This window comes from Pseudomonas sp. PGPR40, from assembly GCF_022014505.1.
GTDB lineage: Bacteria > Pseudomonadota > Gammaproteobacteria > Pseudomonadales > Pseudomonadaceae > Aquipseudomonas.
Window position 1 is genome coordinate 114,670 of sequence record NZ_JAKLSP010000011.1, and the last position, 50,049, is coordinate 164,718.

A 50,049-nucleotide genomic window follows, 5' to 3' on the forward strand; every position below is an offset into this window, starting at 1 on the left:
AGAAACAGTGCGCCACTGACCCGCAAAAACAGCAGCCCGAAATCTTGAGCCTGTTCATTCCATCGCGAAGTATTCATGGCCCTACCCTTGATCGATCATTGCCCTGAATAGTGCGGCCAAGGGGTGGGGAAAAATTGAATGTACGTGCTTTCTTTGCTCAACATGCTGAACGCTCGAACTACACAAGACCCTGTAGGAGCGAGCTTGCTCCGGGCGGCGTTCCGACGAAAGCGGTATATCAGGCGACATCAATATTGACTGTGCTGCCGTCTTCGCGAGCAAGCTCGCTCCTACAAGGTTGCGCTTAACCGACTGGCATTAGGGCTTGCTCGCGATGGCGTCGGGTCAGTCGACATCACTGTTGAATGACACACCCTATTCGCGGCAAGCCTTAAACCACCGGAATATCCAGCGACACCGACATGAACTGACTGATCCGCGACCTTAACCAGCGCTCCGCCGGATCGTTGTCGTGCACCCCGCTCCAGGCCATGGACAGCTGCGCGGCGTCGATGGGGAATGGTGGATCTTCGGCGCGCAAGGCACAGCCTTCAACCAACGCGCAGGCTGCGTAATCGGGGACAGTGGCGATCATTTCGGTGCCGGCAAGCAACGCGCGTAACCCACTGAATTGCGGCACCCCAAGCACCACGCGCCGCGTGCGCCCGACCTTGGCCAGATCCATATCGATGTTGCCGCTCAGGTCACCGGAAAACGACACCATCGCATGGGGCCGGGCGCAGTAATCATCCAGGGTCAGCGGTTCTGGACGGTTGTCGCCGCGCAGTACTTTACAAGGAATGTCGCGCAGCTTCTTGCGTTTGGCGTTGGCCGGCAGATCGGTGGTGTAACTGACGCCCACGGAGATTTCCCCGGAGGCCAGCAAGGCCGGCATCAACAGATAATTGGCGCGACGTACCACGACCACGATTCCCGGTGCCTCTTCTTGCAGTTGTCGTAGCAATGGAGGAAACAGACCGAACTCGGCATCGTCCGACAGCCCGATGCGAAACACATCGCAGCTGGTCGTCGGGTCGAATTCCTTGGCGCGGCTGACCGCTCCCGAGATGGTGTCCATTGCCGGTTGCAATTCCTTGAGAATCGCCAGCGCCCGTGCCGTCGGCTCCATCCCGCGACCGTTGCGCAGCAACAACGGATCGTCGAACAAATCACGCAACCGCCCCAGCGCGGCACTCACCGCTGGTTGGCCCATGAAGAGTTTTTCGGCGACCCGGGTCAGGTTCTTTTCGAACATCAGGGCTTCGAAAATCACCAGCAGGTTCATGTCGACGCGGCGCAGATCGTTACGGTTCATAAGCACAATCCCATTGTGTTTTCGGCTGGCACGAGGGTTGATGAGTGTGACTGACTGTACTCGAGACTGCCCGCGCCGATCGATGAATTAACAACGTTTAACTCGCAAGCCTAAGCCCCCGCGACCAAGAATGAAGCCCTCTGCACAGACCTTTTTAGAGGGAACGTGCTGACTCACCGTGCAGTGCACCCGCGCGCGCCCTTCGACACGGACATTGGCCATGGCTCATTTTCAGCAAAACGCGATCAACGCGTCCTCCACTCAAACGCGAAAAAAACCCACTGGCGGGCTCAGCCCCTGGCGTGAAAGTCTGGTCCGGCAGCTGATCCTCGACCACCTCGACGAAACCCTGGAAGTGACTGAACTGGCACGGGCGTGTGCCCTGTCACGCAGCCATTTTTCCCGTGCGTTCAAGTGCAGCACCGGTCTCTCGCCGCAAGACTGGATTCGCCAGCAACGCATCGCCCGGGCCAAGCAGTTGATCCAGAACACGGACCTGACCCTGACGCAAATCAGTCTGGAATGCGGATTCTGCGATCAGGCGCATTTCTCCCACATCTTCACCCGCAGCGAAGGCGTTTCACCGTTTGCCTGGCGCTGTCGGACCGTGCGTTCCCTTCCCTCTCTCAATAGCAAAAGACCGCAGGCTGCGCCCACAGTGGCTTAAATAACCCTGTAGGTGCTGGCGCAGCCTGCGATCTTTTGATTTTGATCAGCCCTTGATGAACGCCAGCAGATCTTCGTTGAGTTGGTCCTTGTGGGTATCGGTCAGGCCGTGGGGTGCCCCCGGATAGACTTTCAACGTAGAACCCTCGACCAGTTTCGCCGCGGCAATACCAGCGGCTTCGATCGGCACAACCTGGTCATCGTCGCCATGCACCACCAGGGTCGGCACGTCGAACTTCTTCAGGTCTTCGGTAAAGTCGGTTTCGGAGAATGCCTTGATGCAGTCATAGGCGTTCTTGTGGCCGGACATCATCCCCTGCAGCCAGAACCAGTCGATCATGCCTTGGGACGGCTTGGCACCCGGGCGATTGAAGCCAAAGAACGGACCGCTGGCCAAATCCTTGTACAGCTGCGAACGGTCGACCAGGGACGCCTGACGAATACCATCGAACACCTCCAGCGGCAGGCCGCCAGGGTTGGCTTCGGTCTTGAGCATCAACGGTGGCACCGAGGAAATCAGCCCGGCTTTGGCCACGCGACCCGTGCCGTGGCGACCGATATAGCGCGCCACTTCGCCACCACCGGTGGAGAAGCCGAACAGCACGGCGTTTTGCAGATCCAGATGCTCGATCAGCTGCGCCAGGTCATCGGCGTAGGTGTCCATGTCGTTGCCGAACCATGGCTGGCTCGAACGACCATGACCACGGCGGTCATGGGCGATGACCCGGTAGCCTTGGGAGGCCAGGAAGAGCATTTGCGATTCCCAACTGTCGGCGTTCAATGGCCAACCGTGGCTGAAGACGATCGGCTGACCGGTGCCCCAGTCCTTATAGTAAATCTCGGTGCCGTCTCGGGTGGTAAAGGTGCTCATCAGGAGATTCCTCATGCAAGGATTTTGCGGTGGTTAAAAAGCGGTGTGGGGCCCAGCACTCGCCCAACTGTGCGGCGGTCTTCGGGTGGTGTGAACTTGAAGATTTGGATTTTTGAGCGTAGACCAGACGCAGGACGAGTTAAACGTTGTTAATTATTAAGTGGGTGGCAACGGACCTGGCATCCCTCTCGCAAATGTCACACCCAATCAATACGGGCCAATGAACAAGGATGAAATGCCGCAGCCGATGCACACACCGTCGAGGTGTTCGACGCCCCGAAAAAACCTGAGGAATATGCCCGGATGCCGCGTGATAGACAGATGCAAGCAGGAGTGAGCCGTTGACCCGTCCCACCGAACAGGCCATTCATTTCGGCCCCTACCGGATCTACCCCGAACAACGCCTGGTCATGGAGGCCGGCCAACCCTTGCGCCTGGGTCGGCGGGCCATGGACATTCTGTTGATCCTGCTGGAACACGCCGGGCATGTGGTGAGCAAGCAACAACTGATCGCCCGGGTCTGGCCCAAAAGTGTGGTGGAAGACATCAACCTGCGGGTGCACATGGCGGCACTGCGTAAAGCCCTCGGTGACGGTCAGGCGGGTCAGCGTTACATCGTCACCGTCGCCCATCGCGGGTACAGTTTTGTCGCGCCTTTTTCCCTTGAGCCCATCCAACAACACCCGAAAAACGACGCCAATGCGCCGGGTAGCCATAACTTGCCGATTCGCCGGACCCGCATGATCGGTCGCCAGGCGCTGGTCGACAGTCTGGTGACGCAACTGGCGCGGCAGCGCTTCATCACCCTCGTGGGCCCCGGCGGGATCGGCAAGACGACCGTGGCGCTGCGTGTTGCCGAGCAACTGATCGGTCACTATCGCGACGGCATTCGTCTGCTGGACCTGGCACCGATCAACGACCCGTCGATGATCACCACGCACTTGGCAGCGCTGCTGGACTTGTCCTTGCACGAGGCCGAACCCATGAATGGTCTCGCCATGTTCCTGCGCGAACGGCAGATGCTGCTGGTCATCGACAACTGCGAACACCTGATCGACGCCATCGCGTTGCTCAGCGAAAGCATCCTGCGCGCAGCGCCCCACGTGCACATTCTGGCCACCAGCCGCGAGAGCCTGCGGGCCGAAGGCGAATGCGTACAGCGCCTGGAATCGCTGGACTGCCCGCCGCCCATCGCCGTGCTCGACCGCGCTCAGGCCCTGGCGTTTTCGGCACTGCAATTGTTTGTCGAGCGGGCGATGGCCAGCCACGACAGTTTCGAACTGACTGACGATGAATTGCCGCTGGCCATTGAAATCTGCCGGCGTCTGGACGGCATACCACTGGCCATCGAACTGGCGGCAGCGCAAGTGGGCAGTCTGGGATTGAATGGATTGCTGTCGCAATTGCAAGGCAGCTTTCGCCTGCTCACCCAAGGCTGCCAAACGACCTTGGGCCGCCATCAGACCCTGCGCGCGACACTGGACTGGAGCTTCGAACTGCTCAATGCCTGCGAACAAACCTGCCTGCGTCGACTGGGTATGTTCCGGGGGGCCTTCACCCTGGAGTCGGCGGCTGCCGTGATCATCGGTGAACATATCGAACCCGGCGTGGTGTTCACCTCGATCACCCAATTGGTCGCCAAGTCGTTACTGAACGTGGAAGTCGGCGACGAAGAGGTGTTCTACCGTCTACTCGATACCACACGTGGCTATGCACTGGAAAAACTCGCCCAGGCCCAAGAACTACCGGACACCCGCGAGCGCCACGCCGAACGCTGCCTGACCTTGATGCAGCAAGCCCAGGACGACTGGGAGCATATCTCGAGCGATCGCTGGACCGAGCGTTACGCCCGCAGCCTGGAAGACATCCGCGCTGCACTCGAGTGGGGTTTGAATGCTCAAGGACCGCAGACCTTGGCCATCCGCCTCGCCGCGGCCTCGGCGCCGCTCTGGCAGGAACTGTCGCTGCTCAAGGAACACGGCGTGCATGTGCGCAGAGCCCTGGCATTGCTCGAAGCAACGCACCAGCCCTGCCCGCGTTTGACCATGACCCTCAAGCTTGCCCTCGGCAGTGCCTGCTACCACACCCTGGGCAGTAGCGCCGAAGCCGTCGAAGCATTTGTCAGTGCCAAACACCTGGCCGAGCAGTGCAACGATGTGGCCGGTCAGCTCAAAGCGATTTCCGGACGCTTGGCGGTTGATCTTAGTGGCGGCCACTACCAACAGGCCCTGGAGCAGAGCCGACAATTCGAGCGGTTGGGGCTGCACGGTAACGCGGTGTTGGCCCTCAGCACCCAACGCTTGCGGGTTCTGGCCCTGCACTTTGCCGGGGATCAGGCTCTGGCGCGGGAGAATGTCGAACAGGTCATTCAATGCCTGGCCCAGAACGGTCACCTCAACCGCTTCAGCTACTGCTTTGGCGTGCATTACGATCAGAGCGTCGCGGCCCTGACCATTCTGGCGCGCATTCTCTGGTTGCAAGGGCACCCGGAAAAAGCCTGGCGCACCGCACGACAGGCACTCGACATCGCGATTCAGATCAATCATGGCACGTCCATCTGCTACACCCTGGCGCTGTCCGGTTGCCTGATCGCTCACTACAACGGCGACACTCCGGTTGCCCGCCAACTCCTGGGTCTGCTGCTTGAGCAAGCGCAGAAACACTCGGTATCGCTGTTCCACACTTGGGCCAAACATTACGCGCAAGTGATCGATACGGCCGAGGCGCCTTCGTCGCCGCGACCGAATAGCGGGTTGATCAAGGAAATCATGGTCACACTGGACAGCGGCTTCATCGATGACGCGTTGCTGGAACGGGCCGAGAATGGCGCGGCCGGCTGGAGCACCGCGGAAATTCTGCGAAGCCGGGCCGACGCGTTGCTGGCAGAGGATTGTCCGACCAAGGCCAGTGCGGCCGAGGCGGTGCTGCTCAAAGCTTTAGCCGTGGCAAAAACTCAGGGAGCGCTGGCCTGGGAACTGCGCAGCGCCACCTCACTGGCCCAGCTGTGGCAGCGTCAGGGCCTGTTCCGGCAGGCCCATGAGTTGCTGGCGCCGATTTACCAGCGTTTCACCGAAGGCTTTGCCACACCGGACCTGACGAAAGTCCGCCGGTTACTCGACGAGCTGCAGCGACACTTGCCCGCCTGATGTCCAGCGTGCCCGGCTGATGTAGCGCTCATAACGCCGTTCATAGACGCGCAGGTAACCACTGTGGTCGAGTTTCTTCAGGGCATAAGTGCGGGTGGTATTGAGGAAACAGTAGCGGGTCACGCCGCTGCCCTGCTCCACCGACAGCAGCGATTTGCGCGCCAGGCTTTTCACTCCTTTAACCAGGCTGGCAGGCAACAGCACCGCGCAACTGATCACGCCGATCGCCGCGTCCAGCGTGAACGCCATTTTGAACACTGCCAGCCGCTGCAACACGGTTTGCTCCAACGGGCTCAACTGTTCATAGCTCCAATCCAGTGCAGCATTCAGACTCTGATGCCGTGGCAGAGCAGTGCGCCGGCCTTGGGTCAACAACTGCAAACAATTGCCGAGTTGCGCTTGCAACCCCACCAGCGCTAACGCATCGATCTGCGCCGCCGCCAGTTCAATGGCCAAGGGCAGGCCATCGAGCCGCCGACAGATTTCGCGCACCGCCTTGAGATCCTGTTGACGCAGGGTAAACCCTTGCTGACGGGCTCGGGCGCAACTGACCAACAGCTGCACCGCCGAATACCCCATGGCCTCGGCCACGTCATATATAGCGCACGCCGGCGGCACCGCCAGGGCCGGTATAGGTAGCAGCGTTTCCCCCGCCGCTCGCAGCGGTTCGCGACTGGTGGCGAGGATCGACAGCCGTGGCGCCGAGGCCAGCAGATTGTCCACCACTGCCCGACAGCATTCGAGCAGATGATCGCAATTGTCGAGCACCACCAAGGCATGCCGTTGCGTCAACGCCTTTGCGCCGACGTCCAGTTCCAGAGTGCGCGACAGATGATCGACAAGCTGCGACGGGTCATCGATGGCCGCCAGATCAATCCTCCAGACGCCGTCCTGATAGTGCTGCAACAGCAATTCGGCCACGCGCAACGCCACGGTGGTCTTGCCGATACCGGCGGGACCAATCAGAGTCATGAGACGTCGAACCGGCAACTGCCGGACCACACTGCCGACGATCGAGTCGCGACCGGTCACCGGCGAGAGCCGCGCAGGCAAGTTGTGTTGAGGCTTGTGCACGGTTTCGACCAGCACCGGCGTGCCCGTCCGGTCGTGCTGCACCGGGGCGATGAAGCTATAACCGCGTTGGGGAATATTAACGATGTAGGGTTGCCCGTTCGGCCCATCGCCGAGCGCTCGACGCAAGGCGGCAATGTGTACGCGCAGGTTGATTTCCTCGACCACCGAGGTCGGCCAGACGTGGGTAATCAGCGCTTCCTTGCTCACCACTGAACCGGCGCGTTCGACCAGCACCTGCAAAATATCCAGGGCTCGCCCGCCCATGCGCAGCGGACGATCCCCCTGAAGGATCAATCGCTGACGCAGGTGAAACGCGTAGGGCCCAAACCGCAGCACCGCATCGCTGTTTATATCTCTGAAGTTGTTCATGCACGTTCATGCGCTGAAAACCTGGCCCGGCTCAAGGTACTGCAAAACCCATTGCGCCCATTCATCCAGGTTCCCGCACCTCCATGGTAAAGAGTTCACGGGTATCTTGGCAGGCATGAGTTACGGAAAAACGGCCATGGGAGGAGCATCACGGCCATCGCGGTGCGCGTGACGGACAACGCCACCTAACTGAACTGTTCGCGGTATTGAGTGGGGGTCAGGCCGAGCTTTTCACTGAACAGAAAACGCATATGCCGCACGCTGCCGAAGCCACTTTTATAGGCCACGGTCTTAAGTGGCAGGTCACTGGTTTCCAGCAGATTCCTGGCGCAATCGATGCGCGCACTTTGCAGAAACTCCATCGGCGTCATGTTCACTTCCCGTGCGAAAACCCGGGCGAAGTGCCGCGCACTCATGTTCACCAGACTGGCCATGCGTTCAATGCTGAACGCTTCATCGAGGTGTTCGAGCACATGGTTCTGCACCCGGGTGATCGGCGTTTCTTGAGGTGCCACTGCTGCCATCAACGGACTGAACTGCGCCTGCCCGCCCTGACGTTTCATCACCACCAACAACACTTTGGCAACGTCCTGGGCGACTTTCTTGCCGTGGTCCTCGGCCACCACCGCCAGCGCCAGGTCGATGCCTGCGGTGACACCGCCGGAGGTGATGAGATTGCGGTCCTGCACGTAAATCTGATCGGTCTCGACAATTGCCTTGGGAAAACCTTTGATCAGGCGTTCGGTGTAATGCCAATGCGTGGTCACGCGATAGCCGTCCAGCAGCCCCGCATGCCCGAGGACGAACGCGCCGGTGCAGATCGAGCCATAACGGTTGGCTCGGCTGACAGCGCCCTGAAGCCAGCCCAGCAACGGTGGATGTTTTTCGTTATAGGCGCCCGGCCCGCCCGGCACCAGTAACAGGTCATAGCGTTCGTTCGCCTGATCGATATGCAAATCGGCCTGAATGTTGACGCCGTTGGACGCCCGTAGCGCACCCGGCTCGGTGCCAATGGTCGACAGCTCGTAACGGTCGCCCGGTGCCAGATAACGATTGGCGATGGAAAACACCTCCATGGGACCGGCCATGTCGAGTAGAAGAAAGTCGGGGAACAGCACCATTGCCACGGTTTTCATGGATTGGACATCACTGATATCAGGGGAAGAGAGAACATCGGCTCAGCAGAGCATTATGGCCAAATGTGACAACAAGGATACGTGAACTCGCGCCCAAAACTGTCAACTTGAAAGAGACAGTATTTCAATTTTCATCTACTTATTGCCCTCATCGGTAAACATTAACCTTCTCCTCACTCGGACGAATTCACGTCCTGACAGGAGATTTCATCATGCTGACCCTTCGTAAAGCTTCGGATCGCGGCGCAGCCAATCACGGTTGGTTGAAGTCCTTCCATACCTTCTCCTTCGCCAATTACCGCAATCCGCGGGAGCAGGGTTTTTCCGACCTGCTGGTGATCAACGACGATCGCGTGGCGGCTGGCAAAGGTTTTGGCCAGCACCCTCACCGCGACATGGAGATTTTTTCCTATGTGCTCGAAGGCGCCCTGGAACACAAGGACACCTTGGGCACCGGTTCGGTGATCCGTCCCGGCGATGTGCAGTTAATGAGCGCCGGCAGCGGCGTCGCGCACAGTGAATACAATCACTCGGCGACACGCCCGGTGCACTTTCTGCAAATCTGGATCGTGCCAGAGGTTAGCGGCGCCAAACCGCGTTACCAGCAAGAGCATTTCAGCACGCAGAAAAAACGCGGTCTCTTGCAACTGATCATCTCCCCTGACGGGGCCAACGGTTCGCTGAAAGTCCGGCAGGATGCGCGAGTGTATGCCGGCCTGATCGACGGCAAGGAAAGCGCCACGCTGGAACTGGCCGCCGATCGCTATGCCTATGTGCATGTGGCGCGAGGCAGTGTCGAGTTGAATGGCGTGCAGTTGCAGGAAGGTGATGGTGTGCGGGTTCGGGAAGAACAGGTGCTGACCTTGAGTAATGGCGTGGATGCCGAGGTGCTGGTGTTTGATTTGCGGCCGCAAGAGTTGCCGGAAATGCCATAAAGTCTGATGAGCCTGAAGGCCCCTGCGGGAGCGGGCTTGCTCGCGAAGGCGGTGTGTCATTCAACATTGATGTTGGCTGACACACCGCCTTCGCGAGCAAGCCCGCTCCCGCAGGGGGATTGAGGTGCCTTTGGAATTTACGACAATCTCGTGATTCATGAGACTTTCAAACTACCGATAACCACGGGCCTGCACGTTGAACAACTGCGCATAGCGCCCGCCCGCCGTGACCAGGCTGTCGTGATCGCCTCGCTCAAGGATCGAACCCTGGTCCAGCACGATGATGTGGTCGGCATTGCGCACGCTGGAGAAGCGGTGGGAAATCAGCAATGTCATGCGGCCTTCAGCGTGTTGACTGAAATGCTCGAATACTGCCGCTTCCGCCGCAGGGTCCAGGGCCGAGGTCGGCTCATCCAGAATCAGGATATCGGCGTCGCGGCGCATGTAGGCGCGAGACAAGGCGATTTTTTGCCATTGCCCACCGGACAACTCCTGCCCCCCGGCAAACCACCGTCCCAGTTGCGTGGCATAACCGCGATCCAGACGCTCGATAAAGGACGCGGCCATGCCCTCATCGGCTGCTTGCTGCCAACGCGCTTGATCGTTGAACGCCAACGTATCGCCCACACCGATGTTCTCGCCCACGGAGAACTGATAGCGAATGTAATCCTGGAAGATCACGCCGATGCGTCGTCTCAGCGCCTCTTCATCCCAGGACTGCAAATCGCTGCCGTCCAGCAAAATACGGCCCTGATCGGGGCGATACAGACGAGTCAGCAACTTGATCAGCGTGGTTTTGCCCGAGCCGTTTTCCCCCACCAGCGCAACGCTGTGCCCGGGCAGCAGGTGCAGATCGATGCCCTGCAAAGCGGTGCGGCTCGCCCCCGGGTAACGGAAACCGACGTTCTCGAAACGCAAGCCATCGCCGGGCACTGCGCCCACGGTAAGGCTTCCGCTATCGGCAATAACCGGCTCGGCCAAATACTCGTAGAGGCTCGACAGGTAAAGGCCATCCTCATAGAGACCGCTGATCGCGCTCAAACTGCTGCTCACGGCGGCCTGCCCCTGCTTGAACAACACCAGGTACATGGTCATTTGCCCGAGGCTGATATTGCCGTGCACGGTATCGACCACAACCCAGGCATAGGCGAGATAAAACGCAGCGGTGCCCAGCAGCCCCAGGACAAAACCCCAACCATCACGACGCAGTGTCAGGCGCCGGTCTTCGGCATAGAGACGAGCGAACGTGTCCCGATAACGCTGCAACAGCAGCGGCGCGAAGCCAAACAGCTTCACCTCTTTAATGTAGCCCTCATGGGAAAGCAGCGTCTCGATGTAATTCTGCTGCCGACTCTCCGGCGCCCGGCGCGTGAACAAGCGAAAGGCATCCCCGGAAAAGTGCGCCTCGGCAAAGAACACCGGCAACGCCCCAACCACCAGCAGTGCCAGCGCCCACGGCGAAAAATGCACCAGCAGCACACCGAAGCTGATCAACATGATCAGGTTCTGGATCAGACCCAGCGACTTCATCACCAGCGCCAGAGGCCGGGTCGATGCCTCGCGCCGCACACGCACCAACTTGTCGTAGAATTCGGAGTTCTCGAACTGCACCAACGATAACGTCTGGGCCTTCTCCAGAATCATCGTATTGACCTTCTGCCCCAACTGCACCCGCAACAACGATTGCTGAACCGACAATGCGCGCTGTGTCCCGGAGAGCAACGCAAGCACGCCCGCTTCAAACAGCACATACCGCACAACCGGCCATAGCGGTGCACTGCCCTGCTGGGTGTGCAACTGCATGGCGGCGACTACGGCGTCGACAATCCGCTGCCCCAGCCAGGCCGCCAGCGCCGGCAGCACACCGGCAATCAGCGTCGCCAGTACCAATCCCAGAAACAGCCCACGGGAGGTTCCCCAGACCAGCAACAAGGCACGTCTCGCCTGGTCGAGCAAAGAGGCGAAACGGGTGAGAATTGGCATTGGACAAAGGTCTCGGTTGGCGGATGTCGCGGCAGGCTTTACAGTACACAGGAGCAAGCCATCGACTTCAGGGAATACGACGCGATAAGGCTAGCCTCACCCATCATAAAAACATCTAAAAAAACACCGTCACTCGCCACGTTTTAGCGCTTTGCTATGGAGAGTCAATGCCCATCGGAACTTCCAGCCGATGTGCCCCTCTCTATAGGCAGGAGCAAAACATGAAAATCAATCCCTACCTGATCTTCAACGGCGACTGCAAGGCTGCTTTCACGTTCTACGCCAAAAGTCTGCCAGGCCAGATAGAAGTCATGATGACCTTTGGCGAAACCCCGGCGCGTGACCATGTACCGATGGACTGCCATAACCTGATCATTCATACGCGTCTGCTGGTCGGCGATCAGGCAATCATGGGCTCCGATACCACACCTGATCGGCCCACCGCTGGCATGAGTGGTTGTTCGGTTTCGTTGAATGTCGACAGTGTGACTGAAGCAGAGCAGGTATTTGCCGCATTGGCGGAAGGCGGCAACATACAAATGCCATTGGAAGCGACGTTCTGGGCGGCACGTTTCGGGATGCTGGTCGATCAGTTTGGGGTGTCATGGATGGTTAATTGCGAAAAGGATCAATGAGTGGCCTACCACCTGTTAACACATAAAAAACTGCTGGCACTTTAGTGTCAACTCTGAGGGTTTTTTTCAATAACCCGACAGAATAACTACCCGTTCACAAATTCAGCCCTTGACATAAATATTACGACTGCAATGCAAAATAACTCAATTAATATAGCGCTCCGTTCCGTTCGCCCTAAAAAGAGGCGATTGTTACATCTCTCGCCTCCCCAACGTGCACCTAGAACATCGTGGAATATCCTTATAAATCAACTGCAATTTTCAAAAATGCGGACTGGTGCACAGTTCATACGCAAGACTTCCCGGTTGTGCTTCGTTCTGCAGCCAAATGGGCGATCAGCCATCACTTGTGTAGTCCCGACTGAAAAGGCTCAGGAACTAATCCCGATATCACAAAAACAACCGGGCTTAAGCCTCGGCACTTGCCTATGTCATTGAATCAGCTGACACTACTGACGATGTGGGACGGGCGTTCGGGATGGAAAATGTTAGAAAACGTCAGATAACGTCAGTATTTTGTGTATTAAGATTGCAGCGCCAGCACATATGAGTAATTTACGGATGAATACTGAGAGCAAAATCGAAAATAGCCAGAGAGACACTCTCGCTATTGGACACACTTGGCGCTCGGCAGAGAAACTTCGACAGCTATTTGCACCCAACCTCACACATATATATACGTTGGATCATTCAAACCAACCAAGCCTGGATATCGAAACGCGAACACTCGATACCGTACTGATCGATATTGAAAGCCCCTCCCTGCTTAATGACTGCCTGGCGCTGATCAAGAAGCTACGTGCGAGCCCGGAAGAGCTGGCCATTATCGTTGCAATCAATTATCGCGCTCCGCACACTAAAATTGAATGCTACATGGCCGGTGCCGATCACTGCATCAATGTACCTAACGATCAGGCTGAAAAAGCCAGGTTACTATCAGAGTTACTTGAAACTCCTGAATGGCAATCAAGCGTCAAGTTGACCTTGGACCCGACATGCCTGCACTTATACAACAACCAATACAAACTGGATCTGGCCTATCAGGAAATGAAAGCCCTGGATGCGCTTATTAACGCAGAAGGCAATATCCTGCACCATGATTGCATGGCCGAATCAATGGGTTTGAATATAAAACTCTATGACTCGCGTGTCCTGGAGAAGTCCATAAGCCGGCTTCGAAATAAAATCAAAAAACACTTTGGCATTAACATCATCCACAGTGTTCGCGGTTATGGCTATCGATTGCTTCGAGGCGTCATATCAGCCAACCCGGTAAACTTTCACTCTTAAAGGGATTCAATGATGGAGCCAAGCAGGCAACCTATAGCGCACGAAAACTTTGCATTGGCTTTCTTCAGGCAATCGATTCTGAAAAGAAACGATGAACTGTTCGGCAGTGAAATCTATGCCAAGGCGACCCAACAAGAGATACCTCTGAACAAGGGGTATCAACTGTTGCACCTCGATCATCCGCTGGCGATTTATCGCGAAGTACTCATGCGGATCCAATTAAATGCCCTCTCACAGATGGAGACCCTACCTTCCCCATCGGCACATCTGCCCAACAAACTGTTCATGACCATGGACCAGTCCGCCTTGTTGGATAAAATGTTCATCAAGGAACTGAACGACGCTCAAGTGATACTCAGCAAGCATGAGCAACAGCTGATCCCCTGCATTAACAGCAGTTCGTTTCTGTCGTTCAACCTGAAAGAAAAGCGAACCATTATCAATCACATCCATTTATTAAAAGACAATGGGATCGAGATTGCTTTCGATGGCTACGATTTAAGCGATGACAGCACTGCAAAACTGATCAGTCCGATGCTGTTCGATTACATAAAAGTGGATCTGACCAAATCCAATTTCGACATCATGGTCGACAACAATCAGGACTTTTTCAACAGGTCTTACGACCGCCTGAGCGGCATGATCCATGACAGCAAGATCAAATTCGTGGCGGACCGCGTGGAGCACAAAGCCCTGCACACACTGGCTCGCAGCATGCCTTTTGACTTTTTTCAGGGGAGGTACTACTCACCAACCGAGCTTATCTAAGCCTTGAAAATTTCACCCCAACTAGGAAGGAACCTTATCGTGAGCACACCAAATAACAGCTTTCTGATTTTCACCCGAGACCAACTGGCACGACAAGCAATCGAATCGCTACTCGCGCAACGCTCGCATCAATCGATTGAAATCGAGTCAGGCAAACTCAGCAGCGAACGCATCCGAAAGAGTCGATTCACGCACATCCTGCTCGACCAGGCGGATATATCGCTGAGCGATGTCAGTTTCATCCGTAAAAATCAAAAAGATGCGGAAATCATACTCATAACGCCCAACGCTGAACCTTCGGAACTTCATCACTTTTCGCACTTCGGTGTTGATGGCTTTCTCAAGAAGCCAGTGGCTGACGACGAATTCATCACGGCAGTCAGTCGGGTTAAAGAGTCCCAGGGCAATCCTGATATCTGGTGGTTTAACGCTGACGATCGTACATTGGTCAAAGAAGACATCACTATTCCATTGACCGGTACCGAATCGTTAATGCTCACCCAGCTGATCCTCAGCGATCGACGGGTAGTCAGCAAAAACGATCTTATTCAACGCATCGATAAAGACCCGGAAAACTATAGCGGCCTTGAGATGTGCCTGAGTCGCTTGCAGAAAAAGTTCAAGACGGCAGCCAAGGGAGAACGGCTGATCCGCTCGGTCAGAAACCGCGGCTATTGCCTCGCACAAAGGATACGCGTCGCTTACTGATCGAGTGATCGCAAAAACAATAACAATAAATGCGACTCACTGATCCACCTGATCCACCCACACCCGACCTGCCTACACATCCTGATTGTCGCCATCAACTCTTCCAAGTATGGCGCCCCGCTCCGCTTCATCCCTCGCCAACACGACAACGTTTATTTGAATGCTGCAATTATATAGACGACTGAGCGATATCCTCCAAACAAAAGAGCACGTCCTTTTATAACAAGGCCGCCAAAGGCATGGCCGTTATAATTCGTCAGAGACCCACAAAGATTTAGGTACTAGTATAAAAACTGGACACTGAGACAACCGTATCAGCTGACTTGAAAACAATGCCTGGATGGCCAGCCATAAGCCCCGTTATTCCCTTCTAATAATAAAAACATTTCCTGACTGACGCGCTCGCTCAGCCTTTGTGCGTGGCTGCCATTTATTAACCGTCGACTGATACACAACGTGGCGCAGGCCCGAGGGACACCGCGATGGTACATAATCGTATTAATCGAAATAACATAACCAAAGGACTGACCTTCTGGGGGCAATGGATAATTGCCATCACGTCGGTCAATACATTGTTATTTGGTCTGGCGTTGTACCAGACAGGAGAAATCGACGCCCATTATCGTGTGCTTGCAGTACTCACGTTCCTCGGCTCGGTCCCTTCCTACTCCCTGCTGCTGGTTTATCACAAGCAGCATAGTTACCTCAGCGGCTTGGCGCGCCTGCTACTGGGATGGCTGCTGCTGCTGGCCGGACTGACCAGTATTGGTTTTTTCAGCAAGACCAGCGAATTGTTTTCCCGGGAAATCATCGTGGTCTGGGCCACGGCCGGTTATTGCATTCAGGCCTTGCTGTACCTGCCATTGCACAGTTTTTCCAAGCACTACCAGCGGCAATTGCACAGCCAGTACAACACCCTGATTATCGGCACCGATCAACTGGCGGTGAACCTGGCAGACAAACTGACCAAAACCGAGTACCCGCCACTGGTGGGCCTGATCAGCTCAAATCCCAACGAGCTGTCGACCCAGGTCAACGCCCACCGGGTTCTGGGCCCATTGCAGGAACTGCGTGAGCTGATCCAGGTGCACGACGTGCGGCGGCTGTACATTGCGCTGCCCTTGAGCGAAGCCAAACAGGTCGAGGCGCTGTACATCGACCTGCTCGACGCCAATGTCGATGTGGTCTGGGTTCCCGACCTGGGCAGCATGACGTTGCTCAATCACTCCATCAGCGAACTGGACGGCCTGCCTGCCATCCACCTTAATGAAAGCCCGCTGACCAGTTACCCGACAGCGGCGCTGAGCAAGACCTTGCTGGACAGAAGTCTCGCCGCCCTCGCGCTGATCGGCTTCAGCCCGCTGCTTCTGGTGATCGCCGCCGCTGTGAAGATGTCTTCCCCTGGCCCGATCATCTTCAAACAGGAACGGCACGGCTGGAACGGCAAGATCATCAAAGTCTGGAAGTTCCGCTCCATGCGCGTGCACGACGACCACCAGGTCCGCCAGGCCGGCCGCGAAGACCCCCGCATTACTGCGGTCGGCCGCTTCATTCGACGCACCTCGATCGATGAACTGCCGCAGTTCTTCAACGTGCTGCAAGGCCATATGGCGCTGGTCGGGCCACGGCCACACGCGATCGCCCATAACGACTACTACACCGGCAAGATCCAGGCCTACATGGCCCGCCATCGAATCAAACCGGGCATCACCGGGCTGGCCCAGATCAGCGGCTGCCGTGGCGAAACCGAAACCCTGGACAAGATGCAGAAGCGTGTGGAGATCGACCTCAACTACATCAACAACTGGTCGTTGTGGCTTGATATCAAGATCCTGATCAAAACGCCCTTCACGCTCTTTTCCAAGGACATCTATTAACTGCTGCGATTCCCCCGCCCATTCTTCAGTTTGCGGCTAACAACGCTGCAGTCCGGGCAGTCAGATCTCTGACTGCCCGGAGCCCCTCCACCTCATCTCATTCGCAATCTCTTTTGTAGCCGCTGCCAAAGGCTGCGTTCTGACATCGAACGCGCTTATTGGGAAAGCTCACACACCATTACAACCATCCCAATTTCAGCCAGGTCAGTCTTGAAAGGGATTTCACCGATCGCTTCAAAACCGAAATCCTGATAGAAGCGCCGGGCGTTTGAATTGGTCCTGAGTACATCAAGCCAGAGCAAGCGTTCTCCGCGCTCTATCGCTCGGTTGCAAATGAAACGCAGAAGCTGTTTCCCATACCCTCGTCCTGCTTCAGATTTGAGGAAGTAAATTTTTTGAAGCTCCGCGCCCATTGCGCCAGTCAGCGGCGCCGGCGTTGACCAGTTAACTTTGGAAAAACCTACGACCCTACCGCTTTCGTCTGAGGCTATAAGCCACAAATGGCTAGCGGATGATTCGAGTGATTGGCTGAGCGTGCCGGGTGAGAAGTCTTGATTGAGGAAGCTCTGCATGCCGGCGAGAGACCAGATGGCCGAAAAATGCTCTCGGTAGGTCTCACAGCCGACTTCACATAGAACATCGAGGTCGGCTCTAGTTGCTTCACGAATGTTGATCATATTCCTCGCCGGTTTATTCGCATGAGGAGATTGATGGGGAGCTCCCTTGGTTATTGTCGATGAGCACAGCCCCATCGTCCAGGTAGCGCTTCAGCGCTACCCAGTGTTTAAGGTAAACGATCCATAAACCCCATCTACGTATGGCCGGGGTATGAAGTCAGGTATCCGAGTCGGATATATGCTCCACTTGAGTCTTTACCCCAAACAACCGGTCGGCTATCTGCCGACCTCGCTCCAGTCCTTCAGCCGTCAACCAAATCGATTTGTTCTTGTTCACCGGATTACTGATGAAACCCTGTTCATGCAATCGGTTCATGGTCTCGAAGTCGAACCCTTTCCAAGTATTGCCGTTATCGAAACTGAAGGCTGCCAACAGGGCAAGCACGGCTTCTTCAATCAGTTTATCGTCGTATTCCATGATCGGTGCTCCAGGTTTATGGCGCGCTTACCGTGAAAATGCCTTCGCCGGCAAGCCGGCTCCTACGGAGTTCCGTGTCGCTCACAATATTGTAGGAGCTGGCTTGCCAGCGAAGACGGCCTCACGTCATGCAGCACCCATGACTTCGCCGGCAAGCCGCTCCCACGGGGTCGGTGTCGCTCACAATATTGTAGGAGCTGGCTTGCCAGCGAAGAGTAAGCGCTCCATAAACCTCACCTGCACATGAAGCGCCGATTCAAGGATGCTGAGCTCCCATTTCTCGCTCGGATCGACCGATCCGCCGGACGGTCTGTTAGTCGTTACGTGTCTGTTCAAGCCGCTTATCAAGCTCGCTTGGCGGCAAGTTCGGCGTCGAGTGAAGCGTCAGCCAGACGGCCCGCAGAATGTTGATCGCGGCCATGTTCAGGTGTTGTTCGGCGGCGTGGAGGGCCAGTTCGGCTGCCAGGCGCTTGTCGGCAGCACTGAGGTGCGCCGTTTTGTGGGTCATGTCCGCATCGACGTCGGCCAACAGCCCCTGGAGTTCCTGCACCGCCTGATCCGATGCCTGACGCATGTCCGCCAGCAGGCGGCTGGCTTCGGCAGGCGTCATGGCCAAGGCGCGGACGCTGCGAAAAGTCAGCCGGGCGGGCAAGGTGGCCAAACTGAAACCCGTCGAAATTAACTTGCCAATCATGCGAACAACTCCTGTAAACGAGTGTTTCAGCAGCGTATCAGAGTAAATCGCAAAAAAATGTCTGCTCATCGCTTGCCAGAATCAACTCTCCGCCTCTTTTTGGCATCAAGCGTCTGATCGTCGTCAGAACCCTCGAACGATGCGCCCATAGGCACTTTGGAGTCGGATTCAGGCAGCCTTGGCAAAGGTGTTGCACCTATGGTGACGGACGTATATCCGTAAGCGCGCCATAAACCCCCGTCCTTTTATGAGAGGGTTGGCTGTCAGTATGCGATGGCTGGTGTACAGCGCCACGGCAGCAGCGCTTCGTTGTCCTCGACGGCCTTGGCCTGGGGGAGGCACTCGAGGATGTGGCGCAGGTAGGCGTAGGGCTCCTGGCCGTTGGCCTTCGCGGTTTCCACCAGGCTGAAGAGCTGGGCGCTGGCGGTCGCGCCCTTGGGCGTGTCACTGAATAGCCAGTTCTTGCGGCCGATGACGAAGGGCCGGATCGCGCGTTCTGCGGCGTTATTGTCGATGGGCAGGTGGCCGGCTTGGTCTTGAAGCGCTCAGCCTCCAGGCGCTTGAGCCACAAACAGAAGCCGTTGCGGTGCCAATACAGAATTTTCACTTGGTTGCGCGTGCGATTGAGGAAGACAAACAACACCGGGTCGAACACCGCGACCTTGATATCCAACTCGACCAAAGCCGCCAGGCCATTGATGGATTTCCGGAAATCGACCGGTTTGGGGTAGAGGTAAACGGCTTTGACCTTTGGGTCGGGACGCATCATGGGCTGGCACCAGAAAAATTGGGAGCACAGCATCGACGGGCTATCGGTTCATTTGAAGGTGTAGTTTGTGGAGCGGTTACAGCGAAGACGGCCCCACGTCATGTAGCGCCCATGAAAATGCCTTCGCCGGCAAGCCGGTTCCTACGGGAGTTCGGTGTCGTTCACAATATTGTAGGAGCTGGCTTGCCAGCGAAGACGGCCTCACGTCATGCAGCGCCCGTGAAGCCGAACCCAGGCTCGGCTGCGGCTCCAGGCATTTGACTGGATGAAGTGGCAAGAGAGGTGTTGCTGGAGGGGGGATAGAGAGAGGATCTACGGTTGCAACATGCCGGCATGACTGCTTGGTATTTCGCGCCGTTTCAACGCACCCAGTACCTTGAAATCAACAACCCCATCAACACCCCGATAGTATTTGCCAGCATGTCGTAGGGCGAAGCTGTGCGCAGCGGCATCAAACCTTGCGCGGCCTCGATGAGTACGCCGGTGAGCAAACACCCCACGGCTATCCAGCGAAATTTCACATTGGGAAAGGTCAGGCGGCAGCTGCACGCAAATACCAGAAAGCCGATCCAGTGATGAAGCTTGTCCTCTTCGACGAACAGTTCCGGGATTGGCTGAGAGCGCAGACCCGCGAACAGCAGAATCACCGTCACTGCGGCAAAGGCCAGGCCCCGGAGCCAGAATGGCAACTCAACCAGGCCTTTGAGCCACGTGATCATTCGGTAATTTTCTCGAAGTTGTTGTAGAACAGGTCGCTGTCACGTCCGTCGGTCATGGTCTGCAGTGAATAGGTGCGGCTCAGACGTGCACCGCCATCGCGGGTCAATGGTGCCCAAACGATATTGGCCCGGCGCATGGTGGAGGTACTCAACAACTCGTCAAACGGGATGGAAACATAGATCCCTTTGTCGAAGCTGCCCTCGCCATATTCCTCCTTCGACGCGCTGGTCAGCGTGACCCAGCCGCCAAATTTCACGCCATTCTTGAATTCCCGCGACAAGTCCACAGTGGTACCCCAGTCCCGCGCCAGATAACGTCCCACACTGACCGCTGCAAGCATGTCATTGGGCAACTGAGTATAGCTGGTGATATGTCCCGTTACGGTCTGGTAGTCACGCAGACCGAAGCCCTGATTGTAATCACGCTGACGTACGAAGTTCAGATCCGCGCCCACCGACCAGCGTTTCCCCGTGGGTCGATACAGCACTTCGCTGCCGACCCCGGCATACATGGACTCCAGATAGCCGCCGTAGGCCATGCCATACAAATCCCGATCCAGTTGCACCGCATGGTTGAACTGGAAGGTCGGCATCATCACGTCGGAGGTGGTCATGTATTGGCGCAGATCAGTACGCACTCGCGGCAGCCCGCTCGGCGCGTCGTAGGTGAACTTGTCGAAGTTGTTCAGCAGGTTGGCACTGAGCAAACCGCTCCACCAGGTATTGCGGGTGAAACGGTACTCCGCGTCGGCATCGGCGGTGAACTGATAGAGCAATCCATCGGGACCGCCGATGTTCTGTTTGTAGCCCAGGCCCAAGCCATAGCTGAACGGTTCCAGCGCTTGGGTGTAGAGCGTGGTTTCCCGGTGCGCTGTCGCCGGATTGACCTCGGTCGTACGGTGCAGATCCTTCATCGGCAGGTCGTTGTTCACGACCGCGCGGAAGGTTTCCCGCGGCACACTGGTTTCCTCGATGGACATGTCATAACGCTGGTTTACCAGGGTGAACCAGTCGATGTCTTGATTGACGCTGTTATCGAGAATCCGGCTAGCCCGCCCGACGGCCTTGGCCGAATAGAAATAGCGGGACTGCTCGCCATACACCATCAGCTCCGAACCGCGCTGGGTGATGCGTTTTACTTTATAGCCGGCATTTTGCTGCAGCCGATCGGAAACATCAGCCCAGTTGACCTGATCAGCCGGGGTTGTCGGCGCCTGCACCGGTAATGGCTCAGCCGGAGGGTCATAGGTCTTGACCGGTGCCTTGCGGCTGACAAAGTTGGTGTGCAAGGTGATGCCGAACATCGCCGTATTGCCCCGCTCCCAGCCAGCACTCAGATCGATGCTGTCGGCCAGCTTGTAGACCACGCCAATGTTGATCGGCAGGTCCTGTTTGATCGAGTTGTCCAGCGGTTCATTCTTGTAATCATTACCCTCGTATTCGAGCTTCAGGCTCAGCGGCGCCCACGGCGTTTGATAGGCAACCCCGCCAAACAACGAAGGATGGCCCCTGAAGTAAGCGTTGGTGTTCACGTCCCCTGCCCTGGCGACAGCCGCACTGCTCTCTGGCCGGTCGTTGAACTTGCTGCCGAAGACTGCCAGCGGGTTACTGAAATCCCCTCGATTACCCAGATAGCCCCAGGCAATACCGAGGCTGAAATCCAGGTTTTCATAACGCTTGTTGGCGACAAAATATTCGCTGGAAAACAAGCCGGTACCGCCGATGTCCCGAGCGCCGACAGCGATCTGCGGCGCCCAGTGACTTTCTTCCCACAGCCGCGCCTTGACGTCGATGGCCTTGTCTTTGAAGCTCTGATCGCCGCTAAAATCCTCGGGACCATAATTGCGGTTGGTGATCGCCGTGTAACGAAACGAACCTTCCAGCCAATCTAGCGGTTGCAAGGAAAAACTGTAGCGCGAGTAAGGATCGGTACGACTCGCGGTAGCGCTCAATTCACCTGCGGGGGCCATGCGCGCGGTGGGGGTCTGTAACAGACCGACGCCACCAAAATCACTCTGGGTGTAACGCGGCTCACCATGGGCCAATCCACAGGGCAGGAGCAATGCAGCAGCAAAACGTAACTTAAACGGGCACTTCAAGGAGCCACCTCAGCCAGGGGTTGGGTGGCGAGAAACTCGGCCAGTTGTTGATTGAGTTCAGGGGTTGGCGTCTCGAGATCGTCGCTCCTGATCGGTACCAGAATCCTGCTGCCGGGAGCGGCCACGACGCCCTCCTCACGATTCCATGCCGCCACACCTACGCGCCGCACCTGGCCATTGGGCTGGATCAACCACAGATAATCGCGCTCGGCGCCGTCGAGAATGGCGCAATCGCGCGCATAGGCACTTACTTCCTGCAGGGCACGGTAAGGCACCTGACAGGGCTGCACGACTGCCCCGAGAACTTCCACGGAGGAAGGTCGCATCGGGTAAATCAGACGGTCGCCGTCATCCAGCCGAGCATTGCGGGCGAATCCCACTTCCACGGCGATCGGGTCCAGTACCGCTATCTGGCGGCCGGTAACCGGCAGTCGCTCGATCTGTTCATATAGGCGCGCACTCAAATCCGCTCGCGCTTCTTTGCCATCGAGCAAGGCACCCCGTTGCACCAGTTTCAGATCGAACAGTACGCCGGCCTTCAGCCGGGCCTGCTGATCCTCCAGTGAGCGATGCAGCCAGGCCGCCCCCAGCCAATAACTCTCGGCGTTGGGTTGGGCGCTGTGAATGGCATCCAGTAAACGTACCCCGGGCTTGACATCGAAGTGGCCCGGGCTGCGCACATCGCCGCTGACCGTGACGCCAGCGTGCCCCACGCCCGGGCCGATCAAGAGCAAGCCAAGCAATAGAAGGTTCGGACACTTCACCGGCCAGCTCCCCGATCAGGGCGCAACTGCACGATTTTCAGGAACAGCTGCGGCGTCAGATGCTGCTCGCTGCGCAGGATGAAACCGTCCTGGGGATCGACCCAGTAGCGGTTAGTGGCGCGGAAATTCAAGGTGGGTGCATCCACCTGCTCGTCGATGCGCAGCAAGGCGTAATCCTTGTCCAAAATACTGATGGTCTCGATGCCGTGGGGGCTGAAACGGCTGTTGACCGCGATACCGACTCGATTGCCGTCGTAGATGTCGATCCAGCGTGTGCTGGTGTAACCGTCGGATAACTGCTGAAGGCCGCGTTTGAACGGCGACTCATCATTGAAGCGAGTGCCGTCCAGAGAAACGCCCAGCCCGACGGTACGCACCACCAAACCGTCACGCATCATCAACACTTGCTTGCCGGAAGCGACCCAGAACTGTAGATCGCCACGCCGGCGAGCCATGGCCATCACCCCCTCGCTGGAGGTGGTGGTGACCAGGATCTGCGGATAAGGCACGGCGTCGACCTGAGCCTGGGTCAATTTGATGGAGGCAGGTCCCGTGACGGACTCTTCAAGAGTGTCCAAGGAGGCCCTCATCAACGGGTTACAGCCGCACAACAAGAGCGCCATCGTCAGACAGGCGCAGGTAGGCAAAATTTTCACGGCGGGATAGAGCCTTATCTGCTGTTAATTTCGTCGACGTTATTAACAGCGTTGGCGCCGGTGCCGAGGACTGCGGCCGTAGGCAGAAGCTGGCTGATCAAACGGTTCCAGCGCGTCACACCCGCCGGGCCGACATAGACGATGTCTTGCGGCTGCAAGTCGAAACGAGTGGCCAATACCAAGGCCGAAGGGGATTCGGCATCGAGCTGGAACACTTTGGCCGGTTCGGTTTCCAGGTTATCCGCGCCGCGAATCACGTACACCGCGTTGCCATTGGAGGTGGTCTGGTTCAAGCCACCCACCGTGCCCAGAGCATCGGTCAGGTTGATCGATTTGCTCTTGAAGCTCAGCGCGCGAGGCTGGTTGACCTCACCCATGACATAGATTCGCTTTTGGTCGTTATAAGGCAAGTACAACCGGTCGCCACCCTTGAGGTAGACGCCCTGGAGCTGTGAGTCCTGGCGATTGAGCGTGTCCAGATCCAGCTTGTATTCGCGCCCGTCACGGGTCAACGTCAGGCCTGACAGATCTGCGTTCAACGGATCCACACGGGCCGCGCCAACGGCCTCCACTACGCTCAGTGGGGTGGTGGTGATCGGCTGTTGGCCGGCTTTGAGTACCGCACCGGAAACCACCACGGTTTGGCTGGCGAAGCGCAAAACGCTGACGTCAACCTGTGGGCTTTCGACAAATTGTGATAAACGCTCGGCGATATAGGCTCGCAGCTCTTCAATGGTTTTACCCGCGGCTGGAATATTACCGATATAGGGATAAAACAGCGTGCCGTCCGGGCGCACCAGACGACCGTTGGCATCAAGTTGCTGTTGCGGCCCTGAAGGCGCCGTCAACTCGGGATGATCCCAGACCGTGATAAACAACAGATCATTGGCGCCCACGCGATAACCGCCAGGCACATAGGACGTCAATATCGAAGGGACCGATTCGCGAACTTGCGTGGCGGCATCCATGGCAATCAATTTAGGCGTGATCGGAATAAGCTCCACCCGGCTACTTTCCGGAGAACCATCACTGACCATTTGACTGGTGTCCATGTGTTGACCAGGCGAAAACATACAGCCGTGCAAGCTGATGCTTGCCAGCATAACAACAGATAATCTACGGATCATAAATGGCACTACGCTAGTCGAGGGCAGATCTAAAACAAGATCACCCAGAGAACTCTGAGTGATCTTGAACAACACACTTCGCGGGGTATTAGTTGGTACCGGTCGTACCGCCAGTGCCGGTGGTACCACCCGTGCCAGAGTTACCGCCATTGGAATTGCCACCGGAGTTTGAAGCAGCCACTGCAGCGCCAGCGATAGCCGCGCCGATTAACACAGTTTCGGCGACAGTCACGTCCCCGACCAGCGGGGTGTTCAAGGACAGCGGCTCGCTCACTGCTTCGCTCGCCGGTTTATTGGTGGGTTCATCCGCTGCCAATGCCGCGGTGCTCATGACAGCCAGCAAGCCGGCCGTAAGTAGCTTCTTCATATCAGACTCCTTCTCGACATCAAACTTTCATTAGATTTGATACTAAGGGACCGGGAATGGAACAGCAGAACGAAAAAACCGGCCCATTGAACCAGCCAGTTCATACCATCGCCTCTGCTGAAGGATGTCATTTATAGACATTACATGCCATATGCCAAACCTGGTCACCTTACGGGTAAAAGCATTTACAGAAGACAGTGACAATTGGAAATTGAGTGCATTTTCCAAGAATTTTCCAGCGAAACCACGATTTTTTCACGAAAAACCCCGAATGCAACTCACTCCTATTTTTCGCCGATTGTTATTATTAGTCAGGATTTTCACGACATCCAGTCCGCAAGATTTCAGTGCGCCAGGAGCGTCATTGTAAATAACATCAGGTCATAAATAGTTAATGTTAATTATAGACAATGACGGGTCAGTCATTCCCCGTTCAACACCACACGCAACCGTGGATTGCGTTGGTCTTTTTCCGAAAGTTGGGGCGATTCCAATGGCCAGGCAATGTCCAGCTCCGGATCATTCCAGAGCAACCCACCCTCGTCCTCGGGAAAATACAGGTCAGTGCATTTGTATTGAAAATCGGCGATATCGCTGAGCACGCAAAAGCCGTGGGCATAACCTGGCGGTACCCATAGCTGAAGATGGTTGTCGGCGGTCAACTTGACCCCCACATGTTCACCACATGTCGGGGATTCAGGATTGATGTCTACCACCACGTCGTACACTGCCCCTTGGGTGACCCGCACCAACTTGCCCTGGGGCCGAGTCCGCTGGAAATGCAAACCACGCAACACCCCATACTGCGAGCGTGAGTGATTGTCCTGGACGAAAGGCAAGTCGATGCCGGCGTCGCGATAACGCTGCTCATGATAGCTCTCGAGAAAGAACCCACGGGCATCGCCGAAGATTTTAGGCTCGATGATCAGTACACCGGGTAACCGAGTGTTGATGACATTCATCTCGCAGGCTCCGTCGTCAGTACCCGTGCCAGGTATTGGCCGTAGCCGGTTTTATGTAACGCCGTGGCTTGTTTATCCAGTTCCGCGGCCGACAACCAACCCTGGTGGTAGGCCACCTCCTCCAGACAAGCCACTTTCAAACCCTGACGCGCTTCGATGGTCTGGACAAAATGCCCGGCCTCCATCAACGAATCATGGGTTCCGGTGTCCAGCCAGGCAAAACCACGCCCCAGCACACTGACGTGCAAATCCCCGCGCTGCAGATACGCATTGTTCACGTCAGTGATTTCAAGCTCGCCGCGGATCGAAGGCTTGACTTGCTTGGCAATGCTTACAACGTCTTTGTCATAGAAATACAAACCGGTGACGGCATGGTCGGACTTCGGATGTTTCGGCTTCTCTTCGATCGAAATCGCCTTGCCTTCGCTGTCGAACTCGACTACACCAAAACGGTCCGGATCGCTGACTCGATAACCGAAGACGGTGGCGCCAGATTGTCGTTGTGACGCTTCGCGCAACAAGGCACTGAAGCCATAACCGTAGAAGATGTTGTCGCCCAGAATCAGCGCCACATTGCTGTCGCCGATGAAGTCCTCGCCAATCAGAAAAGCCTGGGCCAGGCCATCGGGAGAAGGTTGTTCGGCATAGCTGAGTTCAATGCCGAAAGAAGAACCGTCACCCAACAGGTTCTGGAAGTTGGGCAAGTCCTGCGGCGTGGAAATAATCAATATCTCGCGAATGCCCGCCAGCATTAATACCGACAGCGGGTAATAAATCATCGGCTTGTCGTAGACCGGCAGCAGTTGTTTGGATACGCCACGGGTAATGGGATGCAAGCGAGTGCCGGAGCCGCCCGCCAGAATGATGCCTTTCATATGAGGATTCCTTTCAAGGTTTAATAGAGGCAGGGTTTGAATGGTTCAACCGATATGGCCAAGACGCTCCGGGCGGTACTCACCGCTAAGAACTCGTTGCCACCACCCTTGATTCTCCAGATACCACTGAACCGTTTTGCGTATACCGCTTTCAAAGGTTTCCTGTGGTTGCCAACCGAGTTCACGCTCGATCTTGCTCGCATCGATGGCGTAACGACGATCATGCCCGGGACGATCGGTGACGAAGGTGATCAGTTCCTTGTAAGAGCCCAGCTCTTCATCGCGTGGGTGCAGCTCATCAAGCAGCTCGCAGATGGTTTCCACCACTTGCAGGTTGCGCTTCTCGTTGTGCCCGCCAATGTTATAGGTTTCGCCAACGGTGCCGCGCGACACCACTTCGAACAGGGCTCGGGCATGGTCCTCGACAAATAGCCAGTCGCGGATCTGCGAGCCATCGCCATATACCGGCAACGGCTTACCGTGGATGGCATTGAGAATCACATGGGGGATCAGCTTCTCGGGGAAGTGGAAGGGCCCATAGTTGTTCGAGCAGTTGGTGACCAATACTGGCAAGCCATACGTGCGATGCCAGGCGCGCACCAGGTGATCGGAGCCGGCCTTAGATGCCGAGTACGGCGAGCTCGGCTCGTAGGGCGTGGTCTCGGTGAACAGATCGTCGGTGCCTTCCAGGTCGCCATAGACTTCATCGGTGGAGATATGGTGGAAGCGAAAGCCCTGTTTCTGCTCCGCCGCCAGCCCTGACCAATAGCGACGGCTGGCTTCCAGCATGCTGTAGGTGCCAACGATGTTGGTCTGGATGAAGTCCGAGGGGCTGTCGATGGAACGGTCTACATGAGATTCGGCCGCCAGGTGCATCACCGCATCGGGTTGGAAACGCGCGAACAGTTCGTGCAGCGCCTCGGTGTCGCAGATATCCACCTGCTGGAATTCATACCGGGAGCTGCCCGCCACCGACGCCAGGGACTCGGTATTGCCAGCGTAGGTGAGCTTGTCGATATTGAGCACACTCACATCGGTGTTGTCGATCAGATGGCGAACGACGGCAGAGCCGATAAAACCGGCACCGCCGGTGACGATAATACGTTGGGTCACTTGTTGTACTCCCTGGGGTACCACTGGATCAGTAATTTTTCATATTGGGAAAGGATGTTTTCCCAAGTGAACTTTTCGTTGAAGCGACGGGTGCTTTCAGCCTTCATCGCCGCGATCAAATGGTTGTGGTCGTCGCGCAAGTACTTCTCGAACAACTTGGCACAGTCGTGCTCGTCGTCGAAGTACACCGCTGCATCACCAGCGACCCAACGGTTGAAATGGTTGTTATGGGCAATCACCGAGCAACCGGCGCCCAATGCCTCCACCAGCGAAGGGTTGGTGCCCCCTACTCGATGGCCATGGATGTAAAAGCGGCTGAAAAACCGCAGGGCCTGGACCACCGCCGCCTCATAGATGGCGCCGGGGAAGATCACTTCCTCGCCGGCCGCGTCCATCACCCGCTTGTGGTACTCGTTCTTCTCTGGCGTGAAGTTGCCCAGCACCACCAACTTATGGTTACGGCGTTTGCTGCTGAAGGCCTTGACGACCTGCAGAAAGGAGTTCTCCGGCTCCGGTCGGGCAATCACCACCGAGAAACCATGGGGCTCCAAGCCATAGCTGGCCAAGGCGGCCGGATCTGCCTCGTTCACCCGGTCCCCCCCATAGGGAATCATGGTGATCTTCGAATCGTTGACCCGGGTGGTCAGGTGATCCTTGATTTTCGGGTGGTCGGCCACCAAGTGGTTGCCGATCCAGCAACCCGCCCGCTCGTTCAGCCAGAACCACGTTTTCGCCACCGGCCCCCACTTCTCCCGCCGCCATTCGATGCCATCCATATTGATGACATTGGTCTGGCCCTTGACCCGCTGCAGAATATTGAACACCGCAGTGTTGTAGCCGAGGGTCAGAAACAACCCCTTCTGGTCCAGCGCATGGACGGTGGCCTTCCAGTCGAAAAACACTGTACCCGCCACGCCGGTATTGGCGATCGGAATATGTATTCTTTGAATTCCATTCCATTCTGTGGAGGTAGTACTCCCAATACCTTCTTCCTGACAATAAACGGTGACCTTCCAACCGTTGCTTGTTAAGTAAAGTGCGAGTTTTTCTGCAAAAGTTTCGAAGCCGCCATGTTTGGCAGGAACACCTCGTATGCCCAATATATATAAATTTTTATGCTTCATATGGTTAGTCTTTTTTGTCGAGAGATTGTTTTAAAGCCCTAATATAATCAGTGCCAAATTTTTTCGTGGGCTCGATGTAAGAGCCTTCACCATATTCATTCCAGCAACATATAACCATATGACCTAGTGTCTTTTTGTGGTGCGTTTCAATAAATTTCTTTGCAGCAGAAACATGATAACCAAACTGCTCAGGTGTACTCGTTGAGTTATCGTGACTCAAGTCTTTACTACCTCCCCAAGGACGTTTGTCCCACCCGGAAGTTACAGGAACAAAATAGGGGATTTTAGTATTATCAATGATCCATTGCCATGACTGCTCGTAGCCGTCGGTCAACTCTTGATAGCTTGTGGAAGGCTTAGTGGATTTATTGTGCTCTCCTGACACACCGTAGTGGTAATTGTATGCCGTGAGCGCGTCATAACCATCTTTTGTTATATTAAATAGGTTAGTGCTTAAAGCTTGGCTTGCGCCAACAAAATATATGCCATTAAGCCCTGAACTTACTGCTTTTTCTCGAGCTCTATCAATTAATTCCTTTGAAGAACTTCCGAAGCTACGAGCTTGCCTATCTAATTCTTGAGGCGAAAAAATAAAAACAACCGGCTTGCCATCTATTGTTTTATAATCGGAAGAAGAAAAATAATTAGCAATCCAATACTCAACAACCTTATCGAAAGTTCTCATGGATCGCGGCGAATTAAAGTGATTAGCCCAAAGGATAGAAAACTCAATTCCATTTTTTGATTTAGATGCTATAAAGGAGTCAATTGTCTGATTAAGGGTAACACCATGATTTTCTAACCAGTACCAATCATAAATTACAAAATCTATTCCTGCTTTGTGCATCCAGGTAGTTTGCTGCTCCGTTGTGTGTGGGTCCCCATCTTTGTACCATCCATTCAATGGTTTTTTTTCCGGATATTTTTTTATTTTCAACCAAGGATCATTGGGCTTCAATGGTGCAGATTTAAGCCAGCCGGGAAAATAATAAACACCAACGCTAATGTCCGCATACAAACTTATGGGATAAGAAACCAATGCCAGTAGAATTAACTTAGCGATCGATTTTTTTCCAGGTCTCACGAGAACTCCCTCCCCACACAGATATAAGTAGAGCAAAATTTCGATCAAATTTATGCATGGAAACTTTATGAGCAAAACACTTTATAAGCGTTAAAAATGGAGATTTAGTCCGAGCCTCAATAAGCATCTCTATCTGCATTTTTTGAATGCTTGAGAGGTGAGTTTTATTAAGTGCGTAAAAGCTAGAAGCTTGAGAAGTAACGCGATCTAAATAATCTCGCGCCTTTAACCAAGGCTTACTATTCAACAACAAAGAAACATAGTATTTTAGATTTAGTCTCTTGACACCAAGATGGTTCCTTCCATGTTGCCTATATAATATTGTTTGACTATCAACATAGGTTAAGCGCCCAAAGACACAAGCAGTCAAGGCGAGCCACCAATCGTGCATGACAAGTGCATCGTTAGGGTCACACGTCAACAAACCACTCTTATCAATAAGAGCTTTGTTTCCTGCAGAAGTACAACCGACGACAATGTTTTGGAGTATAAGTTTTGGGAATGTTACTCCAACGGAAGTGTCAAATCGAGACATTGCCATAAAGGAGTTCGATAAGACCTTTAGATTTCTATCAACGACCTGCAGATCTGTAAATACAAGCTGGGGATCTTTGCTTGGAGTAAATGCTTGGATGGTGATAGCGACCTTTTCAGGGAGCCAGACATCATCTTGATCGGAAAACATAAAATATTCATTTTTAACGTGTTTAAGGAGCAATGCAAATGATTTTGCTGAGCCTTGATTCCCAAAGTCATCATGAATATATTTTATTCTAATATCTTTTTGTGAGTATACACCAATTAAGCTCATCGTATTGTCGGTCGAACCATCATCTCTGATGAGCAACTCCCAATTCTTATATGATTGATTCAATATCGAATCAAGTTGCTCCACAAGAAAATCTTCACCATTATAAGTTGACATTAAAATTGTTACTGCTGGCTCGTTAGTTTCAAAGTTGAGTTTCACTTGATCCACCCCTTGTAAAATTGAATTTGGCATAAAGACAAAGAGACCTGGACTATTCAGGCTTAACTCTAAAAAACAAATAGAACAACACATATGAAACTGATGATGTCATGATAAACAAGTAAGGATTTGTCATTCCAGAACCCAACCACAACCCATACAGTATTATTAGATACAACGCCTCCTTACGTTTCACTGCGCCAGCTCTAAGCGTTAAGGCGGAAGCTGGGATAATTAATATTAACCCTATAGCAAGCACCAGCAACCCAACAACACCTAACTGCATGAGCAGTGCTGCCCACTGGACTTCGTAGAGATAAGGCTGATAAGGGCTTCTTATAAATGTTTGAATATAGCCGCCAAGCCCATTACCCAATACGATATGATTCTGAGCCTCTGTTATTAGCAAAACAGCCTGCTGATTTTTCATATCAATAGATGTTGAGTCCTGCGACCGTATGTTTATGATTTCATTTAGCCAATCTATATTTAAAATCAAAACATATGTACAGGCAAATAAAAACGCAGAAACAGAGGCGATTTTTATATTCCCCTTCACTATTATTATGTAGCCAACCAAAATGTATGCGTTGAGAATCCATATGTACCTAGTAAACCCAAGTGATGTCGAAACCATTGCGATGATGATATATAAATAAGTAAACTTATACGAAAAAATCTTATGATCCGAAAACAACAAAACGAAAGATGCGACAAAAGGTATTATGATGTCATTTCCGAATGAAATCCTGGCAATTGCTGCATCTTCTGACCAGAAACTTACAACCGAAGATCCTATAAAATTGCGTATGAGTTCCTGAAGCGCTCGAACGCTAATAAAACCAAATACAGTAGAAAAAATAAGCAACGTTTTAAAAACGCTATATATGAAAGAGGCGTAGACGATTGCTTTAAAAAGCTCCTTCAAACTTATAGTTTTTGATCTGACAGCGATCAGCATAAAAAACACTGAAAGCAAAAACCCAAAGTAAGAGAAAAGCGCACGACTGTGATATTCATTATACTTAGTTACAGTTATCGAGCTTAAAAAAGCTGTCAACAGTATCGCGATCCAAACCACTAACCAGATTAATAGGTTTTTCGTGGCTTTGTTGAATGTTCCTTTTATAGTGATTTTGTAGCAAAGATATAAAACTGCAAAAGCAAAAGACCCAATTTTTATTGGTATGAAGCTTGAAGCGGGCAATACGATCAATGCATACAAATAAATATGTATTGGTGAAATCTGACTCCTGATCAAACTCAACAAATTATTCATTTTTTATATATCAATATTATTAATATGTTGAGTTAGGTATTGAAATACGGGTTTTATATTTTTTTTAAGCCAGCAATTCTTTATCATATCTAAAATCGTAAATTTCTTTTGAATTAGTCGAATTTTTGATTGAAGTAAATACGTTGATTTTTTGTCATAATGCTTTTTATTCCTTTGAAATAATGCGTCAAGCGCCGTACTAAATGTCATATTCCGAGACACTCTATTCGTGTCCAGATCATCGTGATGCATGATGTAAAGTGAGTTGGATAGCCTAAAGCCCTGGCCGTGCTGCTTGGATAAGCGGAGCCACGTATCCCAATCTTGAAGTCTCTTAACGCTAGTATCAAAACCTCCTATTGACTTCAAATATTCGGTTTTAGTGAAGATTTGATTTGATGCAATATTATCAAGTAAAAGATCATCAGGCTTTACTATCCTGGAGGCCCCTTTATAATATTTGTTGCGTTTCCCGCTTGCGTACTGATCAGTATGATTGCTGCAAATAAACGCATATTCGGACTTCCAATGTTGTAGCAACATTGAAATTCTATTTGGATGAAACTCGTCGTCATCGTCCAAGCCTGTGACAAACTCTCCTTTTGCAGAAAATATACCGAGATTTCGAGCGCTGCATGCTCCTTTGGGAGTGTCATTTCGTTTGTATAGAACGCTAGGGGAATCTAGTATTAATTGCCGCATATACTCTTGGGTGCCATCAGTCGAACCGTCATCGCATATAATGATTTCTATATACGGATAATCTTGATTTAGAACAGAGTTAATCGCTCGTTGCAATTTGTTAAGTCGGTTGTGTGTAGAAATATATACAGAGACCAACGGCAAAACCGCCTTATTCATTGATACTCCTCCAGCGACTATACTATTAAGTAGGCTTCGGACTTCAACAGCTCGGCGCCCTTACTTTAAAATTCATTACATTTATGAAATTTACTTTCCAGTTATTGCGATTTTATCAGTTAAATATGGCAGACATCGTCGTATCTATGCGCATTCTATTTTGCTCAACAGCGCTTTCAAAATTCAACTGTGTTTGTTTACTATTGGCTACGGACTCTCTTAATTTTTTTGTGCATTGGTCAGTATCTTCAAGACTATTGACGATGCACGCATCAATTCTGTTATCTGCGAACAGATTGGCGATTTTTTTATTGTGGCCTAATTTGGTTAGGGCGATTATTTTTGCCCCATTTATTGCTGCCAGCATCAAAACATGTAGCCTATTACTTATTACTAGACTTGATTTCGAGTAGATTTCATTGCACTCACTTAGAGATAGCTTTTTATCAATGAACTCAAATTGCAAATGATGATTCTTTTTTCTAAGTTCATCATAAAGGTCACGGCACCCTTCTCTATCGTACGCCACTTGATAGCATATAGTAACTTTGCTCGACGATGGATTTTCAGCTAAAAATCTAGATAAAATTTCTTTAATTTTTTCCAGATAGCTTGAGTCGTGTTTTATACCATTCGCGTTGGATCTAAAGCTTAACACTATATGGTTTTCATGCTCAAATGTTCCGAGCCGATCGGTATCTGGCTTGTAATACCAAGAGAAATCTGGAAAAAAAATTAAATTATTTATACGAATATCTTTTCCAAATTTCAGCGAGTGACTATCTCTTACGCCATATACACGATAGGCGAAAGATTGAATTGACTCAGATATCGCATTAGCTTTATCAAATGGCCCAATTGAGAAGCCCAACCGTATAATCTTGCACCCCACCAAGCGCAAAATAAATAATTTAGAAGATTTTACTATTGTACCAATGGAGGATTTCATCCCTTTTCTAGAAATATCCCCAGGAGGTAACAATAAATATGTCTCACTTCTTCTTCTAATAGCCTCGAAAAATATCGAAGCGAATAAACTAGAATTACTGGACGAAGCTAATGTGTCGTTCCCGCCGGTAATTTCGTCGACAAACCAGCGCGGAGTATCGTTATCGTTAACGATAATTTCTCCGTATTTACGAACTAAATCCAGTGCTACCTTATTGATCAATAGATCCCCGGTATTCTCTATCTGGCCGGCGGGCTCAAAATATATTTTCTTTAATTTCATAAGTCATTAACTCAATTGTCGACGTATTGTATTGATTACGGTGATGGATGCACCAATATAATGAAGAGAAAGCACCACGCTATATAGTGCGATGGCTTCTTTCGGAGTAAATCTAAAATATGCCGAAACAGCAAAAACAGACCCGGTCAGTAGCAGTCGCACGAAATTGATGATGAGCAATTTCTTCTGTTGTTTAAATACGTTGAGAGCGTTAGATATGGGATTTGCAACAAACTGACTCAATAAGTATATGGAGAGAAGACTACAGTAAACACCTGCCTCTTTCCATTGCGCCCCAAAGAACAATGAGAAAATCAACGGACCTAAAACAGCTATAATTATGGTAGGTAAAATACCCAGCAAGATTAGTTTTTTTGCTAAAAATTTCGTTAGTTTTAGAATCTCTAGATTATTTTTTCTACCTATTTTCGAAATTTCCGCGTAGTACGCTTGGCCTGTAGTTTGCGCGATAAGGGCCACAGGTAGAGCTAAAGCCATTAGTGCTAGTCCAAGTTGCCCTGCAACCTCCGCGCCATACATTGACGACATAAATAAAGCAGGAGCTTGCATTGACAGTGTAAGTAAAATTTGGGAGGGCAGCCTGAATGCAGGAAACTCTGAAAAATACCGCATAGTAAACAATACATTTTGTCTTGTTATGCGCTTGCCACTTATCACTCTAATATCCGCATAAGTGCTTTTAGCAAGTGAGTAGCTTCCACCTACTTGATTTAGTATATGACCAATTAAAAGCCCAATTTTTCCTACGCCCAATAGTGCTAGTAGAATCTTAGAAATAGCGCCAGATAATGCTTGGTTAACATTAGTTTTTGCGATGGATTTGAAGTTTTTACTTCTAATCGCCCAGTTACACAACGCCTCGTAGACTCCGGCGCCCAAGAAGCCAAAAATCAAGAGAAACCAAAAGGGTGTTAGCTGTGACACGGACAAAAAGCCAAAAATATAATCTGAGTAAAAAAATAGTATAAGTGATGCTGCGAAAGAAATGAGCAACAAGCTTGAGATACTTATAATTAATAAGCAAAGTGCAATCTCGCTCCTTTTAGGAAGAGGAATTGCTGCGGCATATCGAAATGATCCAAAGGGGGACAATATAAATATGATTGATGCAAATAGAGTATACACTCCAAATTGCTCTGGCGTGTAAAGTCTCGTTATTATTGGAATACTAACCAAGCTAATAACTTTTGCTGCGCTACTTCCACTAGCTAAAATTATTATGTTTTTTAGTATATTTTGATTCTCTCCTTCTCTTAGATGAAGCTTTGATGCTATTTTTCTTAACATACTCTTGATTGGATTTTTCAATTTAAATAATTCAAGTTTGGAGGGAGAAGCTCGCTTCTCCCAGGTTCATTTGGCTATCGGCCTATACCATAATATTGCCATTCATCAGCCTTTAGTTGCTCCGGTGAGTATTGATTTCGACCGTCAAAAATAACCGGAGATCTTAAAAGCTTCTTTAAAGCCTTGAAATCGGGTCTACGAAATGGCTTCCATTCTGTGACGAGCACTAGCGCATCAGCATCAATAGCAGCTTCATATTGAGCTTCTGAAAACTCCAACAACCCATCGGTTTCATAATTATGAGGGAATTCGGCTCTGGCAGCCTCGATGGCGACTGGATCGAAGGCTTTGACTTTAGCACCAGCCTTAGTTAACTTTTCAATAAGAGTTATGCTTGGAGCTTCCCGCATGTCATCTGTACCAGGCTTGAACGATAAGCCCCATACTGCAAAAGTTCTACCTTTTAGCTCATGGCCAAAATGATCGGTTATTTTCTCAAATAAACGATGTTTTTGAGCTTCATTACGATCCTCCACCGCCTGTAGTACTTTAGGTTCAAAATCGTTTTGATGGGCCATATTAATGAGCGCTTTTACATCTTTTGGAAAACAAGATCCCCCATATCCACACCCAGCATAAATGAAGTGATAACCAATACGGCTATCTGCTCCGATACCCAGCCTGACACTTTCAACATCTACATCTAATTTTTCACAGAGATTCGCTATTTCGTTCATAAACGAAATCTTTGTTGCTAGCATCGCATTTGCGGCATATTTAGTCATTTCCGCAGATCGAACGCTCATGAACATTATTCTTGGATGGTTCCTAACAAAAGGCGCATAGAGTTCAGTCATTAACTCTTTAGCGAAACTCGTATCTGCTCCAATGATGATTCTGTCAGGATGCATGAAGTCGTTGACTGCAGCTCCTTCTTTTAAAAACTCTGGATTTGATGTTACTTCAAATGCAATATCAATATTTCTTTTTTGTAATTCTTCCGAAATAACAGCGCTAACTTTAGCAGCCGTTCCTACGGGTACTGTCGACTTATCGACAATCACGGTCGGGTGTTTTAGGTTTTTGCCAATTTCCGTCGCTACATCAATTACATACTTCAGGTCTGCAGAACCGTCTTCACCTGGAGGTGTGCCAACTGCAATGAATAAGATGTCAGAAACACTCATCCCATCGGATAACGAATCAGTGAATTGGAGTTTGCCTTCTTTGTAGTTTCTGACTACGATTTCTTCCAAGCCAGGTTCGTATATAGGAATAATTCCATTTTTTAGTCTTTCGACTTTTATCTTGTTTACATCAACGCAGACTACTGTGTGTCCCATCTCTGCAAAACATGCGCCAGTGACCAGTCCTACATAACCGGTTCCAATTACTGTTATGTTCATTCATATCTCCAGTTAGCTCGGGGAAAGTTCGAAACTTTCTAGCGACCCTATTGAACACGCTACCGCCCCAGGATTTTTCGTCATCTTCCTCAGGACGTAGTGTCTCTATGAAATATCGGTTTGATCATGCCTGTTGGCTAATGATCCGGTGCAGCAATAACAATAAGAATTCAAGAACAACAGCAACGCCTTCAAACATCTGAACTTATGACGCGATCTGCTCGATACCTATCAGTTTTTGTCGGAAGCATAAGCATAGTTGTAATAACCATAATCACTGTAGCCATACTTATTGGACGCCTTTCTCTCCACGCCGTTAAAAATCGCACCTTTAATGGCAACGCCATTCTGGGAGAACCGGCGGACCGTCAACTCGATTTCTTTCGCCGGGTTCAGGCCATAGCGCGTAACAATCAGATTGGTCCCGGACTGGCGTCCGACGATCGCCGCATCTGTCACCGCCAGTAATGGCGGCGTATCGAGAATCACCAGATCGTAGAGTTCACTCGCCTGTTCCAATAGCGCACTGAAATTGGCGTGCATCAGTAGCTCGGAAGGGTTGGGCGGAATCTGGCCTCGACTAACAAAATCGAAGTTGTCGATTTGGGTCTTATGGATGGCGGTGGCCATATCGCAGCGCCGGGCCAAGATGTCGGAAAGCCCATTATCTGCAGAAGTACCTAACACTTTGTGCAGATAGCCCTTACGCATGTCTACGTCGATCAACAATACCCGTAACCCGGTTTGCGCTATCACCACCGCGAGGTTGACCGATACGAACGTTTTACCCACTTGGGGGCTAGGCCCGGAAATCATCAGGCGGTTATTGTCGGCCTCATGCATGGCGAAGTGCAGACTGGTGCGCAAACTGCGCAATGCCTCAATTGCCAGATCGGTAGGATGACTGATGGCCAGCAAAGTAGAACCTGCGGAACGCCCTCGTCCGCGGGAGACTTTGTCTTCTTCGGTTTTCTGCAAAATGCTGTAAGGAATCGACGCGTAGACTGGCAACCCAAGCTGCTCGATGGCTTCCGGGCTTTCCAATCCCCGGTTCAGCGCCTTGCGTACCAGCACCAGGGCCACCGCCAGGAAGCCGCCAAGAAGTGTGGCGATCAGTACAATCAAAGCTTTTTTCGGTTTGACCGGCTGGAAAAAGTTGACGTCCGCAGTGTCGATCAGACGCACGTTACCGACCGTACCCGCTCGCATCACATCCAGCTCCTGAGATTTGTTCAGCAGTTGGGTATAAATGGCCGTACCGACTTCTACATCCCGGGTAAGGTTCAGCAATTCTTGCTGGGTGGAAGGAAGGCCCTCCACCTTGCTCGCCAGACTTTTCTGCTTGCTGCTCAATTCACCGATCTGGGTCAATAATGCGCGATAGGCGGGATGTTGCCGGGTGAACTTGCGGTCCATTTCGGCTTGTTGCAACTTCAACTCGGAGATGCTGGTATCGAGCCCGACAATCTGATCGAGAATGGCTTTGGTTTCGAGCGTGATGTCCACAGACTTGCTGCGCGTCTGGTATTCATTCAAGGCATTCCCGGCTTTCTCCAAGTCCTTCTTGACCACCGGAAGTTGCTCTTTGAGAAACGCCAGGCTCTGCGCTGCCTCAGCGGAAGTGCGTTCTACGTTTTGCCGAACATAAATAGCGGCGATTTCATTGAGTGTTTTAATGGCCTGATTCGGATCTGTGCTTTCCAGCGCCAACCCGATAATGCCCGACTCTTTTCCTCGCTCGGATACCTCTAAACCCTCTTGGTAGTCGAGGATGCTGCTTAGACGAGAATTGCGGATGATTTTGAAACGGGTCCCCGGATTGGCGTGCATTTCCTCTATCTGAACCGCAAGGCCATTTTGTTCGAACAGTTGTCCCGTCTGACTGGCGGCCAATAGGTTGTCATCTTCGTCCACCAGGGTGTAATGCCCATTCTCACCCGTGGTCAGAGTCAACTTCTTGCCCAGCTGCGAGTCGGGAAGATTGAGTTTGAATATCTTCAGCGACTCCCCTCCCCAGGCGTAACTGTTCAACCCCAACAAGGGGTCGGCTATTTCACCGGGATTACTATTCTTGAATCGACGTGCCAGGAACTCACCGACAACCGGGAAGTACATCGGTTGTACGACGATATCAAGTTTCAGGTTATCGACCGTCTTGCCAATCACAGCACGAGACTTGATCAACTCGATCTCTGTCGCCGAAGGCGACTCTTTTCCCAACATGCTGCCGACATCGGAGAAGCCCAACAAATCGTTCTTCTTCGCTTCGACCTGCAACAACGCATTCGCCTGGTATACCGGCGTCGCCAAAACCGCATACGCTACACCAGCCGCCATAAAGGCACCGGTAACCGCAGCAATCAGCCATTTATGGTCGATAAGTGTCCCAAACAAGCCGAGAAGATCAATCTCGTCATTGTCGTCGTCCCGCACGTTGACTACCGGTGCTTGCTGCATAAGTCGGATTCTTTGCCTGTTTTACAATTCAAAAAGGAGTGGCCATCAGCGCGCCAGGCGCTGTGCCCATGCGAGTACGGCTTCTTCGATCAACGCATAAGCGTGCACAAAAGCAGGTTTGCCTTGACGGTAGGGGTCGCTGATTTCGCGATCGTCTTGCCACTTGCCCAGCAGCAACACTTTGCCTCGCGCTTCAGGGGCTATATTGAGGACCCCGCTGACATGCCGTCGCTCCATCACCAGAATCAAGTCCGCATCACTAACGGCTTGAGACGTAAGCTGAACGGCCTGGTGCTCGTGGGGCAGATGACCATGCTCCGTGAGTACTGCGTGTGCCGTCGGCTCGAAAGGTTTGCCCGTCACGGCAGCGAGGCCAGCCGAACTGACCTCGATATCGGAATGAACGAGTGCCCCGCGCAGCAGATGCTCCGCGGTGGGACTGCGGCAAATATTGCCGACGCAGACAATCAAAACCCTTTTAAGCAAGATAACATTCCCCGTCTTGTCAACATTGGCGGTGACATAGCACTTGCCGAACATAAGAGCTTTAAACTACGAATGAATCCGGGTATTTATAGCCCGGTAACTGCAACTGAATTTTTCAAACAATCAGTGCGTATTTATTACCATGAGGTTTGAATACCTCCCAATTTTTTCTTCAGACAAAAAATAACATTTCGCTAATTAATGCCGAAAATAACAGTTCGTGAATTTATCCAGACAATTTCTAACAATTGCGGTTTTCCCGCGACCGTTCAATCTAAATTACACCGAAATAGCGGAACAGTTAATGTATAGCTGTTCCGCTAGTATATTGCCAGTACGTGCCGAACATTATGGCTAGTCGTTGACTAAGGGACGCGTTGGACAACAAAGTTATATATAGCCAGTTGAATCGCAAACCTGCCATGGAACAACCAGGCTTGCTCACCGGCGAACCGATCTGCAGATCTGCCCTCTGCCTGCGCCTTGTGCGAAACATGGCGTACAGACCTTTCGTTGCCCATGCAGGGTTGCGAACATGCTTTTCGAGTAATCGGGCCATTTAGAGCCCGCACTCTCCAGCGATACCGGTTTCGACAACATGAGTCGAACCTTCCCTACTGCCATTAGCCATTCATCTGTCTACTTTCAAGGACGCTTTCATGATTCGTAAATGCCTATTCCCCGCTGCCGGCTATGGGACCCGCTTTTTGCCCGCCACAAAAGCCATGCCGAAGGAGATGCTGCCGATCGTCAATAAGCCGCTGATCCAGTACGCCGTCGAGGAAGCACGCGACGCCGGCCTGCAACATATGGCCATCGTCACCGGCCGGGGCAAGCGAGCACTGGAGGATCATTTCGATGTCAGCTTCGAGCTGGAACACCAGATTCGTGGTACCGATAAAGAGCGGTACCTGGAAGGCACTCGAGAGCTGATCGATACCTGCACTTTTTCCTATACACGCCAGGTAGAGATGAAGGGCCTGGGTCACGCGATTCTCAGCGGTCGTTCGTTGATCGGTGACGAGCCGTTCGCCGTGGTGTTGGCTGACGACCTGTGCCTGAACCTTGAGGGCGATGGCGTACTGGCGCAAATGATCAAGCTCTATCAGCAGTTCCGCTGCTCGATCGTGGCGATTCAGGAAGTGCCCCGTGAGCAGACTCAGAAGTACGGCGTAATTGCCGGCGAGCTGATTCGCGAGGGTATTTACCGGGTCAATAGCATGGTCGAAAAACCCCGCCCGGAAGATGCCCCGTCCAACATGGCTATCATCGGTCGATACATTTTGACCCCTGACATCTTCGATCTGATCGCTGACACCGAGCCTGGCAAGGGCGGTGAAATCCAGATCACCGACGCCTTGATGAAGCAGGCCCAAAATGGCTGCGTGCTTGCTTACCAGTTCAAGGGCCAACGCTTCGATTGCGGCGGCGCTGAAGGTTACATCGAAGCCACTAACTTCTGTTTCGAGCACCTGCATCAGAACACCTGGTGACGGCGCTGAACCCTGACAAACGGGTGCGTTATCGAATTGATTTTATGGTCTTTATTTCCCCATGGACGAAGCCTCTATGAAGACATTGAGCGGTTTCAAGGCAGGTGACAGTCGCCGCCCGTATGGCGCTGACCTTAAGAACAACCTCGCGTACCTCATCGTGCGCGCCTATGCATCGGAGCTGATTTTTCCCCGCGTGCAGAAACCGCCGGTGCTGCTGGTGGAGCGCATCGGCGCTTTTCCCTCCTCCGGGGAGATCCGCCGCCAAGTCAAGGATGGTCCGGCGTTGCTGGCGAGCATCAGGCAACGTTATGCCGCCGATGCCCTCGACATAGACGAGAGCGATGGGCTGAACCTGGTCTTTGCCGACTGGCGTCTCAGCTTGCGTCTTTTGGACGAGGGTTGCGTGACTTGCCTGACCGTGGAAAGTCGCGGCGACAGCGTGCTCATGCAGCACAAAACCGCCGAACTGCTAGGGCAAATCGATGCAGGGAGGGAATTCGAATGAACGCGATTGCAGAACACGCCGACAAAGCCTGGTATCTGCTTCAGTGCAAACCCAAACAGGATGAGCGCGCCGAAGAACATTTACAGCGTCAGGGCTATGCCTGTTTTCGCTCGACCTACCGGCGTGAACGCGTTTTGCGCGGGCAGCGTCGAGTGATCAGCGAGTCGCTGTTTCCGGGCTATCTGTTTATTCAACTGAGCCTTCAGGACAGTTGGGGCCCGCTGCGCTCGACCCGCGGTGTTTCGCGCGTCGTTGGGTTCGGCGGTCAGCCACTGCCGATCCGCGATGCGCTGATCGACGAGCTCCAGGAGCGAGACAGCCAGGCGATCGTGGCAACGTTGTTGAGGCATGGGGATACGGTGCGCATTACTGAAGGCCCGTTTTCCGATCTCGAAGCGGTGTTCCTGGCCATGGACGGCGAGGAACGGGTGCTGCTGATGATGAATTTCCTGCAGCGTGAACAGCGCATCAGCCTGCCGTTGGCGGGGGTTAACAAGCTTTAAATTTTGTAGGAGTGGTGTCCAGTCAGTTAAGCGAGTAACCGCTTTCCGTAGGAGCCAGGCTTGCCGGCGAAGGCGTCCTTGAGAGCGCCTTCGCCGGCAAGCCTGGCTCCTAATGTCGATACCCGCACAGTCAGAGTGAACAACTTCAAAACGTTGCTGAGGATTCTTGTGCACCATTGCAAAGACTCGCAGGATAATGGGCGCACGCGGGGCACACGGTGGCGAAAGGATTCACTCTCACATACGTGGTCGCAGCTTGCTGTGCCGACAATGACTCCACGCCGATACCGTGCGGACCACTCTCTTACGCGGGTGCTGACACACCAATGCGGGTTACGGTCTCTGTCCCGCGTGCATCCTTTTATCCTAACAAGTCTGCTCTGACGCTACATGCCGTTGCGGTACCAGCCTCTCATCGTCGTGCTTGATGCCGGGCGCATTCACTTGTTTGCTGCGCGACAGCGCGGCGCCTTGGCGGCGGGGAATCTCCTACAAAACCTATGCCCCTTCCGAGAGATGATTCCAGTCGACCCAACCCAAAAACCATGTCGCCAGAGTTAGTAAACAGAATGCGATGCGGTACCAGGCAAACACCGCATAACTGTGATTGACGCCCTACCACGACCTGGCCTTGCCGTCATTCACACGGTTGCGGATGGTCCAGGCCGCAGCGATTTGGCCAGCCAGGGATTCGCCGCGAGCTTCACCCCATAAGGTGCGGGCGAGGATGTCGCGGTCTTTTTTGGCTTCAGTCATCACTTTCTTTAGGCAAAAAAAAAGCGCACTTGGCAGGGATCGATAAGGATTCGTCTTGTTACAGGGCGTCTTCAATGCTTTTGGCTACAGACTTGGCTAGTTCTGCATAACCAGGCTTCGTATAGTGAACATCAGTATTAGATTCACGCATGCCGTCTGGCAGGCTGGCCGAGACAACCTGCAGGTCATTGACAGGAATACCGAGACGTCTCATTACCTTAGCCGCTGTTTGGTTATACTTTTCCACATCGACACTGTTGCGGCAGGGATCTTGCTGTGGAACAACGGTGATGCTCTGAAAAATAACATTCGCACCTGTTGCCTTCAGCTGAGATGCAATCAAGTCGAGATTTCTTTCGTACTGATCCAGCGGAACGGCGATCGAACCGTTCATCTTATCCTTGTGATCCTTGGTGATTGACCCAAGTTGACGATAGCAGATGTCCCACAGCCCGAAATTGAAGCTGATAACATCCCATTTCCCTGAGCCGATCCATCGCCGAAGATTCCTGACGCCATTGTTCGAATCCTGCGAATTGCCAGCGCTGTGAGCCACCACGGCTTTCGAGTCCAGGGCTTTCCGCACATACGGCGTGTACCCGAGCGAAATTGAGTCCCCAATGATCAGGACTTTCGGCCTGCTCAGTTGATCGGCATTGCAGCCCACCACGAAAAAGATCGAAGAGGCGATCAGAGCCATGAAAACAGAAAGCTTGAGCACAGACATCCATCCATGTTGGTGAGAGTCAGGACAGTCTACCTGTGCCGGCATTCATCACAAGGTCAATTGAAGCTTGCCCGCGACTGGCCAGGCGCCTGGTAGCGCCAACAGCAGTTGTTGGTTGTTGGGAGCCGTTGATATCTCTCTGCGTACAGCCGATCTTAGTTATTTTTTGTCGATTACGGGGCTCTTTTTGCCTGTTACTATCGGGCTTTAAACTCTACTTTCGGGCCTGAGATGAACGCTTCCGTTGTTAACGAGCCGAGAGACTGGGCTTGGGCATATACGAAGATCAGAACGTATGGCTGTTCTCGTATGTCCGCCCTTTACAGAGCAAGCCTATATACCCTCCGAGGCGACACAGGGGTATTCAGAATAGGTAACGGTTGGACAAAGGTGAGAATCCGACGTTGAGTTATAAAAAATCACCGCAAAATACCAATTCCCTTAAGTCATTAGGCGTTGAGTGCCATCACCTGCTAAAAAAGGACAAATCAAGAAATGAAGTATAGAGCAGACATTGATGGACTTAGAAGCATAGCAATATTACCAGTAATACTATTTCATGCGGGGTACAGCCTATTCAGCGGTGGCTTCGTCGGGGTTGATGTATTTTTTGTCATATCCGGATATTTAATTACAAAAATAATCTCAAGTGAAATCAAAGAGAACCAATTTAGCATTACCGTATTCTATAAAAAAAGAATAGACCGCCTGCTACCAGTACTACTTGCAGTACTTACATTCACATTGATCGCAGGTTGGTTTCTACTCACACAAAAGGAGTACAAATCCCTATCACAAAGCGTAGTCTCTTCAATACTATTCTCGTCAAACATTTATTTCTGGATAACCCAAGATTATTTTTCAGCTTCAGCTCAAACCCTCCCCCTGCTTCATACGTGGTCACTGGCAGTAGAAGAGCAGTTTTATATTTTCTTCCCTCTACTAATGATAGCCATTTACAAACTAGGGTTTTCGTCAAAGAAAAGCCAAAAAACAATACTGCTTCCAATTTTTCTTGCATCTCTGTTAGCGGCCTGTATTACTACATACCATAGCCAATTAACTGCATTTTACATGCTTCCTTTTAGAGCATGGGAACTACTGATCGGATCTTTTTTAGCACTAAACATTATCCCAGCTACAAAATCAAAATTCTTAGCCAACGCTCTCTCGTTAAATGGTTTGCTACTAATTGCCGCAGCAGTTTTCACATTTGACAAGTCCGTACCGTTCCCTGGAGCCACCGCCCTACTACCGACAATTGGTGCAGCCCTGATCATCTATTCAGGATCGGTACATATAACCGTAGCAAAAACAATACTCGAATCACCGCCCGCTGTATTCTTTGGAAAAATCTCTTATTCCCTGTACATGTGGCACTGGCCAATATATGTATTTTTCAATCTATACTTTGACTTCAACCTGAGTACATATCAGCGCATATCCATGGTCGCTACGGCCTTGGTTGTATCGTACTTTTCTTGGCTTCTGATTGAGAAAAAAACTCGAGGGCGATTCGTCAAGGCCCCGACAACAAAGGCTTTTGCATACGCAGGTGCATCTATGACTGCAATCGCCTTAGCGGGAATGGTGATTGTTTTTAATCAGGGCTTCCCAGCACGTCTCAGTGAACAGGCAATTCTTGCTGAAAAATCTGCGACCGACTATAGCCCGCATCGGTCGAAATGCCATACAGATACCAGTCTCGGAATAGTCATCGAATATAATAACTCATGCATAATCGGCGAAAACACGAAGCCAGATACGGTCGTCTGGGGCGATAGTCACGGGGTTGAATTAGCAGCCGCGATAGGTGAACTATATAAACAACGCGGTAAATCCTTGCGAGAACTGACTGCATCAGGATGCCCGCCATCACTTGGCTATAACACAACATCACGCCCAAACTGCGCCGCCTATAACCAGAGGATATTTGATTCACTTATTGCGGATCACGATATAAAACACGTGGTAATAACTGCATTTTATGGCTCCCCTAGCTACCACGATAGTTGGGGAGATTTTGAACCTAGCTTCTCCAAAGCCATAGAACTACTAAAGGCGAGCGGAAAGAATATAATAATAAATTATCCGTTACCCTACTACACTTCGGGCGTTCCACAAACGATGGCCAGGGCAAAAATGCTCGAAGGCATTATGCCTCCGCCTTACATAACCACCGAGCAATTTAAAACCCAGAATGAATACGCCATCAGCTACCTAGACAAAATAGCCCGATCAGACTCAGTACACCTAATTGAAAGCTACAAAAAAATATGCTTTGAGACTTGTGAAAAAACCATAGACAACCACGCAATTTATTTTGATGGAAATCACATATCCATGGTTGGCGCAAGATTATTTGCAAAAGATTTTGTCGCAATCACAGAGCAAACTAAGCTTGCTAAGCATTGAGTGTTAGCGATGGTGATACGTACTCACCATCGCTAATTCAAATATCCTCTCCGGCTGTGAATTCAAACTTCCCAAATTTTGGGGAGTTTGTGCTGGTCCCAAACGACGCCAGGCCATGGATTGCACCGCCGAGGTTGTGGGAACGTCGTAAGCGATCCACCGTGTACACATTCAAAGCTGCCTGTTCAAGCCTGATGCTGTGCTCCCGATTCCCTTCATGAGCCCGCAACCATGATGCGTCCCGACGCCAAAGTCGAAAAAGTCTACCTCTACCCCAAAACCAGTCGACTTCCGAAAATCCATCGACGGCCTTGCCGCCCTGGTGGAGCTGGATATCAAGGTCGCCGTGTTCGACCCCGTGTTCGTTTTTCTGAATCGCCCCCGTAATCGAGTGAAAGTCCTTTATTGGGAGCGCTACGGTTTTTGCCTTTGGCTCAAGCGCCTGGAGTCCGAGCGTTTCAAAACATCGCCTGCTCCTACTGACGAAGCCATCGTGCTGAGCGCGCAGGAGTTGAATTGGCTGCTGGATGGTTTTGACCTGTTGAGGAACCGTCCGCATGAGGTTCGACGCCGCGATTTGTCGCGTGATTGGGTATAATCCAGGCCATGATTTCATGCCCGACAATCTCCCTGATGATCCGCTGCTGCTCATGCAAATGATTGTGCAGATGCTCAGTGAGCGTCAGGTGGACAAGGGCCAGATCGTTGACCTGAAAGAGCAGATCAAGCTATTGCGTCAACGTTTGTTCGGGCGCAAATCAGAACAAACCGTCGATCCGCAGACGCCTCAGCTCGCGCTCTTTAATGAGCCCGAAAGCCTCGCGGTTCCGGTCACCGATGAGTCTGACGAAGAAGTCGTTGCCCCGACCCAATGCCGGGACAAACGCAAACCGCTGTCGGCTGATCTACCGCGTATTGACGTCATCCACGAACTGCCCGAGCACGAACTGAGCTGCGCGTGCGGCTGTCGTAAACACGTCATCGGCGAAGAAACCAGCGAACAGCTGGAAATCGTGCCTATGCAAATCCGTGTGATCAAACACATCCGCAAGGTTTACGTCTGCCGTGGCTACGAAACGGCATCGGTCACCGCCGACAAACTGGCTCATCTGATCGAAAAGAGCATGGCCAGCCCCAGCGTGCTGGCAATGTTGCTGACTACCAAATACGTCGACGGTTTGCCACTGTATCGGTTCGAAAAGGTCCTTGGCCGCCACGGCGTCGATATCCCCCGCCAAACCTTGGCGCGCTGGGTGATCCAGTGCGGCGAACACCTGCAACCGCTGCTGAATTTGATGCGCGACCGGTTGCTGGAAAGCCCGGTGATCCACTGCGATGAAACGCGGGTACAAGTACTGAAGGAACCGGTTCGAGACCCGACCAGCCAGTCTTGGATGTGGGTCCAAGCCAGCGTCCCGCCTGAGCGCCCAGTGGTCCTGTTTGACTACCACCAGCCGAGCGCAGGAGGTGCCGCTGCGCCTGCTCACCGATTATCGCGGCTACCTGATGACCGACGATTACGCCAGCTATAACGCCTTGGCCGTGCAACCGGGTGTCGAGCGTTTGGGCTGCTGGGCCCATGCGCGACGCAAGTTCGTCGATGCGCAGAAAGTGCAACCTAAAGGCAAGACCGGACGTGCCGATATTGCGCTGACCATGATCAACAAGTTGTACGGCATCGAGCGCGAACTCAAGGACGGCAGTGATGAACAACGTTTGGCTGGTCGACAGGAAAAGAGCCTGCAAGTACTCGCCCAATTAAAGGGCTGGCTGGAGAAAACGCATCCCCAGGTCACCTCACAAAGTGCCTTGGGCAAGGCCATCGGTTATTGGGCCAGCAACTGGAGCAAGCTTGAGCGTTACATCGAGGCCGGCTTCTTGCCCATCGATAACAACAAGGCCGAGAGAGCGGTAAACCCTTTGTTATCGGTCGTAAAAATTGGCTGTTCAGCGACACGCCCAAGGGTGCCAGTGCGCAGATCTACAGCCTGGTCGAAACTGGCAAAGCCAACGGCCAGGAGCCGTATACGTGGCTGCCCCACGTACTGGAGCGCTTGCCGCTGGTGGCTTCGATTGAAGACTTCGAAGCCTTGCTGCCATGGAACTGCTCGCCGACTATCTCGCGCTGAATACACACATCGTTTTTTGCCATGTGTGGTTTATGCGGCGCTTACCTTTGACCTCGGTGTTCACCTTGAATAAAACGTTTCATGGGCAACCCTTGCAATGAAATCCTGGGGAATAATAGCAAGAGTTGGCTTGGATGTTTTTGACACACTCTGGGCCATGGATGGCCGATCGCGGCGGGCCCACGGAGCAGGACCGGAGGGCATGCCGAGCCTGGGCGAGGCACCGAACGACAGGGGCAGAAGCGCTTTGGTTACTTTTCGCGCTTTTCGAAAGTGACTCGCTGTAAAAGCGCTGTAAAAGCCAGCCCTTTCAAGGTCTTCGTTTAAACTCCCCCAAAACTCCAGTCAGGGTGACGAAAACGATGTGGGCAGAAGTTCTAGCGCGGTTTGAAAAAAAGGCACCGGCCAGTGTCATGGTCAAGTTGGCACTGGAGCACGCCATTCCTGCTGAGTGGGTTGATCAGGTGTTTGAAGAGCATCGTCAACGCCAGTACCCGCGTGAGCTTTTGTTTTCGACCATCGTTGAGCTGATGTCCCTTGTTTCATTGGGCCTGCGCCCGTCCTTACATGCCGCTGCGCGCCAGATGGATGCTCTACCGGTTACCTTGGCGGCGCTCTATGACAAGGTCAGCCGCACCGAACCGGCATTGCTGCGAGCCTTGGTCACCGGTAGCGCAGAGCGCTTGGCGCCGACGATAAAAGAGTTGGGCTGTTCAGCCATTTTGCCCGGCTGGCAGTTGCGCATCGTTGACGGCAATCACCTGCCGTCTACCGAAAAACGCCTGGGGGCTTTGCGGCGCGAACGAGGTGCAGCTCGGCCGGGGTTTTCGGTAGTGGTTTACGATCCTGACCTGGATCAGATCGTTGACTTGCAGCCTTGCGAGGATGCCTACGCCAGCGAGCGCGTCAGCGTGCTGCCGTTGTTAGCCCGCGCCAGTGCGGGACAGCTGTGGATGGCCGATCGGCTTTATTGCACGCTGCCCGTCATGCAGGCCTGCGAGGAAACGAGCGCTTCGTTCATTATTCGCCAGCAAAGCAAGCATCCACGGCTGATTCGGGAAAGCGATTGGCAAGCACCGGTGCCTGTCGAAGCCGGGACAGTACGCGAACAAATTATCGAACTCAAAGGCGGCCACCGCTGGCGCCGAGTTGAACTGAGCCTGCAAACACCTACCGAATCAGGCGACTGCGTGATGTGGTTCTGGAGCAACTTGCCCGACACCATCAGCGCTGAGCAAATCGCCGATTTATACCGTCGTCGCTGGAGTATCGAAGGGATGTTCCAGCGTCTTGAATCGG

Annotated in this window: 43 protein-coding genes and 5 pseudogenes (1 of these 48 only partly in view); 15 read left to right on the plus strand and 33 right to left on the minus strand. The window is 52.5% G+C overall.

Translation table 11 applies throughout. The features are described from left to right. A protein-coding gene (locus MEB48_RS11875) for a DoxX family protein (protein ID WP_237884423.1) crosses the window boundary here: on the minus strand, positions 1 to 77 show its start. Its footprint begins 340 nt before the window's first position; the window shows 77 of its 417 coding nt (coding positions 1–77); the start codon lies at positions 75 to 77; its stop codon lies beyond the left edge, outside the window. A 314-nt stretch (positions 78 to 391) separates the two neighbouring features. Further along, positions 392 to 1,315 carry a LysR family transcriptional regulator gene (locus tag MEB48_RS11880; RefSeq protein ID WP_237884424.1) on the minus strand — a complete coding sequence of 308 codons (924 nt, stop codon included), beginning with the start codon at positions 1,313 to 1,315 and terminating at the stop codon, positions 392 to 394. Between the two features lie 220 nt (positions 1,316 to 1,535). Here MEB48_RS11880 and MEB48_RS11885 point away from each other — a divergent pair, with 220 nt between their 5' ends. Then, positions 1,536 to 1,982 (plus strand): helix-turn-helix domain-containing protein, encoded by a 447-nt coding sequence (locus MEB48_RS11885; RefSeq protein WP_237884425.1) that lies wholly within the window; start codon positions 1,536 to 1,538, stop codon positions 1,980 to 1,982. 45 nt (positions 1,983 to 2,027) lie between these two features. On the opposite strand, the gene MEB48_RS11890 is transcribed toward MEB48_RS11885, so the two are convergent. Beyond that, positions 2,028 to 2,852 (minus strand): alpha/beta fold hydrolase, encoded by an 825-nt coding sequence (locus MEB48_RS11890; protein ID WP_237884426.1) that lies wholly within the window; start codon positions 2,850 to 2,852, stop codon positions 2,028 to 2,030. 341 nt (positions 2,853 to 3,193) lie between these two features. Here MEB48_RS11890 and MEB48_RS11895 point away from each other — a divergent pair, with 341 nt between their 5' ends. Continuing rightward, a complete protein-coding gene (locus tag MEB48_RS11895; RefSeq protein WP_237884427.1) occupies positions 3,194 to 5,998 on the plus strand; it encodes an ATP-binding protein in 2,805 nt (934 codons plus the stop codon). Here the strand turns inward: MEB48_RS11895 and MEB48_RS11900 are convergent. Then, positions 5,963 to 7,441, minus strand: coding sequence for an ATP-binding protein (locus MEB48_RS11900; RefSeq protein ID WP_237884428.1), 1,479 nt, complete (start codon positions 7,439 to 7,441; stop codon positions 5,963 to 5,965). The two genes, MEB48_RS11895 and MEB48_RS11900, sit on opposite strands and share 36 nt — an antisense overlap. Positions 7,442 to 7,626: 185 nt before the next feature. Then, entirely contained in the window at positions 7,627 to 8,577 is a 951-nt protein-coding gene (locus MEB48_RS11905; RefSeq protein ID WP_237884429.1) for a GlxA family transcriptional regulator, read from the minus strand. 212 nt (positions 8,578 to 8,789) lie between these two features. Here MEB48_RS11905 and MEB48_RS11910 point away from each other — a divergent pair, with 212 nt between their 5' ends. Then, the gene (locus tag MEB48_RS11910; protein ID WP_237884430.1) at positions 8,790 to 9,512 is read left to right on the plus strand and encodes a pirin family protein; all 723 of its coding nucleotides are present in this window, start codon (positions 8,790 to 8,792) and stop codon (positions 9,510 to 9,512) included. A 171-nt stretch (positions 9,513 to 9,683) separates the two neighbouring features. On the opposite strand, the gene MEB48_RS11920 is transcribed toward MEB48_RS11910, so the two are convergent. Further along, positions 9,684 to 11,495, minus strand: a complete 1,812-nt coding sequence (locus MEB48_RS11920; protein WP_237884431.1) for an ABC transporter ATP-binding protein — start codon at positions 11,493 to 11,495, stop codon at positions 9,684 to 9,686. Between the two features lie 221 nt (positions 11,496 to 11,716). Here MEB48_RS11920 and MEB48_RS11925 point away from each other — a divergent pair, with 221 nt between their 5' ends. From MEB48_RS11925 to MEB48_RS11945, 5 genes are all read left to right on the plus strand, one after another. Continuing rightward, positions 11,717 to 12,130: a VOC family protein gene (locus MEB48_RS11925; protein WP_237884432.1), complete on the plus strand. Its 414-nt coding sequence runs from the start codon at positions 11,717 to 11,719 to the stop codon at positions 12,128 to 12,130. Between the two features lie 561 nt (positions 12,131 to 12,691). Continuing rightward, positions 12,692 to 13,420, plus strand: a complete 729-nt coding sequence (locus tag MEB48_RS11930) for a winged helix-turn-helix domain-containing protein (RefSeq protein WP_237884433.1) — start codon at positions 12,692 to 12,694, stop codon at positions 13,418 to 13,420. Positions 13,421 to 13,429: 9 nt separating this feature from the next. Beyond that, positions 13,430 to 14,188 (plus strand): EAL domain-containing protein, encoded by a 759-nt coding sequence (locus MEB48_RS11935; RefSeq protein ID WP_237884434.1) that lies wholly within the window; start codon positions 13,430 to 13,432, stop codon positions 14,186 to 14,188. 39 nt (positions 14,189 to 14,227) lie between these two features. Next, entirely contained in the window at positions 14,228 to 14,896 is a 669-nt protein-coding gene (locus MEB48_RS29240; protein ID WP_237884435.1) for a winged helix-turn-helix domain-containing protein, read from the plus strand. Between the two features lie 482 nt (positions 14,897 to 15,378). Next, positions 15,379 to 16,773, plus strand: coding sequence for an undecaprenyl-phosphate glucose phosphotransferase (locus MEB48_RS11945; protein ID WP_030132075.1), 1,395 nt, complete (start codon positions 15,379 to 15,381; stop codon positions 16,771 to 16,773). 155 nt (positions 16,774 to 16,928) lie between these two features. On the opposite strand, the gene MEB48_RS11950 is transcribed toward MEB48_RS11945, so the two are convergent. The 24 genes and pseudogenes from MEB48_RS11950 to MEB48_RS12065 all read right to left on the minus strand — a co-directional run bounded on the left by MEB48_RS11950 (position 16,929) and on the right by MEB48_RS12065 (position 40,273). Beyond that, on the minus strand, positions 16,929 to 17,450 hold the full coding sequence (locus tag MEB48_RS11950; RefSeq protein ID WP_237884436.1) for a GNAT family N-acetyltransferase: 522 nt from the start codon (positions 17,448 to 17,450) through the stop codon (positions 16,929 to 16,931). Positions 17,451 to 17,607: 157 nt separating this feature from the next. Further along, positions 17,608 to 17,868, minus strand: coding sequence for a DUF6429 family protein (locus MEB48_RS11955; RefSeq protein WP_237884437.1), 261 nt, complete (start codon positions 17,866 to 17,868; stop codon positions 17,608 to 17,610). Between the two features lie 313 nt (positions 17,869 to 18,181). Then, the gene (locus MEB48_RS11960; RefSeq protein WP_237884438.1) at positions 18,182 to 18,562 is read right to left on the minus strand and encodes a hypothetical protein; all 381 of its coding nucleotides are present in this window, start codon (positions 18,560 to 18,562) and stop codon (positions 18,182 to 18,184) included. A 263-nt stretch (positions 18,563 to 18,825) separates the two neighbouring features. Further along, positions 18,826 to 19,089: pseudogene (locus MEB48_RS11965) on the minus strand (transposase domain-containing protein); the annotation flags it as partial. A gap of 56 nt (positions 19,090 to 19,145) precedes the next feature. Beyond that, a pseudogene (tnpB, locus tag MEB48_RS11970) lies at positions 19,146 to 19,364 on the minus strand (IS66 family insertion sequence element accessory protein TnpB); the annotation flags it as partial. Between the two features lie 326 nt (positions 19,365 to 19,690). Next, a complete protein-coding gene (locus tag MEB48_RS11975) occupies positions 19,691 to 20,050 on the minus strand; it encodes a VanZ family protein (protein ID WP_237884439.1) in 360 nt (119 codons plus the stop codon). Continuing rightward, on the minus strand, positions 20,047 to 22,149 hold the full coding sequence (locus tag MEB48_RS11980) for a YjbH domain-containing protein (protein WP_237884440.1): 2,103 nt from the start codon (positions 22,147 to 22,149) through the stop codon (positions 20,047 to 20,049). The genes MEB48_RS11975 and MEB48_RS11980 overlap by 4 nt, the downstream gene beginning before the upstream one ends. Continuing rightward, positions 22,146 to 22,913, minus strand: coding sequence for a capsule biosynthesis GfcC family protein (locus MEB48_RS11985; RefSeq protein WP_237884441.1), 768 nt, complete (start codon positions 22,911 to 22,913; stop codon positions 22,146 to 22,148). Before MEB48_RS11985 ends, MEB48_RS11980 begins: the two co-directional genes overlap by 4 nt. Further along, positions 22,910 to 23,569, minus strand: a complete 660-nt coding sequence (locus MEB48_RS11990) for a YjbF family lipoprotein (RefSeq protein WP_330932703.1) — start codon at positions 23,567 to 23,569, stop codon at positions 22,910 to 22,912. Before MEB48_RS11990 ends, MEB48_RS11985 begins: the two co-directional genes overlap by 4 nt. A 14-nt stretch (positions 23,570 to 23,583) precedes the next feature. Continuing rightward, positions 23,584 to 24,696, minus strand: a complete 1,113-nt coding sequence (locus MEB48_RS11995; RefSeq protein WP_237884443.1) for a polysaccharide biosynthesis/export family protein — start codon at positions 24,694 to 24,696, stop codon at positions 23,584 to 23,586. An 88-nt stretch (positions 24,697 to 24,784) separates the two neighbouring features. Further along, positions 24,785 to 25,063 (minus strand): hypothetical protein, encoded by a 279-nt coding sequence (locus tag MEB48_RS12000; protein ID WP_237884444.1) that lies wholly within the window; start codon positions 25,061 to 25,063, stop codon positions 24,785 to 24,787. A 422-nt stretch (positions 25,064 to 25,485) separates the two neighbouring features. Further along, positions 25,486 to 26,025: a dTDP-4-dehydrorhamnose 3,5-epimerase gene (gene rfbC, locus MEB48_RS12005; RefSeq protein ID WP_237884445.1), complete on the minus strand. Its 540-nt coding sequence runs from the start codon at positions 26,023 to 26,025 to the stop codon at positions 25,486 to 25,488. Continuing rightward, entirely contained in the window at positions 26,022 to 26,900 is an 879-nt protein-coding gene (gene rfbA / locus MEB48_RS12010) for a glucose-1-phosphate thymidylyltransferase RfbA (RefSeq protein ID WP_237884446.1), read from the minus strand. Before rfbA ends, rfbC begins: the two co-directional genes overlap by 4 nt. Before the next feature lie 45 nt (positions 26,901 to 26,945). Further along, positions 26,946 to 28,013, minus strand: a complete 1,068-nt coding sequence (rfbB, locus tag MEB48_RS12015) for a dTDP-glucose 4,6-dehydratase (RefSeq protein WP_237884447.1) — start codon at positions 28,011 to 28,013, stop codon at positions 26,946 to 26,948. Next, on the minus strand, positions 28,010 to 29,137 hold the full coding sequence (locus MEB48_RS12020; RefSeq protein ID WP_237884448.1) for a DUF1972 domain-containing protein: 1,128 nt from the start codon (positions 29,135 to 29,137) through the stop codon (positions 28,010 to 28,012). Before MEB48_RS12020 ends, rfbB begins: the two co-directional genes overlap by 4 nt. A 4-nt stretch (positions 29,138 to 29,141) precedes the next feature. Further along, on the minus strand, positions 29,142 to 30,221 hold the full coding sequence (locus tag MEB48_RS12025) for a glycoside hydrolase family 99-like domain-containing protein (RefSeq protein WP_237884449.1): 1,080 nt from the start codon (positions 30,219 to 30,221) through the stop codon (positions 29,142 to 29,144). Continuing rightward, positions 30,193 to 31,224, minus strand: coding sequence for a glycosyltransferase family 2 protein (locus MEB48_RS12030; protein ID WP_237884450.1), 1,032 nt, complete (start codon positions 31,222 to 31,224; stop codon positions 30,193 to 30,195). The genes MEB48_RS12025 and MEB48_RS12030 overlap by 29 nt, the downstream gene beginning before the upstream one ends. Positions 31,225 to 31,243: 19 nt before the next feature. After that, a complete protein-coding gene (locus MEB48_RS12035; RefSeq protein ID WP_237884451.1) occupies positions 31,244 to 32,470 on the minus strand; it encodes a hypothetical protein in 1,227 nt (408 codons plus the stop codon). 3 nt (positions 32,471 to 32,473) lie between these two features. Further along, positions 32,474 to 33,331 (minus strand): glycosyltransferase, encoded by an 858-nt coding sequence (locus MEB48_RS12040; protein WP_237884452.1) that lies wholly within the window; start codon positions 33,329 to 33,331, stop codon positions 32,474 to 32,476. Positions 33,332 to 33,446: 115 nt separating this feature from the next. Then, on the minus strand, positions 33,447 to 34,562 hold the full coding sequence (locus MEB48_RS12045) for a polysaccharide pyruvyl transferase family protein (RefSeq protein WP_237884453.1): 1,116 nt from the start codon (positions 34,560 to 34,562) through the stop codon (positions 33,447 to 33,449). A 6-nt stretch (positions 34,563 to 34,568) separates the two neighbouring features. After that, positions 34,569 to 35,891, minus strand: a complete 1,323-nt coding sequence (locus MEB48_RS12050; protein WP_237884454.1) for a lipopolysaccharide biosynthesis protein — start codon at positions 35,889 to 35,891, stop codon at positions 34,569 to 34,571. A gap of 53 nt (positions 35,892 to 35,944) precedes the next feature. Then, positions 35,945 to 37,276, minus strand: coding sequence for a UDP-glucose dehydrogenase family protein (locus MEB48_RS12055; protein WP_237884455.1), 1,332 nt, complete (start codon positions 37,274 to 37,276; stop codon positions 35,945 to 35,947). Positions 37,277 to 37,507: 231 nt separating this feature from the next. Then, positions 37,508 to 39,733 (minus strand): polysaccharide biosynthesis tyrosine autokinase, encoded by a 2,226-nt coding sequence (locus MEB48_RS12060; protein WP_237884456.1) that lies wholly within the window; start codon positions 39,731 to 39,733, stop codon positions 37,508 to 37,510. 45 nt (positions 39,734 to 39,778) lie between these two features. After that, the gene (locus MEB48_RS12065; RefSeq protein ID WP_237884457.1) at positions 39,779 to 40,273 is read right to left on the minus strand and encodes a low molecular weight protein-tyrosine-phosphatase; all 495 of its coding nucleotides are present in this window, start codon (positions 40,271 to 40,273) and stop codon (positions 39,779 to 39,781) included. A 605-nt stretch (positions 40,274 to 40,878) separates the two neighbouring features. Between MEB48_RS12065 and galU the strand changes: the two genes are divergently transcribed. From galU to rfaH, 3 genes are all read left to right on the plus strand, one after another. Next, on the plus strand, positions 40,879 to 41,712 hold the full coding sequence (galU, locus tag MEB48_RS12070) for a UTP--glucose-1-phosphate uridylyltransferase GalU (RefSeq protein ID WP_237884458.1): 834 nt from the start codon (positions 40,879 to 40,881) through the stop codon (positions 41,710 to 41,712). A gap of 76 nt (positions 41,713 to 41,788) precedes the next feature. Continuing rightward, positions 41,789 to 42,220, plus strand: a complete 432-nt coding sequence (locus tag MEB48_RS12075) for a phosphomannomutase (RefSeq protein WP_237884459.1) — start codon at positions 41,789 to 41,791, stop codon at positions 42,218 to 42,220. Next, positions 42,217 to 42,723, plus strand: a complete 507-nt coding sequence (gene rfaH, locus MEB48_RS12080) for a transcription/translation regulatory transformer protein RfaH (protein ID WP_237884460.1) — start codon at positions 42,217 to 42,219, stop codon at positions 42,721 to 42,723. Before MEB48_RS12075 ends, rfaH begins: the two co-directional genes overlap by 4 nt. Positions 42,724 to 43,221: 498 nt before the next feature. Here the strand turns inward: rfaH and MEB48_RS12085 are convergent. The 3 genes and pseudogenes from MEB48_RS12085 to MEB48_RS12095 all read right to left on the minus strand — a co-directional run. Continuing rightward, positions 43,222 to 43,332, minus strand: a pseudogene (locus tag MEB48_RS12085) (undecaprenyl-diphosphate phosphatase); the annotation flags it as partial. Positions 43,333 to 43,341: 9 nt separating this feature from the next. Continuing rightward, positions 43,342 to 43,479 (minus strand): annotated as a pseudogene (locus MEB48_RS12090) (cell wall hydrolase); the annotation flags it as partial. A gap of 58 nt (positions 43,480 to 43,537) precedes the next feature. Continuing rightward, entirely contained in the window at positions 43,538 to 44,200 is a 663-nt protein-coding gene (locus tag MEB48_RS12095; RefSeq protein ID WP_237884461.1) for an SGNH/GDSL hydrolase family protein, read from the minus strand. A gap of 501 nt (positions 44,201 to 44,701) precedes the next feature. Here MEB48_RS12095 and MEB48_RS12100 point away from each other — a divergent pair. The 4 genes and pseudogenes from MEB48_RS12100 to MEB48_RS12115 form a co-directional block, all read left to right on the plus strand. After that, on the plus strand, positions 44,702 to 46,621 hold the full coding sequence (locus MEB48_RS12100; RefSeq protein ID WP_237884462.1) for an acyltransferase family protein: 1,920 nt from the start codon (positions 44,702 to 44,704) through the stop codon (positions 46,619 to 46,621). A gap of 322 nt (positions 46,622 to 46,943) precedes the next feature. Next, positions 46,944 to 47,219 carry an IS66 family insertion sequence element accessory protein TnpB gene (gene tnpB, locus MEB48_RS12105; RefSeq protein ID WP_237884463.1) on the plus strand — a complete coding sequence of 92 codons (276 nt, stop codon included), beginning with the start codon at positions 46,944 to 46,946 and terminating at the stop codon, positions 47,217 to 47,219. A 16-nt stretch (positions 47,220 to 47,235) separates the two neighbouring features. Then, positions 47,236 to 48,750 (plus strand): annotated as a pseudogene (gene tnpC, locus MEB48_RS12110) (IS66 family transposase). 413 nt (positions 48,751 to 49,163) lie between these two features. Beyond that, a partial coding sequence (locus MEB48_RS12115; RefSeq protein WP_237884471.1) for an IS4 family transposase occupies positions 49,164 to 50,049 on the plus strand: 886 nt, incomplete at its 3' end.

Bases quoted from the DNA above. Each gene is read 5' to 3' on its own strand.
- MEB48_RS11880 (WP_237884424.1), bottom strand. From the start codon at position 1,315: ATGAACCGTAACGATCTGCGCCGCGTCGACATGAACCTGCTGGTGATT.
- MEB48_RS11885 (WP_237884425.1), top strand. From the start codon at position 1,536: ATGGCTCATTTTCAGCAAAACGCGATCAACGCGTCCTCCACTCAAACG.
- MEB48_RS11890 (WP_237884426.1), bottom strand. From the start codon at position 2,852: ATGAGCACCTTTACCACCCGAGACGGCACCGAGATTTACTATAAGGAC.
- MEB48_RS11900 (WP_237884428.1), bottom strand. From the start codon at position 7,441: ATGAACAACTTCAGAGATATAAACAGCGATGCGGTGCTGCGGTTTGGG.
- MEB48_RS11905 (WP_237884429.1), bottom strand. From the start codon at position 8,577: ATGAAAACCGTGGCAATGGTGCTGTTCCCCGACTTTCTTCTACTCGAC.
- MEB48_RS11910 (WP_237884430.1), top strand. From the start codon at position 8,790: ATGCTGACCCTTCGTAAAGCTTCGGATCGCGGCGCAGCCAATCACGGT.
- MEB48_RS11920 (WP_237884431.1), bottom strand. From the start codon at position 11,495: ATGCCAATTCTCACCCGTTTCGCCTCTTTGCTCGACCAGGCGAGACGT.
- MEB48_RS11925 (WP_237884432.1), top strand. From the start codon at position 11,717: ATGAAAATCAATCCCTACCTGATCTTCAACGGCGACTGCAAGGCTGCT.
- MEB48_RS11930 (WP_237884433.1), top strand. From the start codon at position 12,692: ATGAATACTGAGAGCAAAATCGAAAATAGCCAGAGAGACACTCTCGCT.
- MEB48_RS11935 (WP_237884434.1), top strand. From the start codon at position 13,430: ATGATGGAGCCAAGCAGGCAACCTATAGCGCACGAAAACTTTGCATTG.
- MEB48_RS11945 (WP_030132075.1), top strand. From the start codon at position 15,379: ATGGTACATAATCGTATTAATCGAAATAACATAACCAAAGGACTGACC.
- MEB48_RS11950 (WP_237884436.1), bottom strand. From the start codon at position 17,450: ATGATCAACATTCGTGAAGCAACTAGAGCCGACCTCGATGTTCTATGT.
- MEB48_RS11955 (WP_237884437.1), bottom strand. From the start codon at position 17,868: ATGGAATACGACGATAAACTGATTGAAGAAGCCGTGCTTGCCCTGTTG.
- MEB48_RS11960 (WP_237884438.1), bottom strand. From the start codon at position 18,562: ATGATTGGCAAGTTAATTTCGACGGGTTTCAGTTTGGCCACCTTGCCC.
- MEB48_RS11975 (WP_237884439.1), bottom strand. From the start codon at position 20,050: ATGATCACGTGGCTCAAAGGCCTGGTTGAGTTGCCATTCTGGCTCCGG.
- MEB48_RS11995 (WP_237884443.1), bottom strand. From the start codon at position 24,696: ATGATCCGTAGATTATCTGTTGTTATGCTGGCAAGCATCAGCTTGCAC.
- MEB48_RS12000 (WP_237884444.1), bottom strand. From the start codon at position 25,063: ATGAAGAAGCTACTTACGGCCGGCTTGCTGGCTGTCATGAGCACCGCG.
- rfbC (WP_237884445.1), bottom strand. From the start codon at position 26,025: ATGAATGTCATCAACACTCGGTTACCCGGTGTACTGATCATCGAGCCT.
- rfbA (WP_237884446.1), bottom strand. From the start codon at position 26,900: ATGAAAGGCATCATTCTGGCGGGCGGCTCCGGCACTCGCTTGCATCCC.
- MEB48_RS12020 (WP_237884448.1), bottom strand. From the start codon at position 29,137: ATGAAGCATAAAAATTTATATATATTGGGCATACGAGGTGTTCCTGCC.
- MEB48_RS12030 (WP_237884450.1), bottom strand. From the start codon at position 31,224: ATGCCAAATTCAATTTTACAAGGGGTGGATCAAGTGAAACTCAACTTT.
- MEB48_RS12035 (WP_237884451.1), bottom strand. From the start codon at position 32,470: ATGAATAATTTGTTGAGTTTGATCAGGAGTCAGATTTCACCAATACAT.
- MEB48_RS12040 (WP_237884452.1), bottom strand. From the start codon at position 33,331: ATGAATAAGGCGGTTTTGCCGTTGGTCTCTGTATATATTTCTACACAC.
- MEB48_RS12045 (WP_237884453.1), bottom strand. From the start codon at position 34,562: ATGAAATTAAAGAAAATATATTTTGAGCCCGCCGGCCAGATAGAGAAT.
- MEB48_RS12055 (WP_237884455.1), bottom strand. From the start codon at position 37,276: ATGAACATAACAGTAATTGGAACCGGTTATGTAGGACTGGTCACTGGC.
- MEB48_RS12060 (WP_237884456.1), bottom strand. From the start codon at position 39,733: ATGCAGCAAGCACCGGTAGTCAACGTGCGGGACGACGACAATGACGAG.
- MEB48_RS12065 (WP_237884457.1), bottom strand. From the start codon at position 40,273: ATGTTCGGCAAGTGCTATGTCACCGCCAATGTTGACAAGACGGGGAAT.
- galU (WP_237884458.1), top strand. From the start codon at position 40,879: ATGATTCGTAAATGCCTATTCCCCGCTGCCGGCTATGGGACCCGCTTT.
- MEB48_RS12075 (WP_237884459.1), top strand. From the start codon at position 41,789: ATGAAGACATTGAGCGGTTTCAAGGCAGGTGACAGTCGCCGCCCGTAT.
- rfaH (WP_237884460.1), top strand. From the start codon at position 42,217: ATGAACGCGATTGCAGAACACGCCGACAAAGCCTGGTATCTGCTTCAG.
- MEB48_RS12100 (WP_237884462.1), top strand. From the start codon at position 44,702: ATGAAGTATAGAGCAGACATTGATGGACTTAGAAGCATAGCAATATTA.